General features: G+C 71.6%; 52 protein-coding genes (1 of these 52 running past the window's edge). 20 read left to right on the forward strand and 32 right to left on the reverse strand.

Annotated features, from left to right (window positions below; all coding sequences use genetic code 11):
* Positions 1–204: 204 nt before the first annotated feature.
* Positions 205–786, reverse strand: a complete 582-nt coding sequence (locus ACIBAE_RS25530; protein WP_399289693.1) for a MarR family winged helix-turn-helix transcriptional regulator — start codon at positions 784–786, stop codon at positions 205–207.
* 206 nt (positions 787–992) lie between these two features.
* On the opposite strand from ACIBAE_RS25530, the gene ACIBAE_RS25535 reads away from it, so the two are divergent.
* Together ACIBAE_RS25535 and ACIBAE_RS25540 are read left to right on the forward strand one after the other, a co-directional pair.
* On the forward strand, positions 993–1493 hold the full coding sequence (locus tag ACIBAE_RS25535) for a MarR family winged helix-turn-helix transcriptional regulator (RefSeq protein ID WP_399289695.1): 501 nt from the start codon (positions 993–995) through the stop codon (positions 1491–1493).
* Between the two features lie 184 nt (positions 1494–1677).
* The gene (locus ACIBAE_RS25540; RefSeq protein ID WP_399289697.1) at positions 1678–3231 is read left to right on the forward strand and encodes an ATP-dependent DNA ligase; all 1554 of its coding nucleotides are present in this window, start codon (positions 1678–1680) and stop codon (positions 3229–3231) included.
* Positions 3232–3388: 157 nt separating this feature from the next.
* Here the strand turns inward: ACIBAE_RS25540 and ACIBAE_RS25545 are convergent, their stop codons facing one another.
* From ACIBAE_RS25545 to ACIBAE_RS25570, 6 genes are all read right to left on the reverse strand, one after another.
* A complete protein-coding gene (locus ACIBAE_RS25545; RefSeq protein ID WP_399289699.1) occupies positions 3389–4435 on the reverse strand; it encodes a phosphatidylinositol-specific phospholipase C domain-containing protein in 1047 nt (348 codons plus the stop codon).
* Between the two features lie 284 nt (positions 4436–4719).
* On the reverse strand, positions 4720–4920 hold the full coding sequence (locus ACIBAE_RS25550; RefSeq protein ID WP_399289701.1) for a hypothetical protein: 201 nt from the start codon (positions 4918–4920) through the stop codon (positions 4720–4722).
* Positions 4921–5086: 166 nt separating this feature from the next.
* On the reverse strand, positions 5087–7015 hold the full coding sequence (locus ACIBAE_RS25555) for an NAD-binding protein (protein WP_399289844.1): 1929 nt from the start codon (positions 7013–7015) through the stop codon (positions 5087–5089).
* A gap of 142 nt (positions 7016–7157) precedes the next feature.
* Positions 7158–9119, reverse strand: a complete 1962-nt coding sequence (locus ACIBAE_RS25560) for an ABC transporter permease (RefSeq protein WP_399289703.1) — start codon at positions 9117–9119, stop codon at positions 7158–7160.
* A 92-nt stretch (positions 9120–9211) separates the two neighbouring features.
* Positions 9212–10021 (reverse strand): molybdate ABC transporter substrate-binding protein, encoded by an 810-nt coding sequence (modA, locus tag ACIBAE_RS25565; RefSeq protein ID WP_399289705.1) that lies wholly within the window; start codon positions 10019–10021, stop codon positions 9212–9214.
* Between the two features lie 99 nt (positions 10022–10120).
* Complete coding sequence (locus ACIBAE_RS25570; protein WP_399289707.1) at positions 10121–10516, reverse strand: molybdopterin-binding protein; 396 nt, start codon at positions 10514–10516, stop codon at positions 10121–10123.
* Between the two features lie 164 nt (positions 10517–10680).
* Here ACIBAE_RS25570 and ACIBAE_RS25575 point away from each other — a divergent pair, with 164 nt between their 5' ends.
* A complete protein-coding gene (locus tag ACIBAE_RS25575; RefSeq protein ID WP_399289709.1) occupies positions 10681–11100 on the forward strand; it encodes a molybdopterin-binding protein in 420 nt (139 codons plus the stop codon).
* A gap of 69 nt (positions 11101–11169) precedes the next feature.
* Here ACIBAE_RS25575 and ACIBAE_RS25580 read toward each other — a convergent pair whose 3' ends face one another.
* The 3 genes from ACIBAE_RS25580 to ACIBAE_RS25590 form a co-directional block, all read right to left on the reverse strand.
* Positions 11170–12414 carry a methyltransferase gene (locus ACIBAE_RS25580; RefSeq protein ID WP_399289711.1) on the reverse strand — a complete coding sequence of 415 codons (1245 nt, stop codon included), beginning with the start codon at positions 12412–12414 and terminating at the stop codon, positions 11170–11172.
* A gap of 197 nt (positions 12415–12611) precedes the next feature.
* A complete protein-coding gene (locus ACIBAE_RS25585; RefSeq protein WP_399289713.1) occupies positions 12612–12854 on the reverse strand; it encodes a hypothetical protein in 243 nt (80 codons plus the stop codon).
* Between the two features lie 4 nt (positions 12855–12858).
* Positions 12859–13494 carry a TetR/AcrR family transcriptional regulator gene (locus ACIBAE_RS25590; protein ID WP_399289715.1) on the reverse strand — a complete coding sequence of 212 codons (636 nt, stop codon included), beginning with the start codon at positions 13492–13494 and terminating at the stop codon, positions 12859–12861.
* A gap of 299 nt (positions 13495–13793) precedes the next feature.
* Between ACIBAE_RS25590 and ACIBAE_RS25595 the strand changes: the two genes are divergently transcribed.
* Positions 13794–15176 (forward strand): DUF2252 domain-containing protein, encoded by a 1383-nt coding sequence (locus tag ACIBAE_RS25595; RefSeq protein ID WP_399289717.1) that lies wholly within the window; start codon positions 13794–13796, stop codon positions 15174–15176.
* Between the two features lie 57 nt (positions 15177–15233).
* On the opposite strand, the gene ACIBAE_RS25600 is transcribed toward ACIBAE_RS25595, so the two are convergent.
* From ACIBAE_RS25600 to ACIBAE_RS25610, 3 genes are all read right to left on the reverse strand, one after another.
* Positions 15234–15980 carry a DUF4118 domain-containing protein gene (locus tag ACIBAE_RS25600; protein ID WP_399289719.1) on the reverse strand — a complete coding sequence of 249 codons (747 nt, stop codon included), beginning with the start codon at positions 15978–15980 and terminating at the stop codon, positions 15234–15236.
* 183 nt (positions 15981–16163) lie between these two features.
* Complete coding sequence (locus ACIBAE_RS25605; RefSeq protein ID WP_399289721.1) at positions 16164–17732, reverse strand: beta-1,3-glucanase family protein; 1569 nt, start codon at positions 17730–17732, stop codon at positions 16164–16166.
* Between the two features lie 156 nt (positions 17733–17888).
* Positions 17889–20000: a discoidin domain-containing protein gene (locus tag ACIBAE_RS25610; RefSeq protein ID WP_399289723.1), complete on the reverse strand. Its 2112-nt coding sequence runs from the start codon at positions 19998–20000 to the stop codon at positions 17889–17891.
* A 297-nt stretch (positions 20001–20297) separates the two neighbouring features.
* On the opposite strand from ACIBAE_RS25610, the gene ACIBAE_RS25615 reads away from it, so the two are divergent.
* The gene (locus ACIBAE_RS25615) at positions 20298–20804 is read left to right on the forward strand and encodes a GNAT family N-acetyltransferase (RefSeq protein ID WP_399289725.1); all 507 of its coding nucleotides are present in this window, start codon (positions 20298–20300) and stop codon (positions 20802–20804) included.
* A gap of 126 nt (positions 20805–20930) precedes the next feature.
* Here ACIBAE_RS25615 and ppk2 read toward each other — a convergent pair whose 3' ends face one another.
* The 7 genes from ppk2 to ACIBAE_RS25650 form a co-directional block, all read right to left on the reverse strand.
* Complete coding sequence (ppk2, locus tag ACIBAE_RS25620) at positions 20931–21884, reverse strand: polyphosphate kinase 2 (protein WP_399289727.1); 954 nt, start codon at positions 21882–21884, stop codon at positions 20931–20933.
* A gap of 10 nt (positions 21885–21894) precedes the next feature.
* Positions 21895–22077, reverse strand: coding sequence for a hypothetical protein (locus ACIBAE_RS25625; protein ID WP_399289729.1), 183 nt, complete (start codon positions 22075–22077; stop codon positions 21895–21897).
* Positions 22078–22325: 248 nt separating this feature from the next.
* The gene (locus ACIBAE_RS25630; RefSeq protein ID WP_399289731.1) at positions 22326–23234 is read right to left on the reverse strand and encodes an RNA polymerase sigma factor SigF; all 909 of its coding nucleotides are present in this window, start codon (positions 23232–23234) and stop codon (positions 22326–22328) included.
* A gap of 173 nt (positions 23235–23407) precedes the next feature.
* On the reverse strand, positions 23408–23758 hold the full coding sequence (locus ACIBAE_RS25635) for a PRC-barrel domain-containing protein (protein ID WP_399289733.1): 351 nt from the start codon (positions 23756–23758) through the stop codon (positions 23408–23410).
* Positions 23759–23966: 208 nt separating this feature from the next.
* The gene (locus tag ACIBAE_RS25640; RefSeq protein ID WP_399289735.1) at positions 23967–24128 is read right to left on the reverse strand and encodes a hydrophobic protein; all 162 of its coding nucleotides are present in this window, start codon (positions 24126–24128) and stop codon (positions 23967–23969) included.
* A gap of 109 nt (positions 24129–24237) precedes the next feature.
* Entirely contained in the window at positions 24238–25110 is an 873-nt protein-coding gene (locus ACIBAE_RS25645; protein ID WP_399289847.1) for a cation diffusion facilitator family transporter, read from the reverse strand.
* 112 nt (positions 25111–25222) lie between these two features.
* Positions 25223–25516: a hypothetical protein gene (locus tag ACIBAE_RS25650; protein WP_399289737.1), complete on the reverse strand. Its 294-nt coding sequence runs from the start codon at positions 25514–25516 to the stop codon at positions 25223–25225.
* Between the two features lie 138 nt (positions 25517–25654).
* Here ACIBAE_RS25650 and ACIBAE_RS25655 point away from each other — a divergent pair, with 138 nt between their 5' ends.
* A complete protein-coding gene (locus tag ACIBAE_RS25655) occupies positions 25655–26047 on the forward strand; it encodes a DUF6479 family protein (RefSeq protein ID WP_399289739.1) in 393 nt (130 codons plus the stop codon).
* 135 nt (positions 26048–26182) lie between these two features.
* Positions 26183–27148: an LLM class F420-dependent oxidoreductase gene (locus ACIBAE_RS25660; protein ID WP_399289741.1), complete on the forward strand. Its 966-nt coding sequence runs from the start codon at positions 26183–26185 to the stop codon at positions 27146–27148.
* Between the two features lie 87 nt (positions 27149–27235).
* On the opposite strand, the gene ACIBAE_RS25665 is transcribed toward ACIBAE_RS25660, so the two are convergent.
* A complete protein-coding gene (locus ACIBAE_RS25665; protein WP_399289743.1) occupies positions 27236–27787 on the reverse strand; it encodes a bacterioferritin in 552 nt (183 codons plus the stop codon).
* Between the two features lie 327 nt (positions 27788–28114).
* Here ACIBAE_RS25665 and ACIBAE_RS25670 point away from each other — a divergent pair, with 327 nt between their 5' ends.
* The 3 genes from ACIBAE_RS25670 (at position 28115) to ACIBAE_RS25680 (ending at position 31979) form a co-directional block, all read left to right on the forward strand.
* On the forward strand, positions 28115–29350 hold the full coding sequence (locus ACIBAE_RS25670) for an aromatic acid exporter family protein (RefSeq protein WP_399289745.1): 1236 nt from the start codon (positions 28115–28117) through the stop codon (positions 29348–29350).
* Between the two features lie 405 nt (positions 29351–29755).
* Positions 29756–30409, forward strand: a complete 654-nt coding sequence (locus tag ACIBAE_RS25675; protein ID WP_399289747.1) for an LAETG motif-containing sortase-dependent surface protein — start codon at positions 29756–29758, stop codon at positions 30407–30409.
* A 508-nt stretch (positions 30410–30917) separates the two neighbouring features.
* A complete protein-coding gene (locus tag ACIBAE_RS25680; protein WP_399289749.1) occupies positions 30918–31979 on the forward strand; it encodes a PHP domain-containing protein in 1062 nt (353 codons plus the stop codon).
* A 6-nt stretch (positions 31980–31985) separates the two neighbouring features.
* On the opposite strand, the gene ACIBAE_RS25685 is transcribed toward ACIBAE_RS25680, so the two are convergent.
* The 3 genes from ACIBAE_RS25685 to ACIBAE_RS25695 all read right to left on the reverse strand — a co-directional run bounded on the left by ACIBAE_RS25685 (position 31986) and on the right by ACIBAE_RS25695 (position 34299).
* On the reverse strand, positions 31986–32660 hold the full coding sequence (locus ACIBAE_RS25685) for an HAD family hydrolase (protein ID WP_399289751.1): 675 nt from the start codon (positions 32658–32660) through the stop codon (positions 31986–31988).
* 85 nt (positions 32661–32745) lie between these two features.
* A complete protein-coding gene (locus ACIBAE_RS25690; protein WP_399289753.1) occupies positions 32746–33474 on the reverse strand; it encodes an SRPBCC domain-containing protein in 729 nt (242 codons plus the stop codon).
* Positions 33475–33624: 150 nt separating this feature from the next.
* Positions 33625–34299 (reverse strand): ArsR/SmtB family transcription factor, encoded by a 675-nt coding sequence (locus tag ACIBAE_RS25695; protein WP_399289755.1) that lies wholly within the window; start codon positions 34297–34299, stop codon positions 33625–33627.
* A 314-nt stretch (positions 34300–34613) separates the two neighbouring features.
* Here ACIBAE_RS25695 and ACIBAE_RS25700 point away from each other — a divergent pair, with 314 nt between their 5' ends.
* Positions 34614–37817, forward strand: a complete 3204-nt coding sequence (locus tag ACIBAE_RS25700) for an alpha-L-rhamnosidase (RefSeq protein ID WP_399289757.1) — start codon at positions 34614–34616, stop codon at positions 37815–37817.
* Positions 37818–37977: 160 nt separating this feature from the next.
* Here ACIBAE_RS25700 and ACIBAE_RS25705 read toward each other — a convergent pair whose 3' ends face one another.
* From ACIBAE_RS25705 to ACIBAE_RS25720, 4 genes are all read right to left on the reverse strand, one after another.
* On the reverse strand, positions 37978–38205 hold the full coding sequence (locus ACIBAE_RS25705; RefSeq protein ID WP_399289850.1) for a DUF5133 domain-containing protein: 228 nt from the start codon (positions 38203–38205) through the stop codon (positions 37978–37980).
* Positions 38206–38273: 68 nt separating this feature from the next.
* On the reverse strand, positions 38274–38810 hold the full coding sequence (locus tag ACIBAE_RS25710; RefSeq protein ID WP_399289759.1) for a DUF6328 family protein: 537 nt from the start codon (positions 38808–38810) through the stop codon (positions 38274–38276).
* 229 nt (positions 38811–39039) lie between these two features.
* Positions 39040–39999, reverse strand: a complete 960-nt coding sequence (locus ACIBAE_RS25715) for a YihY/virulence factor BrkB family protein (RefSeq protein ID WP_399289761.1) — start codon at positions 39997–39999, stop codon at positions 39040–39042.
* A 112-nt stretch (positions 40000–40111) separates the two neighbouring features.
* Complete coding sequence (locus ACIBAE_RS25720; protein WP_399289763.1) at positions 40112–41176, reverse strand: NAD(+)/NADH kinase; 1065 nt, start codon at positions 41174–41176, stop codon at positions 40112–40114.
* Positions 41177–41480: 304 nt separating this feature from the next.
* On the opposite strand from ACIBAE_RS25720, the gene ACIBAE_RS25725 reads away from it, so the two are divergent.
* On the forward strand, positions 41481–42485 hold the full coding sequence (locus ACIBAE_RS25725; RefSeq protein WP_399289765.1) for a PRC and DUF2382 domain-containing protein: 1005 nt from the start codon (positions 41481–41483) through the stop codon (positions 42483–42485).
* A gap of 184 nt (positions 42486–42669) precedes the next feature.
* Complete coding sequence (locus ACIBAE_RS25730) at positions 42670–42987, forward strand: hypothetical protein (protein WP_399289767.1); 318 nt, start codon at positions 42670–42672, stop codon at positions 42985–42987.
* A gap of 54 nt (positions 42988–43041) precedes the next feature.
* Here the strand turns inward: ACIBAE_RS25730 and ACIBAE_RS25735 are convergent, their stop codons facing one another.
* From ACIBAE_RS25735 to ACIBAE_RS25745, 3 genes are all read right to left on the reverse strand, one after another.
* Entirely contained in the window at positions 43042–43734 is a 693-nt protein-coding gene (locus tag ACIBAE_RS25735; RefSeq protein WP_399289769.1) for a hypothetical protein, read from the reverse strand.
* A 15-nt stretch (positions 43735–43749) separates the two neighbouring features.
* Positions 43750–44940, reverse strand: coding sequence for a nitric oxide synthase oxygenase (locus ACIBAE_RS25740; protein WP_399289771.1), 1191 nt, complete (start codon positions 44938–44940; stop codon positions 43750–43752).
* 321 nt (positions 44941–45261) lie between these two features.
* Complete coding sequence (locus ACIBAE_RS25745) at positions 45262–45828, reverse strand: hypothetical protein (RefSeq protein WP_399289773.1); 567 nt, start codon at positions 45826–45828, stop codon at positions 45262–45264.
* A 426-nt stretch (positions 45829–46254) separates the two neighbouring features.
* Between ACIBAE_RS25745 and ACIBAE_RS25750 the strand changes: the two genes are divergently transcribed.
* From ACIBAE_RS25750 to ACIBAE_RS25770, 5 genes are all read left to right on the forward strand, one after another.
* A complete protein-coding gene (locus tag ACIBAE_RS25750; protein WP_399289775.1) occupies positions 46255–46839 on the forward strand; it encodes a TMEM165/GDT1 family protein in 585 nt (194 codons plus the stop codon).
* A 369-nt stretch (positions 46840–47208) separates the two neighbouring features.
* Entirely contained in the window at positions 47209–47601 is a 393-nt protein-coding gene (locus ACIBAE_RS25755; protein WP_399289777.1) for a hypothetical protein, read from the forward strand.
* Positions 47602–48037: 436 nt separating this feature from the next.
* Positions 48038–49612, forward strand: a complete 1575-nt coding sequence (locus ACIBAE_RS25760) for a DUF4331 domain-containing protein (protein ID WP_399289779.1) — start codon at positions 48038–48040, stop codon at positions 49610–49612.
* 157 nt (positions 49613–49769) lie between these two features.
* The gene (locus tag ACIBAE_RS25765; protein WP_399289781.1) at positions 49770–51140 is read left to right on the forward strand and encodes a hypothetical protein; all 1371 of its coding nucleotides are present in this window, start codon (positions 49770–49772) and stop codon (positions 51138–51140) included.
* Positions 51137–52810, forward strand: coding sequence for a nickel transporter (locus ACIBAE_RS25770; protein WP_399289783.1), 1674 nt, complete (start codon positions 51137–51139; stop codon positions 52808–52810). Before ACIBAE_RS25765 ends, ACIBAE_RS25770 begins: the two co-directional genes overlap by 4 nt.
* An 84-nt stretch (positions 52811–52894) precedes the next feature.
* On the opposite strand, the gene ACIBAE_RS25775 is transcribed toward ACIBAE_RS25770, so the two are convergent.
* Positions 52895–54493 (reverse strand): ATP-binding protein, encoded by a 1599-nt coding sequence (locus ACIBAE_RS25775; RefSeq protein ID WP_399289785.1) that lies wholly within the window; start codon positions 54491–54493, stop codon positions 52895–52897.
* Positions 54494–54648: 155 nt separating this feature from the next.
* Here ACIBAE_RS25775 and ACIBAE_RS25780 point away from each other — a divergent pair, with 155 nt between their 5' ends.
* A complete protein-coding gene (locus tag ACIBAE_RS25780; RefSeq protein WP_399289852.1) occupies positions 54649–55506 on the forward strand; it encodes a response regulator in 858 nt (285 codons plus the stop codon).
* 735 nt (positions 55507–56241) lie between these two features.
* Positions 56242–56570 carry the 5' end (the start) of a non-ribosomal peptide synthase/polyketide synthase gene (locus tag ACIBAE_RS25785; RefSeq protein WP_399289787.1) on the forward strand. Its footprint extends 24151 nt past the window's final position, so the window shows 329 of its 24480 coding nt (coding positions 1–329); it begins with the start codon at positions 56242–56244; its stop codon lies off the right edge, out of view.

A 56570-nucleotide genomic window follows, 5' to 3' on the forward strand; every position in this document is an offset into this window, starting at 1 on the left:
GGGAGTGCACACCGAAGAGCGTCATCGGCTGGTGGTCGATGAACACGATCACGGCTTCGTTCGGGTCGAGCAGGTTCTTGGGGCTGGTCATCGAATGCTCCCGGCTGAGTGGTGAAGCGTGACGTCGTCGCCGCGCATCTGGTTCAAGGCCGGGAGGGTGCGGATTCTTCGGGTTGCTTGAGCACGCAACCATCGAGCCGGACATTACCTGTCGATGCCCGCGCCCGCGCCGTCCGCGATGCGCTGGAGCCTGCCGAGGAGCGCACGGTGCCCGCCGCAGGTGCCGCGGATCTGTTCGGCGGCCAGCGGGAGGACGGCGTCCCGCACGCCCCTTCCCTTGTCCGTGAGAACCAGCTGCGTGACGCGCTTGTCCCAGGAGTCGCACGCCCTGCTCAACAGCCCCCGGTCGACGAGGCGGTCGACCAGGCGGGTCAGGCCGCTGGGCGAGAGTTCCACTTCCTCGGCGAGCCGGGAGGCGGAGCCACGGCCGACCGGCTGGGGCGTGGTGGGGACCACGGAGAGGACATGCAGCTCGGTGAGGTTGAGCTGATGTTCGCTGCGCAGCCACTCGTCGAACCGGCGCAGGCGCGCGTACATGGCGTTCAGGGCGCCGATGAACTCCCCGGTCTCGGCCGCGTCGTCCGATATGCCCACGGGCGGAACGGGTGACGCGGGCGGGACCGGCGGCGGGCCGGGCCGGCGCGCCGGGGCGGCGGGGCGGGCCTGGGGCGCCGGGGCCCTGGCTCCGAAGATCTGGCGCGCGCGTTCCACTGCGAACTCACTCATAGGTCCTCTTATCGCTGGTGCTGCACCGAGACAGACCCACAAATCCTATTACTTATTCCCCCATTACCCGGATTTCCCCGCGTCCGGCCCGACCTCCGCGGATCGTTGCACGGTCAATGATCAAGAACAGGATCCGGCACGGGCCCGTTGCACGGTACGGAAGCAGCTACGTCCCCCTGGTGACAGCCACGGCCCTGGAGGCACTCATGTCCGACCGACCCAGCACACCGCAGGACACCTGTGCCGCCTGGACCGCCTTCATATCCGGGGTCCGGCTGATGACCCGCGAGCTGGACAAGGGGCTCCGCCGAGATCTGGGAATGGGGTACAACTCGTACGTGGTCCTGGCCGCTCTCGCCGAGGCTCCCGGCCATCGGCTGACCATGACAAGCCTGGCCCACCGGACCCAGAGCCCCGGCGAACGCCTCAGCCACGCCGTCGTGTCGCTGCGCACGAACGGCCTGGTCACGGTCGAGAACGACAGCACCGACCGGCGGCTGCGCTACGCGGTGATCACCCCGGCCGGTCTCGCGACGGTGGAGAGGGCCGCGCCCGCGCATACCCTGCGCGTCCAGCGGCTCCTGCTGGGCGAGCTGGACGCGACAGGGATCGAGTCCTTGCGGCAACTGGGGCAGATCATGAGGGCGTCGTCCTCCCGGGAGGCCTGCGCGCCGGAGGCCGCCGCCGAGGCCGCTCGGCGCCCCTGAGGCGGGATTCCGGCACGGCCCGCCCGGAGTTCCTGTCCGCCCGCCAGAGCACCCGCACACGGACCATCCGGGCACCCGTACACGCGCCGCCCGGCCACCGCGCACGCGCCGTCCGGGACCGTCCGGGACCGGGTTCCCCTCCGCCGGACGGGCGAATCCGCGCCCGGCGATGCACGATGGCAACATGCTGCTGGCACCGCTCGCCCGTGTCTCCCGGGAGGTCGCCGAGACATCGGCGCGTTCCCGGAAGGTCTCCCTGCTGGCCGGACTCTTCCGTACGGCCGCTCCCGAGGACGTACCCGTCGTCATCCCCTACCTGGCCGGGCGGCTGCCCCAGGGCCGGATCGGGATCGGCTGGAACGCCCTCAAGGATCCGCCGCACGCGGCCGGCCGGGCCCGGCTGACCGTCCACGCGGTCGATGACACCTTCACCGCCCTCGCGGCCGTCGGAGGCCCCGGCGCCCAGGGCGAGCGCAGACGGCTGGTCCAGGAGCTGCTGGGCGCCGCCACCGAGGAGGAGCAGCACTTCCTCGTCGGACTGATCTCGGGCGAGGTGCGCCAGGGGGCGCTGGACGCCGTGGCCGTGGAGGCGCTGGCGGAGACCTCGGGCGCGCACGCCGGCGCCGTCCGGCGGGCCGTGATGCTGGCCGGCTCGCTGCAGGATGTCGCCGAGCGGCTGCTGGCCGACGGTCCGGCGGTCCTGGAGGAGTTCCTGCTGACGGTGGGCCGTCCCGTACTGCCGATGCTCGCGCAGAGCTCCGGGAGCGTCGCGGAGGCGGTCGGGCGGCTCGACGGATGCGCCGTGGAGGAGAAGCTGGACGGCATCCGGGTGCAGGTGCACCGGGACGGTGACACGGTACGGGTCTTCACCCGCACCCTCGACGACATCACCGACCGGCTGCCTGAGGTGACGGCGGTCGCGCGGGCGCTGGACGGCGACTGTTTCGTCCTGGACGGGGAGGTCATCGCGCTGGACGAGGCGGGCAGGCCCCGGCCGTTCCAGGAGGTCGCGGGCCGGGTCGGCTCACGTACGGACGTCGGTTCCGCCGCGGCGGCGGTGCCGCTCTCCCCCGTCTTCTTCGACATCCTCACGGCAGACGACGAGGATCTGCTCGACCTGCCGCTCGCGCAGCGGCAGGAGGCACTGGCGCGGCTCGTACCGGAGCCGATGCGGGTGCGGCGGATCATCGTCCCCGGCGGGAGCGGCGAGGACGGGCTGGCCGCCGAGGAGTTCCTGCGGGACACCCTGGAGCGGGGGCACGAAGGGGTGGTGATCAAGGATCTCGACGCCCCGTACAGCGCGGGCCGGCGCGGCGCCGGCTGGCTGAAGGTGAAGCCGGTGCACACCCTGGACCTGGTGGTGCTGGCCGCCGAGTGGGGACATGGACGGCGCACCGGCCGTCTCTCGAATCTGCATCTGGGCGCACGGCGCGACGACGGCTCGTTCGTGATGCTCGGCAAGACGTTCAAGGGACTGACGGACGCGCTGCTGGAGTGGCAGACGGAACGCCTGCGGGAGCTGGCGGTCCATGACGACGGCTTCACCATGACCGTACGGCCCGAATTGGTGGTCGAGATCGCCTACGACGGGCTCCAGCGGTCATCCCGCTACCCGGCGGGTGTGACGCTGCGCTTCGCGCGGGTCGTCCGCTACCGCGAGGACAAGGCGGCGGGGCAGGCGGACACGGTCGATACGGTCCTGGCGGCCCACGGCCAGGACCCGGAACGGCGGAGCTGAGGAGTCCGGGCGGCGGGGCGCGGGCGGTACGGTCGCGTAGCCGGTAGCCGGTAGCCGGTAGCCGGTAGCCGGTAGCCGGTAGCCGACAGTCCGTAGCCGGCAACCCGTAGCCCGTCAGGTGCAGGGCCGGCGCGACGCCGGCCCCGCACCCGGCCGGTCAGTTTCCGGCGGTGCCGCGCGGGACGACGGCCGAGAGCACCGAGGGCAGCGAACGCCAGTCGGCCGAGATCAGGCTGGCGTTGCGCTGGGCCAGCAGGTTGAGCCGGTCGCGGGCCTGCTGCTCGGTCGGGTTGGTGCCGTCGATGGCGGGCGCCACGTTCTGGGCGTCGGTCATCAGCGTGAAGTAGTGACGCTGGTCGTACCAGGCGGTGTCGATGCCGTTCGCGACCCAGGCGGAGGCGTCACCGTCGAAGAAGACGAACCAGGGGCGGATGGACGCGTCCGTGTAGCGGGTGCGCGGGTCGCCCGCCGCGACGTTGTGGACGGCGGGGAAGGCCGAGGCCTCGCCCAGCCGGCCGGCCGCCTTGAGGTCACGCAGGTAGGTGGCGTACTCCTTGTCGGTCCACAGGGAGTCGAGCGGGTTCTGCTCCTCGACCGTGCCCGGGATGAGCTCGACGATGAACTTGCCGGCCATCTGCGCGCGGGAGGGCCAGGCACCGGCCTGCGACGCCTCGTCGAGGTTGGCGCGGCTGCCGACCAGGTCCGCCGGGCGGAAGAGCGCGTTGCCGAGCTTGCTGGTGAGCAGGGCGTCGAACGCGGCCGGGCCGCGGCCGGACGACTGCAGGAAGCCGTCCTTCATCTCGACCTTGAGGACGATCGGCCGGTGGCCCGGGTTGGCGTCGTGCCACGTTCTGATGTCGGTCAGGCAGCCGGCCAGGTCGCGGTTCTGCGCGTTGGTACGGAGCTGGCTGACGCTGGTGGCGTTCGCGCAGTTGTTGTTGTTGCCGAGCGGGTTGTCGTGCGAGACGCGCCAGGAGGAACCGAACACGTTGGTCCACACGTCGAGTTCGAGCATTCCGGCGCCGGAGTCCAGGGCGTCCGCGAAGTACGTGAAGGCGGCCTTGTCGTACGAGTTGTGGACACCGACCCCGGTGGTCGAGGAGTACGGCAGCTGATTCGTGTCGACGGCCTGGGCCGACGTGGTGACGAGGGCGAGAACCGCGGCGGCGCCGGCCACCATCGTGTTGCGAAGGAGCTTTGCCATGTTCCTGATGCCTCCTGCTGCGGGTGTTTTGGTCATGTCAACCAGAACCGAGCAGGAGCGTAGGGGAGTTCGGTGACGTGCGGGAGACCGCGAGCTTACGTGATTGATCAGCGAAGCGACCGGCAGACGGCCATCAGGAGGCCGCCCCCGTGGTGACCGGCCGGCGAGGAGGGGCGACCCGTCACCAGAGCGCCGGGGCGGCAACAAGCGTGCCCCGCCGCTCAGTTGCGGCGGGGCACGCCCGGGTCCCGATCGCCGTCACCGCCCAGGGAGGTGACGGCGCGTTACGGCAGCTGCTCCTCGATGGCCGCGCGGCCCCGCTCGGCCAGCCGTCGCCTGGCCCAGGCGAGGTTCTCCGGGGTGAGATCGCGGCCGGAGGCCAGCGCGAGGTCCTCGGCCGTCACCTCCTCGGCCGCACCGGTGTGCAGCAGCCGGTCCGGGGTCACGCCCTCGGACTCCGGCCGCGCGTCGGACTGTGCGTTCATGCCGCCTCCTCGTTCATCCGGTGCCGCCATTCTCGTGCCGACCCACCCGGGCCGCATCCGCTGCGCCCGGACCACGCCGCCGACCACGCCGCCGACCGCGCCGACAGCCCGCGCCGACAGCCCGCCGGACAGCGTCCAGGGCCCTTCGTCCGCCCCGGAAGAGAACCTAACTCCGGCGGACGCGGGAGGCGGACCGCCGGCCGAGGAGCTCCGCCAGGCCCCGGCGGGTGGCCGCCAGGACCACCCGGTCCCGTGGGTGGAGCACATAGCCGGGGTGCAGGTCCCAGACGAGCCCCGCCGGACGCGGCCCCTCGCGGTCCAGCCGGGTGTCCGCCAGATCGGGCACCCGGTCCCCCGGGGCCGCGGTGTCCAGCGCGATGATCCGCCAGGCGCCGGGACGGAACACCTCCGCGATCGTGCGTCCTTCGAGCCGGGGATGGCCCGCCACGTCGATGGCGGCGACCAGCAGCACCTTGCGCTCCACCGGGATGGCCCCGAGTATCTGACGTCCCATCATGGCGATGGCGAAGGCCGGCGCGGCGAGCGTCGAGACACTGCGGCTGCGGGTGAGGGCCCCCGGGTGGGCGGCGCGCAGGGTGCGGTAGACGGCGGTCGCGAAGCCGTCGTCGTACACCCGTAGCGCCACCCGCAGATCCGGGGCGATGGAGCGGGCGTACAGCGCGGCTTCGAGGTTGGTGGTGTCGACGCTGGTCAGGGCGAGCAGGGCGTGTGCCCGTTCGATCTTGGCCGCCTCCAGGACGCCTTCCTGGGTCACGTCGCCGATGACCGTCGGCACGCGCAGGCTGCGGGCGAGCGCGATACCCCGCGCGTCGGGGTCCTCCTCGACGCACACCACGGGGATGCCCAGTTCCCGCAGGCGCACCAGGACCCGGCTGCCGATCTTGCCGAGTCCGAGCAGCACGACGTGGCCGGAGAGACCGCGCGGTGGCCGGCGCAGCGCCGAGGCCGTACGGAAGGTCCCGAGGGCCTCCAGGACGGCCGCGAGCACCACGGGCAGCAGCAGAAGCCCCGTGGTGCCCGCGAGGAGCTGGAGGATCTGCCGCTCGGTGGTGTCGTCGACCGCCGGGTCGTTGATGCCGAAGAGGTCGAGCAGCGTGAGGTAGGTGGCGTGCAGCGGGCGGGCCCCGGTGATCAGCGCGGAGGCGACGGCCAGGGCGAGGACCGCGAGGACGATCCCCGCGAAGGACCACCGCAGCCGCCGGGAGAACAGCGAGGAGAGCGGGGCGCCACGGCCCGCGAGCCGTCCGGGCGGCAGATCGGGTCCGGCGTGGGACACCGCCTCCAGCACCACCGTGCCGCGTCCGGTGGCGGCGGCCGCGCTCGCGTCGTCGGGCAGCAGGCGCGGGCCGTCCTGCCCGCTGTCGTCCGAACCCTCCTCGCCGGCCGGGTCGTTGGTGGTGGCCGAGAGCAGGGCGAGGGTGCACAGTCCCGGGTCGGCGACCTCGCCGGGGCCCGGTGGGTTACGCTCCACGGCGCGCAGCATGAGTCCGTCCGCTCTGATCACCTTGCGGGTCCCGGCGACGGCGGTGGCGGCCAGCGCGGGGGCCGCCGTGTCGGCGTCGGAGAGGACGGTCGTGGAGGCGTCCAGGGCCGCCGCGTCGAGCCCGGGGACGGCGACGGCCGCGGCCTGGTCGAGGAGTTCCTCCAGATGCTGGCCGAGCTTGCGGTTGTAGAGCCTGATGACGAGGCGGAGTTGGGGGTTGAGCCGGCGGGCGGCGAGAGCGGCCCGGATATTGATGTCGTCGTCGTCATGGACGAGGGCGAGCGCGGCGGCCTCCCGCACCCCGGCGTCCACGAGCACGTCCTCGTCGAGTTCCGGTGTCTCCAGAAGGCGCGGGCCGTCCGCTCCGCCGGCTCCTTCACCGGCGGGACCCGGTGGGATCGCGGCCGTACGGGCCACGACGGCCGACACCCGTCCGATGAACGACGAGGTCCTTCCCCGGCCGTCGACCGGGGCGGGCGGCAGGTGGGAGGCGCGTACGGGCGGGACGACCAGCGTGACCCGTTCGCCGTAGACCTCGCGCAGCTCGCCCGCGAGCCGGTGGGCCAGCGTGTCGTCGCCGCAGACGACCATGTGACCGGCCGGAGGACCGTGTGGTATTCGGTGAGGAAGTGAGGACACGGCATCAGTGTGCCGACGTACGGGCCGACACGGTACAGCGGGGCTGAACCGATGTCAGGACAGCGTGGGAAAAGAGCGATTGTCCTGCCCCGCCTCAGAGGGCGACGAGGGTCACCGCGGTGGCCTTGACACTGGTCCAGACCGACCCGCCGTCGGCCAGGCCGAGTTCGGCGGCGGCCTCGGGCGTGATCTCGGCGACCAGGTCGGGCGCTTCGTCCGAGGTGATCAGTACGCGCAGCCGGCTGCCGAGAGCGGTGATCTCCCGGACCGTTCCCGGCCAGACGTTGCGGGGGCCCCCGCCGGGCCGGACCCGGTGGACGGAGACCGCTTCCGGGGCGATGACCGCCAGGGCCGCCGTGCCCTCGGGCAGCGGGTCCGCCACGATCAGCCGGCCGCCGGCGGTCAGGGCGAGCGCGTCGGGGCCGAAGGTGCCGGGCCAGGCGTTGCGGCCGAGCATCCGGGCCACCCACGGGGAGCGCGGGTTGCGGGTCACCTCGGCGGGCGAGGCGTCCTGGAGGACCCGGCCGTCGTCGAGTACGAGGATCCGGTCGGCGAGCGAGAGCGCCTCGACGGGGTCGTGGGTGACGATCAGACAGACGCCGCCGAAGCCGTCGAGATGGCCGCGCAGCGTGTGCCGTACCTGCGCGCGGGTGGTCTGGTCGAGGGCGGCCAGCGGTTCGTCCAGGAGCAGCAGCCGGGGGCGGGCCGCGAGCGCGCGGGCCAGGGCGACGCGCTGCGCCTGGCCTCCGGAGACCTGATGGGGTTTGCGCCGGGCGAGGTGGCCGACGCCGAGCCGGTCGAGCCACTGCTGGGCGGTGCGGCGGGCCTCGGCGCGGCGGACGCCGTGGGCGCGCAGTCCGTACGCGGTGTTGGCGAGGGCGCTGAGGTGCGGGAAGAGCGCGCCGTTCTGCGGGACCCAGGCGACGCCCCGGCGGTGTGGCGGCAGGGAGGTGACGTCCCGGTCGCCGAGGCGGAGTTCGGCGTGGGCGCGCGGGGTGAGGCCGAGGAGTGCGCGCAGGAGGGTGGTCTTGCCGGCGCCGTTGGGGCCGACGACGGCGATGGTGGTGCCCCCTTCCGCGTCCAGGGTGAGCCGGTTGAAGCCGGTGACGTCGGCGTGCAGCCGCCGGCGCTCCTCCGGTACGGCCGCTTCGGCGGGGGCGGCGGGGGCGTGGGTCACGGCTCGGCCGGCGGCCGGGGGCCCCTCCGTACCCGCGTCGGGCAGCGGGCCGCGCCGGGACGGGCGGTCGGCGCTCCCGGCCGCGGCGCCGGTCCAGCGGCCGCGCAGGGCGATCAGTACGGCCATGGCGATGACCAGCAGGAGCAGGGAGACGGAGGTCGCGGCCTCCGGTGACTCCTGGAGCAACAGGTAGACCTGGAGGGGAAGGGTCTGGGTGGTGCCGGGGAGATTGCCGGCGAAGGTGATCGTGGCACCGAACTCGCCGAGCGCCCGCGCCCAGGTCAGCGCGGCGCCGGCGGCCAGCCCCGGCGCGACCATGGGGAGGGTGACGGTGAGGAACACCCGGAGCGGTGAGGCGCCCAGCGACGCGGCGGTCTCCTCGTAGACGGGCCGCAGGCCGGCGAGGGTGCCTTCGAGGCTGATGATGAGGAACGGCATGGCGACGAAGGTGGCCGCGGCCACGGCGCCCGAGGTGTGGAACGGCAGCGTGATGCCGAAGGTGTTCTCCAGCCAGGGGCCGAGGAGCCCTCTGCGGCCGAAGCCGAGGAGCAGTGCCACCCCGCCGACCGTGGGCGGCAGCACCATCGGGAGCAGGACCAGCGCCCGCACCAGCGTCTTGCCGGGGAAGGGCACCCGGGCCAGCAGCCAGGCCAGCGGCACCCCGAGGAGCAGGGAGAGCCCGAGCGCCCAGAACGAGACGAGGAGCGAGAGCCGCAGGGCCTCGACGGTGTCGGGGCTGGTCAGGTGTGCGCCGAGCTCGCTCCAGGAGGTCCGGGCGAGGATACCGATCAGGGGCAGCAGCAGAAACGCGATGGCGAGCAGGGCGGGCAGCGCCAGGGCGACGGGAACGCCGGGGCTGCGGGTGCGGAAGCGTCTCATCGGAGGTTCCTGGGGTCGGGAATCGCGGTGGCCGGTGTCAGGGGGCTGCCCGGTACCCCGATCCGGGCAGCCCCCTGGCACCGCTCAGCGGGTTACGGCTTCTGGAAGCCGGCGGCCCGCAGGATCCGCTGCGCCTCGGGGCCGCTGAGCCAGGCGACGAAGGCACTGGCGGCGTCCGCGTTCTTGGAGGCCTTGAGGGTGGCGGCCGGGTACTGGGCGATCGCGTTCTGCGCGTCGGGGATCTCGACGGCGTCGACCTTGTCGGGCGCGCTCTCGGCGTCGGTCTTGTAGACGATGCCCGCGTCGGCCTCGCCGAGCTCGACCTTGCTCAGGACGGCGCGGACGTTCGGCTCCTCCGAGACCGGCTTCACCTCGATCTTCTGGGCGTCGAGGATCTGCCTGCTGTACCGGCCGACCGGCACCTCGGGCGCGGCCAGGACGACCTTCAGCTTCGGGTCGGCGAGGTCCTTGAGGTTCTCGATCTTGTCCGGGTTTCCTTCGCCGGTGGCGATCACCAGCCGGTTCCTGGCAATGACGGTGGGGGTGCCGGCGTCGGCCTTCAGACCGTCCATGGTCTTGGTGTCGGCGGTGACCAGGGCGTCGGCCGGGGCGCCCTGCTCGACCTGCGCGGCCAGCTCCTGCGAACCGGCGAAGGAGAACGTGACCTTCGTGCCCGGGTGGGACTTCTCGTAGGCGGCGCCCGCCGTCTTGAACACGTCGGTCAGCGAGGAGGCCGCCAGCACGGTCAGGTTCGCCCGGGGGGCACTGCTCGTCGTCCCGGCGGCCGGGGCGCCGGTGTCCTTCTCGCTGTCGTCCTTGCCGCCGCAGGCGGCCAGCGGCACGAGCAGTGCGGCGGTCACTATCGCGGCCGCGGCGCGGCGCCGGTTGAAGGCGAAAGACATCTGGGTGGACTCCTTGGCAGTGCGGCCCGGGTGGGCGCGCGAACGGAAGGTGACGGGGAGCGCCGGGCTCGGAGAACCGCGGGACGACGAACAGGGCCGTCAGGTGCGGTCGATGTGCACGCTGGTGGACTTCACGCGGGCGGTGGCCCGCATCCCGACCTCCAGCCCCAACTCCTCGACGGCTTCCCGGGTCAGCAGCGAGACCAGCCGGTGCGGTCCCGCCTGGATCTCCACCTGAGCCGCGACGTCGCCGAGCTTGACGGCGGTGACGATGCCCGGGAACGCGTTACGGGCCGAGGTGTACGCGACGTCGTCCTCGCCGGTGGCGCTCTGCGCGACCTCGACGGAGAAGGCGGCGAGGTCGCGGCCGTCGATGAGACGGCGGCCGCCGTCATCGCGGTGGGTCGCGACGCGGCCGGCATCGGCCCAGCGGCGTGCGGTGTCGGGACTCACCCCGAGCAGCCGGGCCGCCTGACCGATCGTGTAGGACTGCATGTGCGCCACAATAGGCCGAATTCGCTGGCATTTACAAGGAACAGACACCTTCTCCGCAGCACATGAGAGCTTGCCCGCAGGAGCACCCTCCCTCGCCATGTGACTAAAGTCCGACTGGCGAATCGGTCGAAATTCCTTCATTTCACCCTGGTGAGGCGTTCTTCATGAGCTTGAGCATCCGGAACCAGCTCCCCGGCACCGTCACCGGTGTCACCCCCGGGGCGGTCCTGGCCACCGTGAAGGTACGGCTGGACGGCGGGCAGGAGATCACCGCCGCCATCACCCTGGAGGCGGTCGAGGAGCTGAGCATCGCTCAGGGCATGGCGGTGCGCGCTCTGGTCAAGTCGACCGACGTCTCACTGACGACCGGTCAGGTGACGGGCCTGAGTATCCGCAATCGCCTTCCCGGCACGGTCACCGGCGTCACGACCGGCGGCGCCATGGCCGCTGTGAAAGTCGCCGTGGACGGCGGCGAGCTGACGGCCGCGATCACCGGCGAAGCCGTGGCGGACCTCGCTCTGGCCACCGGCTCCCCCGTCACCGCGCTCATCAAGTCGACGGAGATCTCCCTGGCCACCGTGTGAAGGCCCGGCGGCACAGGAACGCCCCGGCGGACGTGCGACCGCCCCGGCGACGCGCTCCCGCCCGCCGTGTCAGCGCTTGACGGCCCGCAGGATGACGAATTTCGGGTCGCTCGTGACGACCTCGCAGTTGCCGAAGAGCCGCTTGAGCTTGGTGTGGTAGCCGAGGTGCCGGTTGCCGATCACCCACAGTTCGCCGCCGGGCCGCAGCGCCGCCCGCGACCCGGTGAACATGCGCCAGGACGTCGCGTCGGTCGTCGCCTGGTGGGTATGGAACGGCGGATTGTTCAGCACCAGGTCGACGGTCCCCGCCGCCACGCCCGAGAGGCCGTCGCCGAGGACGAACTCCGCCGCGCTCGCTCCGTCGGTGTTCTCACGGAAGGTGGCCTCGGCCGACGCCACCGCCGAGAACGACTCGTCGATGAAGGTCACCCGGGCCTCCGGGTTGTCCAGCGCCGCGGCCGTACCCACCACGCCGTTGCCGCAGCCGAGGTCGACCACGTGCTCGGGCCCCTTGCGGTGCGGCAGATGACGCAGAAGGAACCGCGTGCCGATGTCGAGCCGCTCCGCGCAGAAGATCCCCGCGTGGTTGACGACGGTGCGGCCCGATACGGCTCCGATCCCGTCCGGCAGCGCGTAGCTGTGCGGCCACGGGCTGGGCGTCCGTACACGGCTGGGGGTGGGCTCGCAGAAGATGAGCCGCGCCTTCTTCTCCGCGAGCGAGGTCCTGGTCGGGCCGAGAAGCTGTTCGAACAGCTTCAGCGTCGAGGTGTGGATCTCGGTGACCCGCCCCGTGGCGACGACGACGGTCCCCGGGTGGACGGCGGGAGCGAGGCGGTGCAGCTGGTCCTCCAGGAGCGCGAGGCTCTTGGGCACGCGGATCAGCAGGACATCGATCCGCTCCGGCGGGGTGTCCCTGGCAGAGAGCAGCCGTACGGGCTCCGCGTCCGCGCCCGGGTTCGGGTCAGCGCCCGCGTCCGGTTCAGCGCCCGCCTCCGGTTCAGCGCCCGCCTCCGCGACGGCCCGGCGCAGATTGGCGCGGGTCGCCTGCTGGGTGAGGTACGAATCGGTGATCTGGACGAGGGGCCCCGAGCCGGGTTGTTCGAGCCGGCGGGCGGCGAGCGCCGTGGTCAGGGCGCCCCACCGGTCCCCCACGACGACCACGGTGCCCGACAGGTCGACCGGCTCCGTGTCGGCTCCCGCGAGGTGCCGCAGCAGATATTCGTCGGCGGTGTCCCAGGCGCGCAGCGTCTCGCGGGGATGCTCGGGGAATCGGGTGAGGCCGATCTCGCCCCATGGTGTCGTCAAACGGTTCATCGTGGAGTCAGGCTAACCGGCCCGGCGGGGTGCGCCCGCCGCGAGGCCCCTGGCCAGGGCGGCGCGGCGGTCTTCCGTACGGCTCGGACACAGCCCCGGACCGGCTCTCGGACCGGCTCTCGGACCGGCTCTCGGACCGGCTCTCGGACCGGCTCTCGGAGCGTGCCACGGACGGGAGGACGGGGCCTGGACAAGGCCTAAGGCGCCGGGCTGTCCCGGGCCGCCCGGCGGGCGCGGTCGAGGGCCGCCCGGGCCTGGCCGACGGTGAGGAACGCGGCGAATTCGGCGCGGGCGATCTCCAGGACGACATCGGCGTCGGGCGGCGGATGGGGGTGGTCGCGCAGGGCGATGTCCGCGGCGGCTCGTGCCAGCAGATCGTCGTCGGGGGACGTTCCGGGCTGGCTCATGGTGCGCAGGACCTGGTGCCAGAGTCCGGCCATCGCGTCACTTCCCTTCGTCCGTGGGGATGCCGAGGGTGGCGAGGATGTGGTGGATCAGTTCCCGGGCCAGCAGTTCCCGGGAGAGCGAGGCGCTGTTGCGGGCCCAGTGCGCCAGAAGTTCGTTGATGGCTCCGATCAGGGCGACCGTGGCGAGGGTGTAGTCGCGCGCGACGGCCTCCCCGCGCCGCACGGCGCGGTCCGCCTCCGCGGTGAAGAAGTCGGTCCACAGGCTGCGCCACAGCAGCCGGTGGTCCTCCACGGTGCGGCCCGCCTCGATGACCTCGACGGAGGCGATCCGGGTGGCCACGGGGTCGGCGGTGACGGCTTCGACGTAGGCGCGGACCAGGGCCGTGATCCTGTCGCGGGTCCCGGCGGATTCCATCGCCGGGTCGCCGAGAACCGCCAGGGTGGCTTCCATTCCGTCACGGGCGACGTCATTGTGCAGCGCGATCAGCAGGGCCTCCCGGCCCTCGAATTCCTCGTAGAAAGCGCGATTCGACACGTGGGCGGCGGCGCAGATCCGTTCGATGGATGTCCCGGCGAAACCGCGGCTGTCGATCAGCGTGGTCGCGGTCGCGAGTATCCGCTCACGGCGCCGCGCCCTGCGGGCCGGTCCTGGGGGGGCCGAGGACGGATCCATCCGGTCTCCTTGAAATGCCTTGTGATCAGGGGGGGTTGGCGCCGGGTAAGGGCGCTTACCGAGCATGCCACGCACAGCGGGGCCGCACAGGCTGTTCCACGAATGCGCCCCTTTCACCACGGGGCACAACCCCTGGGGGCTTTCGACGTTTCGGTGTCGCGATGGTGCGATGCCGTTGTTGTTGCTGCTGCTGCGCCGTCACTCGAATGGCTGTCACACCGGGCATCCCGTCCGCCGGGGCGGAAAGCTGTGCGGAACAGCTGTGACCCGGCACCGACCATCGGAGCGAGAGAGGCAGCATGACCACTCCCGCGGAACGAGCGGAGCACGGCCGGGCCGCGCGCAAGCAGGCGTCCCGGTCGTCACACGGACTGTGGATACCGGCGGCGGACCGTCTCGATCCGCTCACCGTGCTCGCGCGGCAGGCCGCCACCCGCGCCCCTGAGCTGCTGCACCTGCGCTACGAACGGATGGCCGCCTCCCCGTTCGCCTTTCTGCGCGGCGCGGCCGCCGTGATGGCCGCCGATCTGGCCACGCAGCCCCGCACGGGCCTCACGGTCCAGCTGTGCGGGGACGCGCATCTGCTGAACTTCGGGGTCTTCGCCGCGCCCGGGCGCACGCTGACCTTCGATCTCCACGACTTCGACGAGACCCTGCCGGGACCGTTCGAATGGGACGTCAAGCGCCTCGCGGCGAGCATCGTGATCGCCGCCCGCGACAACGGCCAGTCCGAGGACCGTGCCCGGCGGGCCGTGCACGGCGCGGCCAAGGCGTACCGGGAGTCCATGCACCGGCTGGCCGGTCTCGGTGAGCTCGACGTCTGGTACGAGCAGATCGACACGGCGGAGATCCTCCCTGTCGTACGGAGGAGGCGCCCCGAGCCTCCGGAGCCTGCCGGGGCGGACGGACCGGACGGTCCGGACGGTCCGCCGTCCGGCCGGCGGACCAGCCTGCTGCCCCTGGAGCGCCTCACCGACACCGACGCGCCGGGCGGGCAGCGCAGGATCGCCCCCGACCCGCCGCTGCTGGAACCGCTCAACCGGCTGGACACGGCCACGCTGCGCAGGATCTTCATCGGCTACCGGTCCACGCTCCCCGAGGAGCGCCGCATTCTCCTCGACCGTTTCCGCTTCGTCGAGGGGGCCCGCATGGTCGTGGGGGTCGGCGGTATCGGCGTCCGCTGCTATCTCGTGCTGCTGGAGGGCCGCAACGACGATCCGCTGCTCCTCCAGATCAAGGAGGCCGAGCGGTCGGTGCTGGAACCGCAGCTGCGGCAGAGCGCGTACGCCCACCAGGGCCACCGGGTGGTGGCGGGGCAACGGCTGCTGCAGGCGGCGGCCGACATCTTCCTCGGCTGGGTCACCGGTCCCGAGGGCCGCCACTTCTACTGGCGCCGGCTGCGGGACCTGCGGGAGCCCACGGCGGTCGAGGACCTGTCGCCGTCCCTGCTCCACGACTACGCGGAGCTGTGCGGTACGGCCCTGGCCCGCGCGCACGCCCGGTCCGGCGACCGGGTGGCGATCGCCCACTACCTCGGGGGTTCCGACACCTTCGACCGCGCCTTGGCCGATTTCGCCGTCCGCTACGCGGACCGGAACGCGGCCGACCACGCGGCGCTCGCCGCCGCCGTCGCGGCGGGCCGGATCCCGACCGAGGGGCCGGGCCCCGTCAGGAGGCTGTGACGCGCGGAGGGCACGAGCACGAGAGGGACGCGCGGAGGACGCGACGAGCGGAACGGGTCACTTGTGCGGAGCCGGCCCCGCCGTGTCGAGTGCCGTACCGACATCGTCGGCGAGGGTCACGGCGACCAGGCGGGCCTGACGGGAGGGGACGGTGCCCGGCTCGGGGCGGAACATGAAGCGCCCCCGGTAGTGGCCGTTCCCGGCGGCGCGCAGTTCGATCTCGCCGTCCGGCCAGCCGCGCCGTCCGACATCCCACGGCTCGCGGTCCACGACGACCGTGCCGTCCTGCTCCAGCCGTGCCGGGTGGCCGAGGAGAGTGCCGTACTCGAAGCGGCAGTCGCGCAGCCGCAGTATCTCGGTGAGCTGGCCCTTGACGAGGCCGACGACGGCGTCGGCCGATCCGGCGGACTGGGCCAGCCGCGCGGTGTCGTGCACGCGGGCGAGGAGTCCGGCGTCGGTCACGGTGATGACCTTGAGTCTCCGGGCGCGCGCGGCCAGCTGGGATACGGCGAGACCCACCGCGAGGAGCAGCACGGCCGTCGTGAGGTCGTTCGAGTCGGTGATGGAGAACCGCTCGAAGGGTCGCGTGAGGAAGAAGTCGAACCAGACGGCCGACGACAGCGCGGCGACCGCACCGGCGAGACGGCTGCCCAGGGCGGAGACCGCCACGACGACCACGACGAGGATCAGCGCGAGATTGGTGCTCGCCAGTCCGGTACGGAACGGCACCAGGATCAGGGCCACCGCGAGCGGCGCGGCCAGGGCCACCCCCAGTGCGATGCGATCACGAAGCGCGTATCTCATGGTCCACCTCTCCGTCCCGTAAGCCGGTACCTCCCGGTACCTCTGAGCACCCTCATCTCCATGGTCCACCCGGCGCCCCCGTACGGGCGGGAGCGCCGGTGGCCTTGACACCGTCTTGTCGGAGCGGCGCAGGAGCGGCGCCGGGCCGGCGGTGCGCCGGGTCAGCGGCGGCTCAGCGGCGGCTCAGGAGCCGTACACCTCCATCTCCCAGAGTGAGTAGCCGTACGGCGTCGCCCGCTGCGTCCCGTAGAACCGCACATAGCGCGCCCCGACGGCGGCGAAGGTGAGGTCGTCCGTGCCGCCGTCGCCCCCGCCGGTGGAGTAGGCGGTGGACCAGGCGCTGCCGTTGACCGATGTCTGGATCTGGTACGCCCTGCCGTACGCCGCCTCCCAGGTGAGCCTCACCCGGTTGACGGAGCGGACGGCGCCGAGGTCGACCTGGAGCCACTGCGGATCGGTGAAGCCGCTCGACCAGCGGGTCCCCGCGTCGCCGTCCACCGCGGCGGACGCCGGGAAGGCGGCGCTCTCGGCGGTGGAGGCGGTGGCCGGGCGGCCGGTGGAGAGCAGGCCGCCCGCCGGCGGCGGGGTGCCCGTCCCCCCGCCGAACGGTGTCAGGGTCAGCGTCATGGCGCGCGGCGCGTTGTCCTGGATGTAGGACGCCTGGTCGCCGACGTCGTCGAACGGGAATCCGTACGCTTTGCCGTTCACGGAGTTCTCGTGGATGACCCGGGAGTAGTGGTTGCTGATCGTCTGCCGGTAGTACAGCGACGGGTCACTGACCGGCTGACTGGCGTAGTCGCGCAGCGTGGAACGGTTGAACGCGGCGCCGAGCTGCGCGGCGACCGGCCCGGTGAGCCCGTCGTTGGGCGCGCCGAGGGCGCCGTTGCAGTAGAAGACGTCCAGCGTCTTCGGCTTGGGGATCGGCGCGACCCCGCCGGTGAAGCGCAGCACCCCGCCGGAGACCCGTCCGGTGTACGTGGTGGCGTTGATCCGCACGTTCAGGTCGCGGTTGGTGTAGGTGTCCCAGACCTGGCTGATGTACGGGTCGAAGTACGTGGCCGGGAAGAGGCCGCCCTCGATGCCGTGGCCCGGCGCGAGCACCCGCAGGCCGTTCGCGCTGACGAGGGAGGAGAAGTCGGGCTGCGCCCGGAGGGCGGAGAAGATCGCGTCCCGGCCGCCGGGCTTGATGGTGCCGGTGGTCTGGTCGGCGTTCCCGACCAGGTTGATCGCCATCGGGACGCTGAACATGTCCACCATGGTGATGTTGCAGTACATGCCCGAGGAGTTGTACGTGAACTCCATGCAGTCGTGCAGGACCTGATAGCTGGGGTCGGTGGTGACCCAGGCGGCCGGGTACTGGAAGGCGGAGTTGCCGTTGCCGTCGGTGACCACCCGGAACTTCAGCTTCGCGTTGATCGAGAAGTAGATCCGTCCCGACATGTACGGCAGGTTGACCAGGGAGTTCCCCGACGCGCTGAACGGGATGGACAGGTCGGCGTAGCCGTCGGGTCCGTTGAGTCCGGGCGCGGCGGGCACCTGGGCGCCGTCGGCGCGTACGTAGCACTGCTGGCCCGCCGTGTTCGTGCCGACGACGTACATCCAGATCGCGGCGTTGCCGTACGTACCGGTGTTGTTGACGACGGTGATCGGCAGCGACGAGGCGGCGGAGGCGCCGCCGCTCGCGCCGAGGTCCAGGACAGGGGCTGCCGCGAGCGCGGCGGCCCACCCGAGAACGCTTCTTCTGCTGGGCACGGATTTCCTTCCTCTCGACCCGCCGGGCGGCGGGGTCGGCTCGGGCCCGGCGCGGGCCGGGTGCGGCGCCGTCGGGTGATCGCGAGGTCAGCCCCCTGTGGAGCTGCGGTCGCGTTCACTTCTTGACGGCGCCGGCACCCGGCTGTCAGCTGCCGGCTACTGGGAAACGCGCACGTAGTCGACCAGCATCTTCTGCGGGAACGTGGTCGAGGCGTCCGGACTGCCCGGGAAGTCGCCGCCGATCGCGTTGTTCAGGATGATGAAGAACGGGTGGTCGTACACCCAGGGACCGCGCGTCTGCTCCAGCGTGGAACGGTTCACCGTGAAGAAGGCGTTGCCGTCGACCGTGAAGGTCATGTGGCTGGAGTCCCAGTCCACCGCGTACGTGTGGAAGGCACTGGCGAAGTCGGTGCCGGCGACGGTGTAGGGAGCGCCGTAGCCGTTGCCGCCGTTGTAGGCCGGCGCGTGCAGGGTCGAGTAGACGGTGTCCGCCGCCTTGCCGACGTGCTCCATGATGTCGATCTCACCGCTGTTGGGCCATGGGGTGCCGGTCTTGAAGTTCGAGCCGAGCAGCCAGAACGCGGGCCACAGTCCCTGGGTGCCGGACACCTTGATCCGTGCCTCGACGTGCCCGTAGGTGAAGTTGAAGTGGTCCGCGGTGTTGAGCCGGCCCGAGGTGTACTGGCACGTGGTGCTGCCGCTCAGCGGGTCGCGCGGACAGGCGGAGCCGGCCGTGGCCTCCTTGCGGAGTTCGATGTTGAGGTTGCCGGTGCCGTCCATCGTGGCGTTCTTGTTGTTGGTGTAGTACTCCAGCTCGTTGTTGACGCCGGGGCCCGTCTCCGCCGTCCACTTGGCCGGATCCGGGGTGGTGCCGGCCGCGCCGTTGAACTCGTCGCTCCACACGAGGTGTTCGGGGTTGCCCGGGTTCGGCGGCGGGGGCGGCGGCGCGGTCGGGCTGCCGCCGGTGCCGTACACGTCGAAGCCCCACAGCGAGTAGCCGTACGTGCTGACGCGGGCCGTGCCGTACATCCGGACGTAGCGGCCGGAGCCGGTCACGTTCAGCGTCTCCTTGAACCCCTTGCCGGTGGTGGTGGAGTAGACGCTCGTCCAGTTGTTCCCGTCCGGCGAGGTCTGGATCTGGTACGCGGTCGCGTACGCCGGGTCCCACTGGAGGACGACCTTGTCGATCTGCGCGGTCGCGCCCAGGTCCACACGGATCCAGCCCGGGTCCACCCAGCCGTTGGTGTCACTGGTCGCCCAGCGGGTGGCGGGGTCGTTGTCGAACGCCTTGGCCGGGGTGCAGCCCGAGCAGTTCGCACTGTCCTGGTAGGTGGATGCGGTGGCGGGCTTGTTGTACGAGAGCAGGGCCGAACCGCCCGCGGGCGGCGGGGTGGTGCCGCCACCGGTGGTGAAGACCTGGAACTCCCAGAGGGAGTAGCCGAATGCGGTGGCACGCTGGGTGCCGTACATCCGCACGTAGCGGCCCGAGCCGGTGAGCGTGATCACCTCCGTGGCGCCGGGGCCCGTGGTGGTGGAGTAGACGCTCGTCCAGTTGGTGCCGTCGGTGGACGTCTGGATCTGGTACGCCTTGGCGTAGGCCGCTTCCCAGCTGAGCTGGACTCCGCAGACGGACTGCGTGGAGCCGAGGTCGACCTGGAGCCACTGCGGGTCGGCGGCGGCACTGGACCAGCGGGTCCCGGCGTTGCCGTCGACGGCGGCCGAGGCCGGGCTGCCGGCGTTCTCCGTGGAGGACGCGGTGGCGGGCTGGTTGAGCGCCGCGTTGGTCTGGCTGCAACCGCCGCCGGTGGCGCCGGAGTTGCCGTAGACCTGGAATTCCCAGAGCGAGACACCGTACTGGGTGGCGCGCTGGGTGGTGTACACCCGCACATAGCGGCCGGAGCCGGTGACGGTCAGTGTCTGGTTGCCGCCGGGGCCTGTGGTGGTGGAGTAGACGCTCGTCCAGTTGGTGCCGTCGGTGGACGTCTGGATCTGGAACGCCTTGGCGTACGCCGTCTCCCAGTTGAGGGCGACCTGGGTGAGGGACGCGGTCGCGCCGAGGTCGACCTGGAGCCACTGCGGGTCGGCGGCGGCACTGGACCAGCGGGTCCCGGCGTTGCCGTCGACCGCCGCGGAGGCGGGGGTGCCGACGTTCTCCGTGGAGGACGCCGTGGCCGTCCTGCCCTGCGACAGCAGGGTTCCCGCGGCCCGGGCGGGGGTGGTACCGGTGAAGGTCAGCGCCAGAGCAGCGAGGACCGCCGTGACGGTCACGAGAACGAGGGCTTGTCTGTGCCGTAGGGCTAAGAGGAAGTGACTGCTTCTCATGGCGTCTCCTGGGTGGTCGCCAATCCTGAGAGAGCGCTCTCTGGATGAAGCGATGATTACGGCGTTGTTGCCGAGGCGTCAAGAAGTTGAACGCGTTCCGGAACAAGCATTCGTTATTGATTCAGGTGTTGACGTCCGGCCACTTCTCGCCCCGCCTGCCCCGCCCGCGCGCCCCGAGGGGCGGACCTGCGGAGTCGGCGAAACGCCGGTGAGGGCCCCCGGCCACGTGATACGTCTGCCGTCATGGACGACCTTGTGACAGAGCGGCTGGTGCTTCATCCACTGAGTGCCGTGGAGGCCGAGCGGGTGGCGGCGGGTGAACCGGAGGACGGAGACCGGTGGGCGCCCGGGTACCCCGCCGAGGGGGACATGGTGGGGGCCAGGCGGTACGTGACGACCTGCGCGATCACCGGTGACCCCCGGCCCTTCGGCGCGTACGAGATCCGGCTCCGCGAGGACGGCCGGGCCGTGGGCGGCCTCGGCTTCCACGGAGCCCCGGACGAGGATCTGCGCGTGAGCATCGGATACGGCCTGATCCCCTCGGCGCGGGGCCGGGGATACGCCTCCGAGGCCCTGCGCGGGCTGCTGGAGTTCGCGCGGGAGAGCGGCATCGCGCGCGTGGAGGGGGATGCCGATCGGGAGAACACCGCGTCCCAGCGCGTCATGACGGCGGCCGGTATGCGGCTCTTCGCCGAGGACGAGGAGCTGAAGTACTACCGGATCGCCTGGACCGACGAGGGGACCGGGTGACCGACGGGCCGGCACGGACCGGGTGACCGACCTGACGGACCGGACGCCCGACCGGCCGACGCCACGGCCACCGGCCGGCGGACCCGACTGACCCGACAGACCCGACTGACCCGACAGACCGGACGGTCAGCCGGCCGGGTGATCGCCCGGCCCGTCGCGCCGGTCCGCGAGCGGTGTGGGCGAGAGATCCGTGCTCTCCTCGCCCGGTTCGAGCAGGGTGTCCGCCGGTCCCGCGATCAGCCGGTCCGGTTCGCCGATGGCCCCGGCGTCCTGGTCGGGGTAGTCGAAGCGCCACAGCAGGCTGCGCATCGCCTCCAGCCGCCCCCGCCTCTTGTCGTTGGTCTTGACGACGGTCCAGGGCGCGGAGGCCGTGTCGGTGGCCCGGAACATATCGATCTTGGCGGCGGTGTACTCGTCCCACAGGTCCAGCGAGGCCAGGTCGGTCGGCGACAGCTTCCACTGGCGCACCGGATCGATCTGGCGGATCGCGAATCGCGTGCGCTGCTCGGCGCGGGAGACGGAGAACCAGAACTTCACCAGCAGGATGCCGTCCTCGGTGAGCATCCGCTCGAACACCGGGGCCTGGCGCAGGAAGTGCTGGTACTCGGCCGGGGTGCAGAATCCCATCACGCGCTCCACGCCGGCCCGGTTGTACCAGGAGCGGTCGAAGAAGACGATCTCCCCGGCCGACGGCAGGTGAGCGACGTACCGCTGGAAATACCACTGCCCGGCTTCGCGCTCGGTCGGCTTCTCCAGGGCGACCACGCGGGCACCGCGCGGATTGAGCCGCTCGGTGAACCGCTGGATGGTGCCGCCCTTGCCCGCCGCGTCCCGCCCCTCACACACCACGATCAGCCGCTGACCGGTCTCCTTGACCCAGTGCTGGAGCTTGAGCAGTTCGATCTGCAGGACCCGCTTGTGCTGCTCGTACTCCCGCCGCCGCACCTTCCGGTCGTACGGGTAGTTCTCGCGCCACGTCCGGATGGGCCGCCCGTCGTGGTCGAGCAGCACCGGCTGCTCGGGCCGCCGGTCGTCCACCGTCAGCCCCGCCAGCAAGCGGTCCCCATCCTCCGTGGTCATCGGCCGGCCCCTACCCCCGTCGCGCGGTGGGCGTGCGCCGGCGCGCCGGGGCACGGTCGAAGACGACCTCGCCCTCGCCGTCGATGTCGTCCTCCGAGAAGGGCGGCAGCTCGACGGTGTAGAGAGGTTCGAGAAAGATGTCATGGTGCTGCGGGCGCGCGGTCGGCGCGGCCGTGGCGGTGGGTCCCTGCATCGGTTCCTGGCGGGACGGTGAAGAAGGCATGCACAACCGTTCGGAGAGTCGAGCGGCCGCACGGCCTGAATGCCGATCGACCCGCTGGAAAGGTGTCTACCTCATCATTCCCCGTCATGCACAACCGTGGGTAGCCGGAGCGCGGCGCGGCAGGACCGTACCGTCCGTTCAGCGGGCTCCGTCCGGCCGCCCGACCGGGCCACCGGCCACCGCCGGCAGAGCGTCGGGCCGGCTCCGGATCCGTCGTCTCACCGGTCGGTGAGCATGCCCGTACGGAGTCGGGTCAGCGTACGCGAGAGGAGGCGGGAGACATGCATCTGCGAGATGCCGAGCCGCTCGCCGATCTCGGACTGGGTCAGTTCCTGGCCGAAGCGCATCTCGATCATGTGGCGCTCACGGTCGTCGAGTTGGCCGAGGAGCGGGGCGAGGGTGTGGAAGTCCTCGACGAGATCCATCGCGGGGTCGCAGCCGCCGAGCGTGTCGGCGTAGGTGCGGCCGCTCTTGTTGACCTGACCGTCGTCGCCGCTGTCGCTCGGCGCGTCGAGGGAACCGGCGCTGTAACCGTTGGCCGCGACGAGCCCCTCGACGATCTCCTCCTCGCTCAGCCCCAGATGCGCGGCGAGCTCCGCCACGGTGGGCTCCCGGTCGAGGACCACGGCGAGGTGCTCTTTCGCCTTGGCCAGCTCGACGCGGAGTTCCTGGAGCCGGCGCGGGACGTGCACGGCCCAGGTGGTGTCGCGGAAGAAGCGCTTGATCTCCCCGACGATGTACGGGACCGCGAAGGAGGTGAACTCGACCTCGCGGGACAGATCGAACCGGTCGATCGCCTTGATCAGGCCGATCGTACCGACCTGGAGGATGTCCTCCATCTCGTTGGCACCCCGGCTGCGGAACCGCCCTGCGGCGAACCGGACCAGTGACTGGTTCATCTCGATCAGGGTGTTGCGCGCGTACTGGTACTCGTGCGTGCCCTCCTCAAGAACCCGCAGCTGGTCGAAGAACATCTTCGACAGTGCCCGCGCGTCCTTCGGCGCGATCTTGCCCGCGTCCTCGATCCACGGCAGTTCGCCCACGTAGACATCGGCCGGAGCCGGGTCGACCGCCGCCGGCTGTACGGATGTACCTGCGGACTGCGTCGATATGGTCACGTTCGTCATCGCCTTAGGGGTCGCCGGGTGTGCTGTCGGCTCACCTGCCCGGCCGGCGCACACCTACGCCCCCGTCGGCGGACAAGTTGAGATCGACCTGCCGACAGGGGCGGAACCAGCCCTTATGGGCGGCTTTGCGAGGGGGGCCCGGGGGCACGTGACCTCAGGCGGGCGGGACCATGTCAGGCGAGGTGACCGCCGTAGTAGCCGCCGACCTGCTCGTGGTAGCCCGCGTCACCGGGATGCTTGTCCTTGTCGAACTCGGGCGCGTCCTTGATCTGGGCCTTCGTCCGGTCGACGTAGATCTTCTCGTCGGCCGTGTCGATGCGGCTCACGGTGCCGGCCGGCAGCAGTACGTGCTTGCCGAAGATCCAGACACCCGTGTCGACGACGAGATGGGCGGCACCCACGTCGTCGGAGTGCTTGTCGACCTTGCCGATGGACCCGTCGGTCGCCTCGACCGTGAATCCGACCAGGCTGATTCCGGTGGAGTGCCCACTCGTCGGCTGGTAGCCCCAGATGTTCTCGCTCATGAAATGGCTCCTTCATCGACGGATGGTTACCAGGGAATTCGGTTGCCGCGTGAACGGTGACCGTCCCTCGATCTTTCGGGTGCCCCGACTTCCTTTTCCTACACCCGCCATAAAGAATGCGGGTGCCCGGACGATGTCGTCCGGGCACCCGCATGGTCGTGCCGTTCAGGGAATTGTCACGCGGTCCGCCAACCGCACGGACCCCGCCCTACCGGCGACTGCGCCGACTGTCACCGCTGGCCCGCCGTACCAGGAAGCCCACCAGCCATACCACCACGACGACCACCGCGAGCCACCACAGGGCGTGCAGCACGAAACCCACGCCGAGAATGATCAGAATCAGCAGCAGAACGAGAAGCAGAGCACCCATGGTCATCAGCCTCCAAGCCGACATCTGCCCGGAGGCGGCGCGGTCACGCGGACGAAACCAGGCATTACCCCACTCTACTCCGGGGCATTCGGACGCGCCGTCCGGGAAATCAGGCCAGGGATTCGACAGCGGGCGCTTCCGTGATGTCGAGAAATACGTGGTCGGCCTCCGGCCAGGTCCCCGACACGGACTCCTTGATACGCACGGAGATCAGCTCGACGGATTCGCTGTCGAGCCCTGGCACGAGGTCGATACGGGCCGCCACGAGGGTCGAGTCGAGACCGAGCTTCATGGTCAGCAGGGTGTCCACGTTGTCGATCTCGGGCTGCGCGTCGAGCAGCGCGCGGATCCGGCCGCGCAGTTCGGGGTCGACCGCCTCGCCGATCAGCTGGCCCCGGGCCTCGGCGCCGAGGCGGTAGGCGATGTAGACGAGGAGCAGCCCGATCGCGAAGGACGCGCCGGCCTCCCAGACGATGTCCCCGGTGATCAGGTGGAGCACCATGCCGGCCATGGCGAGGAGCACGCCGAGGACGGCGGTCGAGTCCTCCGCGATGACGGTACGCAGGGCGGGGTCGCGGGCTCCCTCCTTCGCGCCGCGCACCTGCAGCAGGGCCCGGATGAGCGAGATTCCTTCGGCGAGCAACGCGACGACGAGGACGGTCAGACCGATCGCGTAGCCGCCGGATGATTCCTTCTCCTCGGAGCCCAGTGACTCGAAGCCCTGGAAGAAGGAGAAGCAGCCGCCCATGACGAAGATGCCGACGGCCGCGAGGAGAGCCCAGAAATAGCGTTCCTTGCCGTATCCGAAGGGGTGGCGTTCGTCGGCGGGGCGGCGGCTGCGGCGCAGGGAGGCGAGCAGGAACACCTCGTTCACACTGTCGGCGACGGAGTGCGCGGCCTCGGAGAGAAGCGCCGGGGAGCCGGTGAGCAGACCGCCGACGGCTTTGGCCGCGGCGATCACGAGATTCGCGCCGAGCGCCATCAGGACGGTCACCCGGGTCTTGGCGTCGGACTGACGACCGGTGGGCTTCTCGCGGTCGGATTCTTCACGGCTCTCGCGGTCGGGTTCCTCATGGTTCTCGCGGTCGGGATCTTCACGGTTCACTGCGGTTCACCTTGGGTAGGAGGGGGCCGGTCCGGTGCGCGCCGGCGGGGCGGCGGCGAGAAGCCCCGGGCCGTACCGCCGGGGTGCGGATCTCGGCCGCCCGGCGCGCTTCGGGGACCTCACCCCCGGTGGGCGGTGGCGGCTCGTCCACGGGCGGCGGCAGGATGAATTCCTCGAAGCGGCCCAGGGCGAGCAGGCCCACCAGCATCAGAGGCGCGAAGAGCACGGAGATCAATACGGCCGTCAGCTCCATGGCCCAGACCTTTCCTCGTCCTGTAGCCACCCGACCCGTTTTCGGGTGCCTCCTCCGCGCGCTCCCAAACGTCCCGCGCCGCCAGGAATTCGTCCCTCAGAGTGAAGAATTCGCGGCCCCCGGCGCAGTGACCGACTGACGGCCCCGGCAGTGGGTACGCGGATGACCATGAACCCACTGAACACGTATCACGGCGGCGGGGCCGTCCACCTCGCAGCGAGCGGTGTCGGGACGGACGTCATCGCGTTCATCGTGGGGCTGATCATCGTGGCAGCGCTGATCGGCGGTTTCATCCTGGGCGGGCGGCTCCGCGCCAAGCGCGCCGCTCCGCCGACCCCGGAGGAGCAGCCGCACCGGCCCGAACGCACCACGCACATCGAGGAGAACGTGGAGCCCTCCGACAAGTTCTTGCCGGGCGGCGAGCGGCTCATGCCGTACCAGCTCGGCGGGCACGGCGACGAGGCGTTCCAGCCGCCGGAGGAGCCGGAGAGCCGGGCCGGACTCGGGGATGGGGACGACGAGCCTCCCGCGCGCCCCGGGGGCGGCTCGCACCCCGCCTGACGGCCACACACCGGCACACGCCGGTCGGTGAGGCGTACAGGGCCCGGCGGCGGCCGGCTCCGTCAGCTCCGCCGGTCGCGGCCGGCGTGCTGGCAGTGAGGTTTCACGACGGAAGAGATCGGCTGAGCGCAGATCATGGTGCACATCGGATACACGATGATGACGGAGCAGGCCGGCCCCCGCGCGCTGGTCGAGCACGTGGTGGGCGCGGAGCGAGCGGGATTCGACTTCTCGGTCACCTCCGACCACTACTTCCCGTGGCTGGAATCGCAGGGCCACGCACCGTACGCGTGGAGCGTGCTGGGCGCGGCGGCCCAGGCCACCTCCCGTATCCCTCTCATGACGTACGTGACGTGTCCGACGACGCGCTACCACCCCGCGGTCGTCGCGCAGAAGGCCGCGACGATGCAGTTGCTGTCGCAGGGGCGTTTCCGGCTCGGACTCGGTTCCGGGGAGAACCTCAACGAGCATGTGGTGGGCGGGGGCCGGCCCGCCGCCCCTGTGCGGCAGGAGATGCTCGAAGAGGCCGTCGAGATCATCCGGGCGCTGTTCGCCGGGGGCTACGTGAATCATCACGGCGCCCACTTCGATGTGGAGAGCGCCAAGCTCTGGGATCTGCCCGACGAGCCGCCGCCGATCGGGATCGCGGTCTCCGGGAAGCGGTCGTGCGAGCTGGCCGGGCGGCTGGCCGATCTCGTCATCGCCATCGAACCCAAGAGGGAGCTGGTGGACGCCTTCGACCGGCACGGTGGGGCGGGAAAGCCCCGGGTCGGCCAGTTGGCGGTCTGTTACGACCCGGACCGGGAGACGGCGATCGCGCGAGCGCACGAGCAGTTCCGGTGGTCCGTCGGTCCCTGGCCGGTCAACGCCGAGCTGCCGGGTCCGGCGGCGTTCGCCGGGGCCACGCGGTTCGTACGGCCCGAGGATGTCGCCCGGAGCGTTCCGTGCGGTGACGACGTGGACGCGTTCGTCGAGGCGGTGAGGTCGTACGCCGAGGCGGGTTTCACGGAGGTCGCACTGGTCCAGATCGGCGGGGACCACCAGCAGCCCTTCCTCGACTGGTCGGAGAAGACCCTGCTGCCGGCCCTGCGGCAGCTCTGAGGACGGAAGTCCGGACGGCCCCGGGCGGGCCCGCCGGAAGCGGCTCGCGCGGGGCATTCCGTATCGGGGCCTGGGCAGGCCTTCGCGTCAGGACCGGCCGGCCACGTCCTTCGGCAGCCGTTCCAGCAGTCCGCGCAGATCGTCGGCGTGTTCCTCCTCCTGCGCGAGCAGGTCCTCGAACACCCGGCGCGTGGTGGGATCGCCCTGCCCCAGCCACTGGGCGATCTCCGTGTACGACGCGATGGCCACTCGCTCGGCCACCAGATCTTCCTTGATCATCTCGATCAGGTCCGCGCTCGCGTCGTACTGCGCGTGGGAGCGCCGGGTCAGCGTGTCCGGGTCGAAGTCGGGCTCCCCGCCGAGCTGGACGATCCGCTTCGCCAGCTTGTCCGCGTGTTCCTCCTCCTCCCCCGCGTGCTCCAGGAACTCGGCGGCGACCGGCTCGGAGTACAGCCCCGTAGCCGTGTAGTAGTGCCGCTTGTAGCGCAGGGTGCAGACGATCTCCGTGGCCAGGGCCTCGTTCAGGACCTGGAGGACGCGCCCGAGGTCGGCGCCGTACGCGTCGGTCACCGGGCCCTTGTCGATCTCCTTGCGCGCCCGGGCGCGGATGGTCTCGATGTCGGTCAGGAACTCGGCCATGGCCGTGCACTTCCTTTCGTACCCCACGGGCATTGTCGGCGTGAACATCCGCCTGCCCCCTCCCTTCCCCGCGCACGCCTGCGACGCTGTCGTTCTCGTACCCGGCTCATCCACACGGCCCTGTCCCGCCCGCCCGGTTCCCGGAGTCCGGCGGGCGGGGCCGGGACCTCGCGGAGCACGGCGGGGGATAGCCGCCGGGACCCGGGGTAGTCGCGGAAGTCGGACGACCGAGCGACACCGGAGGCGACCCTGACGAACGGGACGACGGATAGGACCATCAGGGCACTGTTTCGGTCCGGAGGCCTTCAGCGCGGGAAGAGACAGCTCGTGCTGGAAGTCCGAAACACCGTAAGCGCCCCGGTGGCCGAGCTCGTGAAGCGGCGCCGGGAGCCGGTCGTCGTACAGACGCTGCGCTCGGCCGCGGCCGCGACGATCGCCTATCTGGTCGCGCTGTGGCTGAGCAGCGAGTCCGCGCCGCTCACCGCTCCCCTGACCGCTCTGCTCGTGGTGCAGGTCACCCTCTATTCGACCTTGACGACGAGCGTCCGCAGGCTGAACGCCGTCGTGGCCGGCGTGCTGGTCGCGATCGGCTTCAGCGCGCTGGTCGGGCTGTCCTGGTGGAGCCTCGGACTGATCATCCTGGCTTCGCTCATCGTCGGTCACCTCGTCCGCGTGAGTGAGTTCGTGCCCGAGGTGGCGATCAGCGCCATGCTGGTGCTCGGGGTGACCCAGGTGGCGTCCACCGCCTGGGACCGGGTGCTGGAGACCCTGATCGGCGCGGTGGTGGGGCTCCTGTTCAACTTCCTGTTCGTACCGCCGGTGTGGGTGGGCACGGCGGGCCAGTCCATCGTCGGGCTCTCCCGCCGGATGCGCCAGCTGCTGCTGCGTGTCGGGGAAGGACTGACCGACGCTGTCCCCGTCGAACGCGCCGCCGCCCGCCTGCACGAGGCACGCCGTCTCGACCACGACATCAGCGAGGTGGACGCGGCCCTGCGGCAGGCGGAGGACAGTCTCCGGCTCAACCCCCGGGTCAAGGAGGGGCTGCTGCACCGGGTGGTGCTCCGTACCGGTCTCGACACGCTGGAGATCTGCACGGTGGTGCTGCGGGTTCTGGCCAGGACCCTCACCGACCTCGCCAAGCAGCGCACGAACGAGCCGATGTTCCCGGTGGATGTGGGGCACGCCCTGGAGGAGCTGCTCGGCCATGTCGCCGATGCCGTCGTGAGTTTCGCCGTCCTCGTCACCACACAGGTGAGCGAGAGCGCCGAGATGGCGGAGTCGCGGCTGACCGAGGACCTCGCCGCCGCGGGCAGCAGCCGGGAGAAGCTGGCGGATCTCCTGCTGGCGGGCGTCCAGCGGCACCCGCGCCAGTGGCAGCTGCACGGCGCGCTGCTGGCCGAGATCGACCGGATCCTGGACGAGCTGGACCTGGAGAACCGTTCCCAGCGTTTGCTGGAGGAACTGGACCGGGCGTCGCGCGAACAGCGGGAGCGGCATCCCCGGGTGGCCGCCGCTCGGCAATGGGCGAAGGAGGCGTTGTCGCGATTGCGGAGTACCTCATGAAACGCGGAAGTCCGATCAATCTTTTACCGGCCATCTTCGCGGCGTGAATCGATCGTTCCGAGAGCAACAGGAAACCGGCGGACGATTATTGACGGAACCTTTGCCCGTTGCCCGATGAACCCGCCTGTATTTGTGCGGAGATGATCGCTCTCTCTCCTGCGGAAGCCCCTGGCCATGGGCGTCATCAGCGGTGACGGCATGAGGCCGGGGCATGTCCCGCTGTGATCATGATCTCCTCGCGCATCCTCCGAGCGGGACCTGGAGGCCGACATCCGGCCTCTCACCAGGCACATGAGGCGCGCGGAGAGGGCGAGTTGGGTGGGCCGGTTGAAGAGATCCGCGTCAATGGCGGTACTGTGCGCGCGCGCCGTCATCGTCGGCGGCGCGGTTATCGCGGAGGATTCTGTGACTGTATTCAGCGGATCGTGGCGGCGCAGAGGCGCCCTCATAACGATCGCGACGGCAGGCGCAGTCGGGGTTGGCCTGTCGGCCGCTCCGGCGTTCGCGCACACGCCGGTTTGGAGTGTGACCTGCAGTGAGGTGAAGGTGGACCTCACCGCTTACGGCAACAGCGACAAGAACACGGTGAACATCACCGTGGACGGCAAGGACCTGCTGCCGACCGAGTCGTTCAGGAATGATTTCCACACCAAGCTCTCGCTCCCCGATCACACGAGCGAGCTGTCCGTCCGTCTCGTGGTGAAGGCCGCCGACGGCGACAAGTACTCGCTGGACGCCGTGCAGACCGCTCCGGTCTGCGAGGCGCCCACCACCCCGCCGACGGAGGACACGCCGTCTCCGACGCCGTCGGAGACGGTCTCCGAGACGCCGTCCCAGAGCCCCTCCGAGGAGCCTTCCTCGTCGGCGCCCACGCCCACCGAGGAGCCCTCCAGCTCCGCGGCCGTGGTTCCGACGTCGAAGCCGAGCCCCGCCGGGGACCTCGCCGAGACCGGTGGTTCCAGCGCCACGCCGATGATCGCCGGCGCGGCCGGTGTCGTCCTGGTGGCCGGTGCCGGCATCATGTGGGCGGCTCGCAAGCGTCGCACCGTGCAGGGCTGACCCATAGCGGTACGCACCACCCGGCCGCCACGCTCGGATCCGCCGTGACCCGGCTCGCCCCGCCCCTGTCGCCACGCCGGACGCCGTCCAGAACTTCCACCGCCAACACCCGGCGGCCTGGACGACGCTCCCCCGGCCGAGAGGCATGGACCGGACGACAGCTCGCCCCGTACGGGGCGCCGTCCGGACCCATACGACAGGGGTCGTGCGTGTAGCCGCGCCGGCCGTCGGCATACGACAGGATCCGGTCGGGGCCGGCCCCGGGGAACGTACGGCCCGGCCCGTCCGACCTGCGGTCATGACAGCCTGGTCGAACCTTCTTCGAGCAGTGTGAGGCCCCGCGGCGTTCCATGCCGCGGGGCCTCACTCCGTTCCCGGGCACGGTCCGGCCCCGTACGGCCTGGGCACCGGGTCAGGTCCGCCGGATCAGGTGTCCCGCCCGTGCCCGGGTGCACGGCGGCGCGGCCGCGCCGACAATGAACGGAAGTGACCGACACAGGGGGCGCCCATGGATCCGGTGGAGGCTCTCGACAGGATCGCCTTTCTGCTGGAGCGCTCACGGGCCGAGACCTACCGGGTCCGGGCGTTCCGTACGGCCTCCGCCGCGGTGGCGGGCCTGTCCCCGGACGATGTCGCGCACCGCGCCGCCCGGGGAACCCTGGCCCGCGTGCCGGGGATCGGTCCCCGGACGTCGCAGGTCGTGGAAGCGGCGCTGGAGGGTGCCGTACCGGCCTATCTGGAGCGTCTGGAGCGGGAAGCCGACGCACCGCTCGCCGCGTCGGGGCAGGCGTTGCGCGCGGCACTGCGCGGGGACTGCCATCTGCATTCGGACTGGTCGGACGGCGGGAGCCCCATCGAGGCGATGGGGCGCACGGCCGCGGCGCTCGGGCATGAGTGGGCCGTGCTCACGGACCACTCCCCCCGGCTCACCGTCGCCCGGGGCCTGTCGCCGCAGCGGCTGCGCGAGCAGCTCGACGTGATCGCGGAGCTGAACGAGAGCTGGGCTCCGTTCCGGCTGCTCACCGGTATCGAGTGCGACATCCTGGACGACGGTTCGCTGGACCAGGAGCCGGAGCTGCTCGACCGGCTGGATCTGGTGGTGGCGTCCGTCCACTCGAAGCTGCGGATGGATGCCGCCCCGATGACCAGGCGCATGATCGCCGCCGTACGCGATCCGCTGACGGATGTGCTCGGGCACTGCACCGGGCGCCTCGTGACGGCGCGCCGGGAAACCGGGCGCGGCGGAGGCGGCGCGCGGCCGGAGTCGGCGTTCGACGCGAAGGCGGTGTTCGCCGCCTGCGCCGAGTCCGGTACGGCCGTGGAGATCAACTGCCGGCCTGAACGGCTGGACCCGCCCCGCCGGCTGCTGCGCGAGGCGGTCGCGGCCGGGGTCTTCCTCGCCATCGACACGGACGCGCACGCACCCGGTCAGCTGGACTGGCAACTCCTGGGGTGCGCACGGGCACAGGAGTGCGGCGTACCGGCCGACCGGGTGATCAACACCTGGACGGCCGAAGGGCTGCGGGAGTGGACGCGGACCCGGCGGATCCCGCCCGCGTCGGCGCGGTAGGCGCCTTCACCGCTCTTCGAGGTCCGCGAAGACACTGGTGTCGAGGCGGGCGAGCAGATCGGTCGGATTCTCGTAGATCGCTTCCGCTCCGGCCGACTCCAGGGCCATGCGCGGGATTCCGCCGGACAGTACGGCGACGGCGCGGACGCCGGCCTTCGTCGCCGCTTCCATGTCCCAGGCGGTGTCGCCGACGAATACGGCCCGCTCCGCCGGAACCCCGGCGAGTTCCAGAGCCCGGCGCACCGGATCGGGTGCGGGCTTGCCGGCGGCCACGTCGTCCGCGCTCGCGGTGCTCGTGATGACGTCGTCGGCGTCGATCGCCCGGCGCAGCGCGTCGAGCTCGGCCCCGCCCGCCGAGGTGGCGAGGACGATCCGCCAGCCGCGGTCGGCCAGGGACCGCAGGAGGTCGGCGGCCCCCTCGAACGCGGGCAGCCGGTCGAAGTACGTCCCGTACAGCGTCGTGTGCGCGGCACTGATCTCCGCGTCCTGGTCCCGGTCCCGCTCGTCTCCGAGGAGATGCGCGACGAGGTCCTGGGAGCCGAGGCCGACCGCCCGGTGGATGGCGGACATCTGGACCAGGTGCCCGGCCTGGCGGAACGCCTCCCACCAGGTGATCACATGAAGGTGATTGGTGTCGGCGAGGGTCCCGTCGACGTCGAACAGCGCGGCGCGCGTCGTCATATGTCCCGCTCCCGTTCTCGTGCTCCAGCCCGTTCTCGTACCGTTCCCGTACTCCTCCTGCCCGCTCCGGCGCCCGTTGTCCCGCTCAGGCGAACAGGTCGCCCAGCCGGCGCTGCCAGGCGTCCGTGATCCGCGGGCCGTCGGCGCCGGGGGCGAAGTCGTGCACGCTGACGCCGACCGGCGCGCCGAAGTGGTTCCTGCCGAAGAGCCGGTACATCGCGGTGCCGGTGCGCAGCCCGATGAAGTAGGGGTCGCGGTAGTCGATCACGGCGTCGGCCGGCCCGCTGCCGGGGAGATCGATCCGTACGGTGTCGCCCTCGGCCGCCTCGTCCGGCAGCCCGAGCCCCCGGCTCGCCACCTCGAAGGCGCCCTCCGCCGCGCCGGCGGGCGGGGCGTCGGCGGCGGCGAAGACCGCGGTCCGTCCGGTGAAGTGGAGCAGGTACTGGCGCAGGGTGTGCAGGTAGAAGTCGGTGTGCTTGGTGGCGCCGTCGTACTGGTTGTCCCAGTCGTCGACGAAGATGCCGCTGTGCACGTAGCGCACCCGGGAGCCGCCGCCCTCGCGCTCCTCGATGACGTGGTCGAGCTGGTTGAGCGTCTGGTGGGAGACACCCTCCGGGATCTCCACGCGGCCGGTCAGGCGCTTCGGCGGGTCCCAGGCGGTGACGGTGCCGCCGAACGGGGCGGCGCCGCCCGCGCGGGGCTCGTACTCCATGGGCCACAGCCAGCCCGCCGTGCCGGTGGTGATCGCTTCCCAGACCTGCTCGGGACTGGCGTCCACCCCGAACTCGCGGACGATCTCGAATTCCTTGGACATGATGGCGCTCTCCTTAGTGCCTGCTCGGGGGCGCGGACGGGGCGCCGGCTCCCTTGGGGTGAACATACGGAACGGAACGACCGTGCGCGGGGTCCGGTCGAGGCCCTCCCGGACGGCCCGCCGGACGCCTGCCCGGCGGGCCGCCGGCGGTCAGGATCCCGGTGACGACCCGTTTCCTGACGACGACTCCTCCACGGGGGCGGCGGAGGCGCCCGGGAGGGAAGCCGGTGCGGGTGTGGTGCTCAGCTTGACGGTGGGATGGAGCGCGACGACGATCCGGTGATCGCGGCCCGCTTCGGCGTGTTCGTCGTGGTACTTGGCGATCAGGGTGCTCACGCCACGCGTCAGCTCCTCGACGAACGCCGCCCGGTCGGCCGCGGAGCCGAAGCGCACCTCTCCGTCGAGGGCATAGGTCGCGAGGCGCTTGCGGGCCTTCGTCGCGCCGGTGAGCAGGGCGCCGACGTCCCGTACGAGCCGAGCGGCGACAGCGAGCAGCCAACGCGCGGACAGCTGGTCGCGGAAGCGGGCCGGGTCGGGCTGCACCTCGGCCAGGGCGAGCGGCGAGATGACGTACGAAGCGGCCGTGGCCCGCATGAGCCGCTCGGTGACGTTGCCTTTCCTGCGTTCACCGGCCAGCTCGACCAGGCCGTGCCGCTCCAGCGCCTTGAGGTGGTAGTTCACCTTCTGCCGGGGCAGTCCGACCCGCCCGGCGAGCATCGTCGCCGAGGCGGGTCCGGCGGCCAGCTCGGCGAGCAGCCGGGCCCGCACAGGGTCCAATGAGGCGGCCGCTGCCGCCGCGTCCTCGATCACGGTCACGTCCCACATGACTCAAGACTCGCACCGAACACTTTTTTTGTCCAGGAGGATTCTTCCGTCGGTCTCGGCCGGGACGTACGGTCGTCAGCAGCGCGGATGAGCCCGGAACCGGCCACGGCCACGGCCACGGCCCGGCATGCCTCGCCGCCACCATTGAAAGCGTTCAATTCTCTTCCGCAGCAGTCGAGTTGGGCAGGCCTCATCCGTTGTCGCCGTTTGCCTCGGAGCAGCCGAGAAAAGGCCCGCGGACTCGTTGACGCACACGTCATGCGCCCCTACGGTCACACGATGAATCGATTCACTCCACACTGTCAGGGGCCGCTGTGATCAGTAGAAGGAACATCCTCGCGGGCGCTGCGGCCACGGTGGGCGCCGTGGCCGCCGGAGCCGGGCCGGTCGTGGCCGCCCCCGCGTCGGCCGCGTTACGCGCCGGCGAAAGCGCCTTGCGGATCGCCTCTCCGACCGTCGAGTACGTCCGGCGGCCACTGGGCCTGGACACGGCCCGTCCGCGCCTGAGCTGGCCGATGGCGTCGGCCGAACCGGGGCAGCGGCAGAGCGCCTACCAGGTGCGTGTCGCCTCCAGCGCCGCCGGTCTGTCCCGCCCGGACGTGTGGGACAGCGGCAAGGTCGTCTCGGGCGATTCGGTCCTCGTCCCGTACGCCGGTCCCCCGCTCGAACCCCGGACACGCTACTTCTGGTCGGTGCGGGTGTGGGACGCCGACGGCGGCGTCTCGGAGTGGAGCGCGCCGTCGTGGTGGGAGACCGGTCTGATGGACGCGGAGCAGTGGTCGGCGCGGTGGATCTCCGCTCCCCCGGCCCTCACGGACGCCCCGTCCCTGGAGGGAAGTTCGTGGATCTGGTTCCCCGAGGGCGAACCGGCCAACAGCGCTCCGGCGGCCACCCGTTGGTTCCGCCGTACCGTCGGCCTCGCGGACGACATCACCGCGGCCACGCTGGCCATCAGCGCGGACAACGTGTACGCCGTCTCCCTCAACGGCACCGCGATAGCGCACACCGACCTGGAGACGGACAACGAGGGCTGGCACCGCCCGGCCGTCATCGATGTCCTCGACCACGTCCGCCCCGGCGACAACACCCTGGCGGTCTCCGCGACCAACGCCACCGACGGGCCCGCCGGCTTGATCTGTGTACTGGTCCTCACCACGGCCTCGGGCGAGAAGAAGATCTTCACCGACGCCCAGTGGAAGTCCACGGACCAGGCTCCGGCCGACGGCTGGCGCGCGCCGGACTTCGACGACAGCGGGTGGCCCGCGGCACGGGTCGCCGCCGCCTGGGGAGCCGGGCCGTGGGGCCGCGTCGTGCCGGTCGTGTCCGCCGCGAACCAGCTGCGCCACGAGTTCCGGCTGCCGGGAAAACCGGTGCGCCGCGCCCGCCTGTACGCCACGGCTCTGGGCCTGTACGAGGCGCACCTGAACGGCAGCCGGGTGGGACGCGATCAACTCGCCCCGGGCTGGACCGACTACCGCGAGCGCGTGCAGTACCAGACCTTCGACGTCACCGGCTCCGTCCGCCCCGGCGCCAACGCGCTCGGCGCCTACCTGGCCCCTGGTTGGTACGCGGGCAACGTCGGCATGTTCGGCCCCCACCAGTACGGCGAACGCCCGGCGTTCCTCACCCAGTTGGACATCGACTACGAGGACGGGACGAGTGAACGGATCGCCTCCGGGCCGCGATGGCGTGCCGCCTCAGGACCGATCGTCTCCGCCGACCCGCAGTCGGGCGAGACGTACGACGCGCGGAAGGAGACGGCGGGGTGGACCTCACCCGGCTACGACGACCGGTCGTGGCTCCCGGTGCGCGGCGCCGACAACGATGTCCCGAGGCGGATCGTCGCGCAGGTGGACGGTCCCGTGCGCATCGCGAAGGAACTTCCCGCCGAGAAGGTCACCGAACCCGAACCGGGGGTCTTCGTCGTCGATCTGGGCCAGAACATGGTCGGGTCCGTGCGACTGCGCGTGTCCGGCGACGCGGGCACGACGGTGCGGTTGCGGCACGCGGAGGTCCTCAACCCGGACGGCAGGATCTACACGGCGAATCTGCGGACGGCCGCCGCGACCGACACGTACACCCTCAAGGGCCACGGTGAGGAGACCTACGAGCCGCGTTTCACCTTCCACGGGTTCCGCTACGTCGAGGTGACCGGGTTCCCCGGCACACCCTCGACGGAGTCGGTGACCGGACGGGTCATGCACACCTCCGCACCGTTCACGTTCGCGTTCGAGACGAACGTGCCGATGCTCAACACACTGCACAGCAACATCACGTGGGGGCAGCGCGGCAACTTCCTCTCCGTCCCGACGGACACCCCCGCCCGCGACGAGCGGCTGGGCTGGACGGGCGACATCAACGTCTTCGCGCCCACGGCCGCCTACACGATGGAGTCGGCCCGCTTCCTCACCAAGTGGCTGGTCGACCTCCGTGACGCGCAGACCCCGGAGGGCGCGTTCACGGACGTGGCACCCATGGTCGGCACCGTCGGCAACGGTGTGGCGGGCTGGGGGGACGCGGGTGTCACGGTCCCCTGGGCCCTCTACCGGGCGTACGGCGACCGGCAGGTCCTCGCGGACGCGTGGCCGTCCGTCCAGGCCTGGCTGACCTATCTGGAGAAGCACAGCGACGGGCTGCTACGGCCGGCCGAAGGATACGGCGACTGGCTGAACGTGTCGGACGAGACGCCCAAGGAGGTCATCGCGACCGCCTACTTCGCGCACAGCGCGGACCTGGCGGCGCGCTTCGCCACGGAGCTGGGCAAGGATCCCGCGCCCTACGCCGACCTCTTCGCACGCGTACGCGAGGCGTTCCGGACCGCGTACGTCGCGTCCGACGGCACGGTGCGGGGCGACACGCAGGCGGCCTACGTCCTCGCACTGTCCATGAACCTGGTGCCGGACCCCTTGCGCCAGGCGGCAGCCGACCGCCTCGTCGCCCTCATCGAGGCGAAGGACTGGCACCTGTCGACCGGCTTCCTCGGCACTCCGCGCCTGCTGCCCGTCCTGACCGACACCGGTCACACCGATGTCGCCCACCGGCTGCTGCGTCAGCGCACCTTCCCCAGCTGGGGCTACCAGATCGACCGGGGCGCCACGACCATGTGGGAGCGCTGGGACTCCATCCAGCCGGACGGCGGCTTCCAGACCCCGGAGATGAACTCCTTCAACCACTACGCCTACGGCTCGGTGGGCGAGTGGATGTACGCCAACATCGCCGGCATCGCCGCGGGCCGAGCCGGCTACCGGCGGATCGTCATCCGTCCCCGCCCCGGCGGGGATGTCACCTCCGCCCGGGCCACGTTCGCCTCCCCCTACGGCCCGGTGTCCACCGACTGGCAGCAGCGGTCCGACGGCTTCACCCTGTCGTGCGGTGTTCCGCCCAACACCACCGCCGAGGTGTGGATCCCCACGGCCCGTCCCGACCGCGTGCGGCGCACGCACGGGACGTTCGTGCGCGCGGAGGACGGCTGCGCGGTGTTCGAGGTCGGTTCGGGAACGCACCGCTTCACCGTATGACGTGTCGGTTCACCGTACGACGGGTCGGCGGTCCGCCCCCCGGCCCGGACGGCGGACCGCCGACGGCGGACGGGACTCGACCACCGGAGCGGCGTTCCGGCGCGTGGCGCCGTGTGTCCTCGGTCGGGGGACGGGCTGGATCTGCCGGGTACGGGCCAGGTCAGCCGCTCAGTGACGAGTCGTCCGCCACCCGTGCACCGGGCAGCCGGTACGTGGCGGCGATCAGTGCCGCGTCGACGTCACTCGTGCCGGTGGCCACGCAGAGCAGGGAGGAGACGTCCTGGAACTCCCGCCGGGCGGTGGAGACTCCGGCTTCGTCGTGCCGGGCGGCGAGGCTCCGGTAACGCTTCACCAGGTTGCGCAGGATGACAGGGTGAGCCAGCAGCACGTCGGTCTCCACGGGTGAGAGGGAGCGAGTCGATCACCGGATGCCCCACCGCCGCCTTGTGATGCCCTTCATCCCCGTGGAAGTTGACCGCCGGGTGAGCCCGCGGGTGCATCCGGGGGGCCGCCGCCCGTCCGCGCCCTGTGACGGGCGAAGGCGGGAAGCACGAACCAGCACAGGACGAACCACGTGACCATCGCGCCGACCAGCCAGCCGGCGAGGAAGTCGGCCACCGCCAGCCGCAGGATGAGCAGCAGGGCCGAGGCCATCGTGCCGAGCAGAAGCAGGAGTCCCACGACGGTCAGGCGCGACGCCCACCGCACCGTCTGGGGCTTCATCCGGTGCCCGGTCAGCAGGCGGTGGAACGAGACAGGCCCGATGAGCGCGCCGACCGCGGAGGCGCCCAGCATCACCGTGACCGTGTAGATGGTCCGGTCGGTGTCCGACAGATGGGAGAACCGCGCCTGGAAGACGACGGTGAGCAGGAAGCCGAAGAGGATCTGCACCCCGGTCTGCGCCACCCGCAGCTCCTGGAGCAGCTCGCCCCACAGCCGGTCCGCGCGCTGCTCGACCGTCTCGTCCCTGCCGTGTTCCCGGCTGTTCGCCATCGCCTGACCGCTCCCGGGGAGGTTGCGCTCGCCTTGCCCGCCCGCCCTGCTGACCGGCCCTGCCCGATGCTAGAACTCGATCGCGCCGCTGCTCCGGATGTCCACGTCCATGGTGCGCCGCGGCTCCGCGTCGGCGAGGCGTGGATGCGTGCGTGGGTGCGGGCGACGGCATCTCAGGGGAAAGGCGCCGAGCCTCCCTCTCCAGCTCAGGGGCCGGGGTCGGGCCGGCTCAGGGGCCGGGGTCGGGGCACACCGGTTCGGCGATACCCGCCCTGGCGGCCTCCAGCTGGGCGGCGAAGGCCACACCCAGGAAGAGCACGATCCCGGTCAGATTGGCCCACAGCAGCAGGGCCACGAAGGCCGTCAGCGGCCCGTACACCGCACCGAAGGAACCGCTCCTGCCGACGTAGAACGCCAGCAGCCAGGTGGCCGCCACCCACAGCAGCAGATGAACGGCGGAGCCGAACGCGAGCCAGGTGTAGCCGGGTTGGTCGCGCCGGGGCGACCAGCGGAAGATCACCGCGGAGGCGGCCCCGGCCAGGAGCACTCCGAGGGGGATCTCCAGCGGTCCCCACCACGCGAGCCAGTCCCGGGACCAGCCCAGCGCCTCCACCACGGAGTCGCCCACCGCCCTCCCCGCGACCAGGACCAGGAAACCGAGCGCCATCGGCACCCCGGCGGCGAAGGCCAGGACCAGGCCACGGGCGTACTTGGCGAGGAAGGGCCGGTCCCGCTCGACGCCGTAGACGCGGTTGCAGCCGCGTTCGATCTGGCCCATCGCCGACGCGAGGTTCAGTACGGCGAAGCCGAGACCGAGCCACATCGCCACGGCCCCCGACACATCCGCTCCGGCGCTGCGCCGGGTGTCACGCAGCGCGCCCCGGACCAGCTCCGCGCTGTCGCCCGGTACGATCCGGCCGAGCGTCAGCTCGATGATCCTGCCCAGGCTCTCGGTGTGCACGGTCGTCGTCACCCCGACGAGGGCGATGGTGAAGGGCACCATGCCCAGGACCACTTGGAAGCCGAGGGACCGGGCCTGGCTGAACCCGTCGGCGTAACGGAACCGGGAGAAGGCGTCGAGGAGCAGCTGCCGCCCCCCGTAACGGCGCAGCGCGGTCAGCGCCTCGTCCCCGGACAGTTCCTCACCGATCATGTCCCGTGTCTGCGGCACCCGTGTGACCGTCCCCATGCCCACCCTCCCCTGCGCCCCGGGCCGCTGCCGGATCCGGTGGCGACCGTCTACCCCGGGAGGAGCCGCGGACCCGTGGGTCGCGGACCCGTGGGGCGCGGTACGAGGTCCGTCAGCCGCGGGACGGGGCCGGCGGCAGGCTCAGGTGGGCCAGATCGCTCGGCACCGGGCCGTCGGGGCGGAAGAGCGGGGCCGGTTCGCCGTCGGCCGCCGCCGCCGGCGCGTCGGTGAGCCGGAAGCGCTCGCGCAGCCTGCTGTAGAAGTCGGTCGGGCCCAGCCGGACCAGGCGCAGCCGGTAGCGGGCCCCGTACACGCCGACCCAGTCGCCCGGTTCCAGTACGCCCCGCAGCTGGCCGTCGATGCTGACCGCGACCTCCCCGGAGCGCGGCAGCACGCGCAGACCGACCGGCTCGTGGGCCGCGGCGACGACCGTGCGGTTGAACGTCATGTGCGCGGCCACGGGCGTGAAGACCACGGCGTCCATCTGCGGGGAGAGCACCGGTCCGCCGGCCGCGAAGCTGTAGGCGGTGGAGCCGGTCGGGGTGGCCACGATCACGGCGTCGGCCGAGTAGGCGGCGAGCAGCCGGCCGCCGATGTAGACGCCCAGGCTCGCCTGCCGGTCCCGGGCGAGCTTCTCCAGGACGACGTCGTTGACGGCGGTGACGTCCAGTGCCATGCCCCAGCCCTCCTCCTCGGTGGTGTCGGGGCGGACCGGGGGCGGCGGCAGGGCGGGGCCCCGGCCGTAGCGCAGCAGTGCCTCCATGCCGGGCGGCAGCGTCAGTGCGCGGGAGGACCGCATGGTGAGGGTCATCCGCTCCTCGATCGTGGCGCGTCCCTCGTGGACCTTGTCCAGGGCCTGTGTGACCTCCTCGGCGGGGACCTCGGTGAGGAAGCCCACCCGGCCCAGGTCGACTCCGAGCACCGCGGCGTCGTTCGTGGCGGCGATCCGCGCCCCGCGCAGGAAGGTGCCGTCGCCGCCGAGCGTGACGACGAGGTCGGGGCTGCCCGCGGCGAACGACTCCTCCTGGCCCCCGTGGCGTGGCTCGTGCTCCTTCCAGACGTCGATCTCCTTGCACGGGACGCCATGTGCGTGACACCAGGCATGGACCGCGTGAGCCGCTTCGACGGCCGCCGGGCGGCCCTGGTGGACGACGAGGCCGATACGTTCCACAGACATGCTCGCGCTCTCCGTACGTCGGGTTCCCCGGGTCGGGTCCCGGGCTCCGGCTGTTTCACGGGCCGGGGACGACCGAGTCTCGTGGCTCGCGCCGGGGGTGCCGGGGCGCCGGGGTCGCCCCGCCCTTTCATTCACCCGAATGGCGGATAGCACTGACGTCGCGCTTACACGGTGAATTCCGTACGGACAGCGGAATGCGCTGGTCTGCGGGGTCTCCTCGGGTTGCCGCCGGTCCCGCACGGAGGCGCGATGGATGTGCGCGCCTGACGCAGACGCGCTTCCCCCACGCGAGGAGTGATCGCTGATGTCAGCCGATGGCGTCTTCAACAGCCCCAGTGAGCTGAACGGCTTGACCGCGTACGACAAGGAGGGCGACAAGATCGGCAGCATTGGCCAGGTCTATGTCGACGACCGCACGAACCGCCCGGAGTGGGTGACCGTGAAGACCGGCATGTTCGGCATGAAGGAAAGCCTCGTGCCGCTGTCCGGGGCCCGCCGCAGCGGCGAGGGCCTGCACGTGCCGTACCCGAAGGAAACCGTCAAGGACGCGCCGCGCCTGGACGCCGACGAGCACCTGGATCCGGGCCAGGAGAAGCAGCTCTACCAGCACTACGGTCTGACCGGGTCGGGCTCCGGCATCGGCACGCCCACGGGCCGGACCACCGGCACGGGGACGGGCACGACCTCCGGCAGGACGACCGGCACGGCCGCCGCGACCGGCACGGCCGCCGGTGCGGCCGCCGGTGCGGCCGCGGGATCGCGGGCGGGCGGACGGACGGACATGCCGGCGAGCACCGGAAGGCCCACGACCACGCCGACGACGGCGGGGAGCGCGGGACGCGTCCCTGCGGGGGTGCGCGGCGCCGACCCGGGTGGCAGTCATGAGGCCGAGTACCAGCAGAGCGAAGAGCTCATCCGCTCGGAGGAGCAGCTCCAGATCGGCACCGAGGAGCACGAGGTCGGCCGGGCCCGGCTGCACAAGGTCGTCGTGACCGAGAACGTCACCACCTCCGTGCCGCTCAGCCACGAAGAGGTCCACGTCATCCACGAAGCGATCCTGCCGGAGGACCGCGCGGCGGCGAGTTCCCGTATCGGTGAGGCCGAGGCGGAGGTGACGCTCCACGCCGAGCAGCCGATCATCCGCAAGGAGGCCGTCGCGGTGGAGCGCGTACGCATGGAGACGGAGCGGGTGACGGAGACGAAGGAGGTCTCCTCCGACGTCCGCAAGGAGGAGATCGAGTACGACTCCGGCCGGACCGACAAGGGCATGGGCGACGACCTGGGCGGCAAGCGCGGCCCCCGGCACTGACGCCCGTCCCTGACAACCGCCGCTGATCCGCCACCGGTACCCGCCGCCGCCGGCCACCCACACGTGGCCGGTGGCGGCGGGTACCGGCCCATGAGGTGGCGCGGGCCGTCATCGGTCGCGGGCGCGCCGGAGTGTCAGGCCGCGAAACGGGAGTGCCGCGAGACGTGCGGGATAGATGTGGGGTATGACCAGTTACGTAGTGACGATCCCCGGCACGCTGCACGAGACGCTGACCGACGAGGCGCGGTCCGTTCTGCTCGGAGCGCTCCGGCCGGCCGATCCACAGGGTACGGACTTCGGGGCGGCCGAGGAGCTGGATCTGCTCTCGGTCGACACCGAGCACTCCAGGTTCACGATCCGGCTGGAGGTGGAGGCCGACGATTCGAAGGGGGCGGAGGCGGCCGCGCGGCGCATCGCCGCGGGCGCTCTCGACAAGGCCGGCTTCACCATCGACAGCGCGCCGCTGGGAGAGCCCGTCATCACCGGTATCGACGCCGGGTAGTCACCGGTATCGACGCCGGGTGGCGAGCCGGAACCGGGGCGGCACGACCCGTGTTCAGCCGCGCGGGCCGCGGTCCGCGAGCTCCGGCAGGGCGCGCATCCAGGTGTCGAGCAGCGGGATGTCGTGACGCGGCCCCTCGCCTGCCACGGGTACGCCGTCGCGCGCCCGTTCCGGTGACTTCGGCAACGGCCCCGGGCACGGAGCGGTGTGCAGTACGGCGTCACCGGAGGCCGGCCAGTCCCAGCGCACGCGGCCGGGGGCCAGGACGTCCAGGGCCTCGTACCACTCACGCAACGCGCCGGCCAGACGGATGTCGACCTCGACGTCCCGGCGGCCGCGCGTGCGATCGCCGTCCCGTTGCCGTCGCAGCGCTTCGGGCGTCGGGATCCGGCAGGCGACGAGGTCGGCCATCCCCAGGCGGCCGTCCGCCATCGCCGCGCGGGTGTGGCGCAGCTGCGTGCGGAAGACGTTCGGCGGAAGCAGCCCTGTCCTGGCCAGGGACCAGCTGTGGTGCAGTTTCAGCGGGTCGGTGTCGCAGACGGCCATCCCGGTCGTACCTTCCGCGTGCACCGCCCGGGACCACCGGTCCTCGTTGCGCTCCACCCAGAACCGGCACGTCTCCTCCAGGGACAGACCGGCGGCGGGGCGGATGTCGGCTCCCAGCTCCTCGACGACCCGCGTCCGGGGGAACGCGCGGCAGTAGGTGGTCCTGCCTACGGCGCCAGGTCCTTCCACCACAAGGATCATGGGCCAAGTATCGGCTCAGGCCGGGCCGGCGGCACCCGGACAGCCGGGCGCCCGGTCGCGCCGGGCCGGACCGTCGGCCGGCGCCGCTCCGGCCGGTACGCCGTGGGCGCGTTCCAGCGCCTCGGGATGGTGGACGAAGCGCGGGCTGCGTTCGGTCGCGTCGTACGTACGGTGGAAGACCGGGGTCGTCGCACCGGACATCGGCGGCACGATCCAGGCCCAGTCGGCGTGCACCTCACGGCCCTTGCGCGCTTCGCTCTCCATGTGCCGTACGAAGTGCCGTGACTCGGCGTGGTGGTCGGCCATGGTGACGCCCGCGCGGTCGAAGGAGTGCAGGACGGCCCGGTTGAGTTCGACCAGGGCGCGGTCCTTCCAGAGCGACCGGTCGGTGGAGGTGTCCAGACCCAGGTCTTCGGCTATCCGGGGCAGCAGGTCGTAGCGGTCGGTGTCCGCGAGGTTGCGGGCGCCGATCTCGGTGCCCATGTACCAGCCGTTGAACGGCGCGGCCGGGTAGCAGATGCCGCCGATCTCCAGACACATGTTGGAGATGGCGGGCACCGCGTGCCAGCGCAGCCCCCACCGGGCGTTCCAGGAATCGTCGGACCCGTCGGCGTGGTCGGGGTGGTCGACCGGTACTTCGAGCACGGCGTCCGGGGGCAGTTCGAAGGCGCGTGGTTTGTCGTCGACACCCTCCACGATCAGCGGGAGGAGGTCGAAGGCGGTGTGCGGACCGCCGGGCCAGCCGAGCCGCAGGGCGAGTTCGGTGATCCCGGCGTTGCGCGGGTCGCCGAGCGTCCCGCCGTCGGCGGTGCGGTAACCGGCGTACCGGATGAGCTGCTCGTTCCAGAGCCGTGGCCCCGGGCGCTGCGCGGTGTCCGGTGCGAAGACCGAGATCAGCGGCCGGATGCGGCCGCCGTTGGTGGCCGTGCGCAGATGGTCGGCGCAGGCCTCGGCGATCGGTTCGGCGTCGGTGAGATGACGCAGGTCGCGGACCCGCAAGGTGCGCCAGTAGAGGCGGCCGATGCAGCGGTTGCTGTTGCGCCAGGCGAGGCGGGCGCCGAAGGTCAGCTCCGCGGAGGTGTGCCGGTACGTCCCGGTGTCACGTATCTCTTTGCGTACGGCCCTGAGCCGGCCGCCCGGCGAGCCGAGGCCCGGTTCCTCGTGACGGTGCTTACGGATGAACTCCTCGGCCTCGCGCCACAGCACCGGCTCCGTCGCCGTCCGCCCCGATTGGTGATTCCCTGCCCTGCTCAGGAATCTCCGCATCACACGCACCCCCGGCCCAGCGATGAACGTTGTCGGCCGATGATGCCTGCCGCTTCCCGGCCACGGAACGCCCGTGTGACTCAGTGATCACCGATTGCGAAAGCTGACCATAAATGCGCAAACATTCGACCTATTAGTGTCGCATTATGATCGCTTTTGACTTGTCCGATGCGGGCGGGTCCTTGTCCGATGCAGGCGGGTCTGCGGGCCGACTGCTCCGGCCCGACGTCGGGGGTGCCTTTTGAGACACCCCCGAGCGGGTCAGTAGCCGCCGCCGGAGTTCTGCTGCGGGGTCGTGTTCTTCTTGCCGGAGCTGTCCAGGACGTACCACTTGGCACCGAAGGCGCTCACGCCCTGGCCATTGGTGTTACCGGGGTTCATGTCCCCCTTGAACATGTACACGGGGTGGCCGTTGTAGGTGATCTGTTTGACGCCGCCACTGCGGGTGGTGCTCGACAGCAGACTGTCCTTGACACCCTTGCCGGCGGTGGGCTTTCCCGTGGTGAGCAGGGGCGGCCACGTCAACGCGCAGGCACCTTCGCAGGTGGACTTGGTGGTCTTGTCCTTCTCGAAGAGGTAGAGCGTGCGGCCCTTGCCGTTGACCAGGACCTTGCCCAGCGAGGTGGACTTCAGGTCCACCGTCCCCGAACCGGGGGCGGCCGAGGAGGTGCCGGCGGACGGGGAGCTCGACGCGCGCGCCACGTCCGCGGCCTCGGCGGGCGCCGCAGCCGGGGAGCCGCCGCTGCCGCCGCCGGAACATCCGGCGACCGCCGCCGCGCACAGCATGGCCGCGACAGCGGCAGCCGCTGTCCTGGTATCGCTCTTCATCGAGGCTCCTCAGATCCGGCCGCCCCTCGGGCAGCACGCCGACCGGCCGACCACGGCCGCACCACCCACTACACGGGAGGGCCCGCCCCCGAGCCACCGGACAGAGCCGTCCGACGTACGGCCGCCACCGGACCGGGTCTGACCTGCGGTACTCCGACGCCCACTGCCGGGCCGAGAAGGAGGGTGGGGTATTCTTGGCGCCTGCGAAGGGGAGTAGCCCCGCAAACCGGTCGTCGACACGCTGGAACCTCCGGGTTCCCGGTGGCCGGGCCCGCTCATCCGGCGGGCGGGCGAGACCTTCGGTCAGGCATTGACGCACCCGCACCCCTGCGGGCGCACCGTCGTGCCGGGCCGAGCGGTCCTCTCCTGGCGCGTCGACGTGCCGCGCGAAGGCCCGGGTCCGGCCCTCAGAGAAAGCCACCCGGAATGCATCTCGACCCCCTGGCGATCCTTACCGCCTTCGGGCTGATCTTCCTTGCGGAGCTCCCCGACAAGACCATGTTCGCCTCCCTGGCCATGGGCACGCGCATGAAGCCGCTCTACGTCTGGTTCGGCACGTCGACGGCGTTCCTCGTGCACGTCGCCATCGCGGTCGGGGCCGGCAGTCTCATCGGGCTCCTGCCCGACTGGATCGTCAAACTCGTTTCCGCCGTCCTCTTCGCCTTCGGCGCCTTCATGCTGCTGCGCAACACGGGCGGTGACGACGACGAGGAGGGCGAGACCAAGACCGTGACCGGCTTCTGGCCGGTGTACTCCACCGCCTTCATGGCCGTGTTCATCAGCGAGTGGGGCGACCTCACGCAGATCACCACCGCCAACCTGGCCGCCGGCAACGGCACCTGGTCGACGGCCATCGGTGCGGCCGCGGCGCTGATGTCCGTCTCCGCCCTGGCCCTGCTCGCCGGCCGTTTCATCGCCACCCGCGTGCCGCTCAGGACCGTCCAGCGCATCGGCGGTCTGTGCATGCTCGGCCTCGCCATCTGGTCCACTGTCGAGATCTTCATAGGCTGACCACCGCCGGACTCCCGCAGGCGGACCGGGACCCCGTCCGGCGGGGTCCCGCGATCACGGCGCGGCGCGGGCGGCGTTCGCTCCGGCACCTCGATTCCCCGCGAGGAGCCGGAGCGAACGTGCGTCCCGGCCGGGGAAGAACGGCTTCGCGGCCGGGACACGCCGGTGGGTCCGTCAGGAGCGGGAACCGGACCACTCGCGCTCTCGCTCCCTCCCACCGCACGCCATTCGTTCCCCGCGTCCCATCGGATTGCCGCCTGCGGACAGATGGAGCCGTTTTCACTCCATGGGGTGAATGGCGACCGGCCGGACCAGGGGACTCCGCCGGACCGGCCGGGACCGCCCCCGGCCGCTCGATAGCCTGCCGGAATGAACCGTGCCCGCTCACGCGCCAACCGCCCGGACGCCGTGGACTCCGGCTGGGCCACTCCCGCCGGAGCGGGCGCGTGCGCCGTGGCTCCCGGGACGGGGGCAGAACCGGGGCCGGGGGCAGGACCGGCTCCGGGGCCAGGACCGGGAGAGAGCCTGGACGATCTTCTGGTGCAGATCGCCGACGGCAGCCGCACCGCCTTCGCCCGGCTCTATGACCGCACCGCCGGGCTCCTGTTCGCCGCCGCCGTCGCGGCCACCCCGTCCCCCACCGCCGCCGAGGAGCGACTGGCCGTGGCGTACGTACGGATCTGGAAGTCGGCCGGCAGCTATCGGCCGGGCACGCACGCGCTCGCCTGGATCCTGCATCAGACGCGCTCGTCCGGCGGCTGACGGGCCACCGCCCCGCTGCCCCAACTGAGCACCATCCCGCGCATATAGTGCGACAAAGCGCCTGTGCCTACCGATCGGCCCAATACGGCCGCACCGTGTCGCCGAGAGTTCTCCGCCTGGACAGAACCCACGCCAACCGGCTCTCACCTGCGGCTTTTCCCCGATCCCCAGCAACGCCTCGCTGATCACCCCGCCAGGAGTGGGCATTTCCTCCCTCCTTCTCGTGGTTTTCTGCGTTCTGCGCATCGACCTTCGGTGCGCGGTGCCACGCCGACCGGCGAATGCCTCGTGCCTTCGTGGAAGCCGCCCGGACACGTTCTGATGTCCCGCCCGCTGGGTCGACCGGCCACCTCCCTCACACCTGGACCCGCTCGCGCTCCCTCGCGGTGGGAACCCGCATACGAATGCGGGCGGGTTCGCAGACGAGAGGAATCCTATGAAGTCCCCTTCATCACGGCCTCGTTCACGGCGCGTCCTCGATCACTCCCTGCTCGTCCTCGGTACGGGGGCACTGGCCACCGGACTGGCCGTACTGACCCTCGCCCCGGGGATCAGCGCCGCCTCCAGCCACCGTGAGGCGCCGCAGATCGCCGGCGACCCCCGGGCGGACAACACCGATGTGTACGCGTTCACCAGTCCGGACCGCTCCGGCACGGTGACGATGATCGCCAACTGGATTCCGTTCGAGGAGCCCAACGGCGGCCCGAACTTCTACGCGTTCGCCGACGACGCCCGCTACCACATCAAGATCGACAACACCGGCGACGGCCACGCCGACGTCACCTACACCTGGCGCTTCCGCAACGAGATCCGCGATGCGGCGAACCAGTTCCTCTACAACACCGGACCGGTCCGCGGCTTCAACGACCCGACCCTGAACTTCCGTCAGGTGTACGACCTGACCGTCACCGATCAGGGAGGCACCCGTACCCTGCTGCGCGACGCCCCGGTCGCCCCGTCCCGGGTCGGCCCGGCGTCGATGCCCGACTACCCGGCCCTGCGCGCCGAGGCCGTACGGAACGCGCCGGGCGGCGCGAAGGCGTTCGCCGGACAGGCCGATGACCCGTTCTTCGCCGACCTGCGGGTCTTCGACCTGCTGTACGGCGGGAATCTGAGCGAGCGCGGCCAGGACACCCTCGCCGGTTACAACGTGAACTCGATCGCCCTCCAGGTGCCCAAGAAGGCGCTGGCCCTGCACGGCGACACGGGCCGCAACCCGGTCGTCGGCATCTGGTCCACCACCGAGCGCCACGGCGTGGAGGTCACCGACAGCCGTGCCAGGAGCGGCGGCAAGGGCCGCGAGGAGTGGCGCCAGGTCTCCCGCCTGGGCAACCCGCTGGTCAACGAGGTGGTCGTACCACTCGCGTACAAGGACGCCTTCAACTCGATCTCGCCGTACCAGGATCACACGGTCCAGCCGGTCGTCGACAAGGTCTACGACCCGATCCTGCCGCAGCTGATCCAGAAGGTGTACGGGATTCCCGCCCCGAAGACGCCCCGGAACGACCTCGCCGAGATCTACCTCACCGGAATCTGCAAGGCCTGCGGCCCGATCCAGGCGGATCTCAACGCGCAGAGCCTCAACAAGGACGCCGACCCGCGCCGCATCATCCCGGCCGAGGAACTACGGCTGAACATGTCGGTCCCGCCGGCCAGGACGCCCCAGCGACTCGGCGTGCTCGCCGGTGACCTGGCCGGCTTCCCCAACGGCCGCCGGCTGACCGACGACGTCATCGACATCTCCCTGCAGGCTGTGGAAGGCGCGGCCCAGACGGGCAAGCTGGTCCCGGCACTGGCCGAGGGCGACAAGGTCAACACGAACGACGTGCCCTTCGGCGCGCACTTCCCGTACCTCGCGCTGCCGCACACCAAGGCCGTGAACTCCGCGCGCTCCGGTGCCGGGCCGGCCGCCGCACGGACAGCCGACAACGCCGCCGCGTTCGGCGGGGTGGGCGCGCTGCTGCTGGGCACCGGCGGATTCCGGCTGTGGCGTCGCCGTACCACCGGCTGACACTCCCGTTCCCCGGCCGTGGGCCGGGCGGGCCTCCGTAAAGAACCCGCCCGGCGCACGGCCGGCAGCACCCCGACCCGACCCGATGACCTATCCAGTCCCGACATACCCGCTCCCGACGTACGCGCTCCGGCGTACGCGCTCCGCGAGGAGGACCGTGACCCGGCCGCCGACCACCGACCCGACTCCCCCGCCCGCCGGTCCTCCTCCCGCCGGCCGCAGACGGCTGCGCGGTACGGCCGTCACGCTGGCGCTCGGGACGGCGCTGTTCGCCGCGGGGGCGGTCGGTCTGGCACCACAGAACTCCGGTCCCTCCGAAGCGGCTCCGGGGCCCGCACCGGGCAACGCGGCCGCCGGGCACCCCGGTTCGCTCCCCGCGCTGCGGGCGCGACTGCGCCGGCTCCCGCAGGACGACGCGGCGTGGGCGCAGCTGGGCATGGCGTACGTGCAGCAGGGCCGCACCACCGCCGACCCCGCCACCTACGCCAAGGCGGAGTCCGCCCTGCGGACCTCGCTGAAGGTGCGGCCCGACGACAACTACCCGGCACAGACCGGCATGGGGGCGCTGGCCGCGGCCCGGCACGACTTCGCGGCGGCCCTGGCCTGGGGCCGCCGGGCCGCCGCCGTCAACCCGGCGGGACCAGGGGCTCAGGGCGTCCTCGCCGACGCCTACACCCAACTCGGCCGGTACGAGGAGTCGTACCGGGCGGTGCAGCGCATGGCCGATCTCCGTCCGGACACCGCCTCCCTGGCCCGCGCCTCCTACACCTGGGAATTGCGGGGCGACGTCCCGAGGGCCCGCGCGCTCATGGAACGGGCACTGGACGACGCCTCGACACCCGGCGACCGCGCCTTCGCCCACGCGCATCTCGCCACGCTGGCCCAGGAATCCGGGGACGCGCGCACGGCGCTGCGGGAAGCGGAGGACGGCCTGCGGGCCACCCCGCACGACGCGCCGCTGCTGGAAGCGCGGGCCCGCGCCCGCGGCGCCCTCGGAGACGGCACACGGGCCGTGGCGGACTACACGGCGGCCATCGCGATCACCCCGCTGCCCCCGTACGTGATGGGTCTCGGCGAACTCCAGCAGGCTCTCGGTCACCCGGCGCGGGCCCGGGTCCAGTACGCGCTGATGCGCGCGCAGGAACAGCTGAGCCGGGCCGGCGGAGCCGCGCCCGACGTGGACGCCATCCTCTTCGAAGCCGACCACGGCGACCCGGGACGGGCCGTCGCGATGGGACGCGTCGCGCTGCGCGGCCGGCCCTTCATCGCCGTGCAGGACGCCTGTGCCTGGGCGCTGCACCGCGCCGGACGGGACGCGGAAGCGCTGCGCCACGCGGACCGGGCCCTGGCCCTCGGGACCCGCAGCGCGCTCTTCCACTACCACCGGGCGGTGATCGAGGGCGCCCTCGGGGACCGGGTCGCTGCGCGGCGGGATCTCGTACGCGCCCTCGCCGTCGACCCGCACTTCCATCCGCTGCACGCCCCCGCCGCGCGCTCCGCACTTCAGCGAATCGACTCCCTTTCGTGAATCTCCTGACGAATCCGGCGCTTCGGCGCGCCCTCGCCGTCTGCGCACTGGCCGCCGCGCTGACCACCGGGTCGGCGGCGGGCGCGCCCGCCGCCTCCGCGCACCCGCTGGGCAACTTCACGGTGAATTACCACACGGGACTGACGCTGCGTCAGGACCGTGTCGACGCACGCCTGGTCGTCGACCGGGCGGAGATCTCCACGGCCCAGGAACGCGCGCGTGTCGACCGTGACGGAGACGGCGCCGTGGACGCGGCCGAGGCCCGCGCCTACGCGCGCGCGTCCTGCGTGGCGGCCGCCGGGCTGTTGCGGGTGAAGGTCGACGGCCGACGGCTGGAGTGGGCGTCGCGGGAGAGCACGCTCACCTACGGCCCCGGCGAGGCAGGGCTCAGGACGAGCCGGCTCGGTTGCGCCCTGACCGCCCCGGCGGATCTGCGGCACCCGTCGGACATCAGCGTGCGGACCGGATACGACAGCCGCCGTATCGGCTGGCGGGAGATCACGGCCCGCGGCCGCGGGGTTGTCCTCACCGCGTCCGGCGTACCCGCCGTGTCGGCCACCGACGAGCTGCGCCACTATCCCGCGGACCCCCTGGCGAACCCGCTCGACCAGAGGTCGGCCACCCTGCGGACCGCGCCGGGGAGCGGGGGCGCCGCACCGGCGGCATCGGCGGCCGTGCCCGGCGCGGGCCCCCTGACAGCGGCCCTCACGAAGGTGTCCGGAGTCTTCGACACGCTGGTGGGGAGCCGCGAACTGACTCTGCCCGTGGGTCTGTTGGCGCTGCTGCTCGCTGTGGTGCTCGGCGCCTCGCACGCGGCCATGCCCGGCCACGGGAAGACCCTCATGGCCGCCTATCTCGCCGGGCGCCGTGGTACCCCCAGGGACGCGGTCACCGTGGGTGCCACCGTCACGGTCACCCACACGGCCGGGGTGCTCGTGCTGGGGCTCCTGCTGCCGGTGGCCACCGGTCTCGCCGGTGAGACGGTGCTGACCTGGCTCGGAATGGCCAGTGGCCTGCTGGTGACGGGCATCGGCCTGTGGCTGCTGTGGTCCGCCGCGCTGAACCACCGCCCCACCCACGCCCACCCGCATACCCACCCGCATACCCACCCGCACGCACCCGGGCACGGGCATGGGCACGGGCACGGGCACCATCACGGCGACGACCGCTCGCGCGCGGGCACCGCGTTCAAGGGCCTGCTGCCCCGGCGCCGCCCTGACGGATCCGCGCGTCACGGGGGCGACGGCTCCCCGGTCGCCGTACTGACCAAGGAACACACCCACGAGCCGCACACCCACGCAGCGCACACGCACGCCCCCACCACCGCGACGCGCGGCGGCCTGATCGGCATGGGTATCGCCGGCGGGCTCGTGCCCAGCCCCTCGGCACTGGTCGTCCTGCTGGGCGCCGTCGCCCTGGGACGTACGGCCTTCGGCGTACTCCTGGTCATCGGTTACGGGCTCGGTATGGCGGCCACCCTCACCCTGGCCGGCCTGCTGCTCGTACGGCTCCGGGACCGGCTCGACCGCAGGACGCGCGCCGGTGCCGCCGCCACCGCCCGGTGGTCCTGGCTCAGGCGGCTCGCCCGGTTCGGTCCGGTGGCCACATCCGCGCTCGTCCTGCTCGTGGGGGTGGGCCTGACGCTGCGCGCGGCGACCGGGCCCTGGTGAGCCACCGGCCGCGTACGGGGCGCCCCGGGAAGGACCGTCAGGCCGGGCGGGCCGTGTCGTCCGTCCGGCCTGACCGGGCGGGGGTCATGAGGGCGCGGTCACGAGGGCTGGGAGAGTGAAGGCGATGCGGGTGCCGGGGGTGTGGTGCGGGTCGACCTCGATCGTTCCGCCGTGGAATTCCACGATCTTCTTGCACACGGCCAGGCCGATTCCGTTGCCGCCGTACGACTCGCGGGTGTGCAGCCGCTGGAAGATGACGAAGACCCGCTCGGCGTGCTCGGGTTCGATCCCGATGCCGTTGTCGGTGACGGAGAAGTGCCAGGTGTCGCCCCGGCGTTCGGCGGCCAGGTGGACGCGCGGGGGGCGCTCCGGGTCCCGGAACTTGACCGCGTTGCCCACCAGGTTCTGCAACAGCATGTGCAGCTGGGTGGCGTCGCCCGTGAGGACGGGGAGATCGTCGTGGGTGACCTCGGCGCCGGCGTCGTCGATGGCGATGCTGAGCGAGTCGACCGTCTGGTCGAAGGTCTCCTGGAGGTCGACGGTGGCGGTCCGGTTGTGCATGCGGCCGACGCGGGAGAAGCCCAGCAGGTCGTTGATGAGGGTCTGCATCCGCGTGGCACCGTCGACGGCGAAGTGGATGTACTGGCCGGCCCGCTCGTCGAGTTGCGCGGCGTACCGGCGCTCAAGGAGCTGGCAGAAGCTCGCGACCTTCCGCAGGGGCTCCTGGAGATCGTGCGAGGCGACGTAGGCGAACTGTTCCAGTTCGGCGTTGGAGCGGCGCAGATCGGCCGCCTGCTCGTCGAGCCGGGTACGGGCGTTCTCGGTGAAGGCCAGTTCCTCCACGAGCCGGCGGCGCATCGCGTCCACGTCCCCGGCGAGTTTGCGTACGTCCGCCGGACCCTCACGGGTGACGGGCCGGGCGAAGTCTCCCTGCGCGACCAGCCGCGCGTCATGGGAGAGATGCTCCAGCGGGCTGGTGATGCCGCGCCGCAGGCCGACGAAGATCATCCCTGGCAGGGCGACGATGACCACGGCGATGGAGGAGAACACCCAGTTCCGCAGGGTGCGTACGCCCTGGAGATCGGCACGGGCCGTGTCGCGCTGCGCCTCCAGACGCTGCTGCTGGGCGATCAGCGCGGCGCGCAGCTCGTCGAAGGAAGCCTTGCTCGCCCGGGTCCGCAGGGCGTTCGCGGGGACGGGGCTGCCCTCGGGGGCGGTGACGATGGGGTGGACGTACCGGGTGCGCCAGGCGTCCGCCCGGTCCAGGATCCGGTCGAGATCCGTCATCTCGGGCCGGTCGTCCCCGAGCGCCGTCCGGAGCGCGGCACCCGCCCGGGCCTGGTCGCGGAGTCCGGAGCGGTACGGCTCCAGGAACGCCCCGTCGCCGGTGAGTTCGTAGCCCCGTACGCCGGTCTCCTGGTTGACCAGGGCCGACTCCAGTCGTACGGAGGCTATGAGTGCGGGCGAACTGTGGTCCACCAAGCGGGTGTTGATCTGTGTGGAGTACGTCAGGACCCAGCCGCCGAGGGCGGCGAGGGTGGTGAGCAGCAGGAGCGAGACGCTGACTCCCGCGGTGAGCCACTGCCGTGTCGTCCAGCGGCCAACCCCTCGGGCGGGCACCGGCGTACGGCCGGGTGCGGCGCCCGGGCGGCGCCCGGACACCGCGGCGCTCACTTCACTCACGGTTGCTCCTGTTGTCGAGAGGACGGTCCCCCATCGCGCGGTATCCGCCCGTCCGCTCCCGCCAGGCGCGGGTACCACCGGCTGCACCGCGGCGGCGTCAGCGTACTCTCTTCGACAACTGTTGTTGTCGAGGGGGATGCGTCTACATGGTGGCCATGCGCCGGAACGACCTGTCCTCCCCGTTCACCGAGGAAGCCATCGACCGGATGACGGTCCTGGCCGTCGACGACCTCACACACCGGCTCGCCGGCCATGTCTTCGACGTGCCCGCACCGGACGCCGGGAACAACTCCCCGGCTCCCGACGGGAGCACGGACCGGGACGGTACGGGGACGGCGCCCGGGGCTGAGGCCGCCGCATCGCTCGCCCGGCTGCGCATACTCATGCACCTCAACCGTGCCGTGGAACGCCAGGCCCGCACCGAGGCCGAACAGGCCGCACGGGCGGGAGCGGGCTACCCCCAGATCGGCGACGCCTGGTACATCACCCGCCAAGGAGCCCGCCGGCGCTGGCCGGGGCTCGTCTTCACCGCCGCGCCCCCCGGACGCCCCATACCCCCGCAAGAGAGCAGGAACGACCCCGTGAACAGCCTCAGCCACACCTACGACGTCCTGCTGGTGGAGGACGACGCCGCCGACGCCCTGCTCATCGAAGAGGCCCTCCAGGAACACGGGATGGCCCGCTCCATCAATCAGGCCGAGGACGGCATGGCCGCCCTGGAGTACCTGCGCGACCCCGCGAATCCGCGCCCCGACCTCATCGTGCTGGACCTGAACATGCCGCGCATGAACGGGCGGGAGCTGCTGACCGTACTCAAGGACGATCCGCAGCTGCTGACCATCCCGGTGGTGGTCCTGACCACCTCGGGCGCCCCGGACGACGTACGCGCCGCGTACCATCAGCACGCCAACGCGTATGTGATCAAGCCGCTCAATCTGGACGATTTCATCCAGGCCGTGCGGAGCATCGACGCGTTCTTCCTCGAAACAGCGGTCAAGCTTCCGAGGCGCTGAGTCCCCGCCGCCGCCGGGCGCCCCCGCCGTCCGGGACGGAACGCGGGCGGCCGGGCGGGACGGCCTCCGCGCGCCGCGACCCGGTCCCTCGGGGGTCCGGGTCCTTCCGCTGTTCACGCCGACGCCGATCGCCGCGCCCGTGGCCGCACCGGGCGCCCGACCATCGCTCGGACGTACGGAAACACCCGCACCACCCGCACCACCCGCTCCGCCGTGACGCGTGACGTTCCCCGTCCCGCCCGGAGCGCCGTGGCCGTAACCGGCGCCGTGGCCGCATGTGCCGCCCGCGCGTGATCACTCCGCGCTGAACACCCCGCGCCCGAAGACCCGCACTCGCGTCCCGGCGCCGAGCCCGCCCCGGCACGGCGCCCTGAGACGCGGTCCTGACACGCGGTCCTGACACGCCGTCCGTCACGTCACCCCTGTCACTTCTCACGCCGGATCTTTCTCCGCACCGGCCTCCCAGGTGAACGGGAGGGAAAGTCCCACCGAACGCGCAGAACACATAAATGCCCCTTCAGTGAACGTACATGGGCCGGTAGCAGCATTAGCGCCCGGGTGATGTCTAATGAGGCGAATCATGAACTCGTCTTGACCAACACACCCATTTCCGGGCCTTTGGTGAAGGCTGAGGCGAGGGCCGACCGCACCGCGGTATCGCCGGGCTCCGACCCGCACCGGTTCCTCCAGCACCGACGCACGACGCCATGCGGCGCGTTTTATCTGGGAGCACGAGTGTCCGACGCGCATCACCGAGGTCTTCCGCTGACTCCGGGCCAGTCGGCCGTCTGGTTCGGCCAGCAGCTCGACCCGGAGAGCCCGGCCAACAATCTCGGGCTCTATGTCGACATATCGGGGCCCCTGGACGCCGCTCTGCTGGAGCGGGCCATCGAGGGCTGCTCGCGGGAAGCCGACGCCCTCCGGGTGCGGGTGGCGGAGCTGGACGGCGAACCCCGGCAGTGGTTCGAGACGTCGATGCGGCCGGACGTCACCCGGATCGACCTCACGCACGAGACGGACGCCGAGCGGGCCGCCCTCGCTCTGATGCAGGACGACATGGCGCG

Origin of the sequence: Streptomyces sp. NPDC051569, from assembly GCF_044454085.1 — a bacterium.
Classification (GTDB): domain Bacteria; phylum Actinomycetota; class Actinomycetes; order Streptomycetales; family Streptomycetaceae; genus Streptomyces.

Bases quoted from the DNA above. Each gene is read 5' to 3' on its own strand.
- ACIBAE_RS25665 (WP_399289743.1), bottom strand. From the start codon at position 27,787: ATGGCCGAGTTCCTGACCGACATCGAGACCATCCGCGCCCGGGCGCGC.
- ACIBAE_RS25720 (WP_399289763.1), bottom strand. From the start codon at position 41,176: ATGTCTGTGGAACGTATCGGCCTCGTCGTCCACCAGGGCCGCCCGGCG.
- ACIBAE_RS25755 (WP_399289777.1), top strand. From the start codon at position 47,209: ATGAACCGTGCCCGCTCACGCGCCAACCGCCCGGACGCCGTGGACTCC.
- ACIBAE_RS25725 (WP_399289765.1), top strand. From the start codon at position 41,481: ATGTCAGCCGATGGCGTCTTCAACAGCCCCAGTGAGCTGAACGGCTTG.
- ACIBAE_RS25735 (WP_399289769.1), bottom strand. From the start codon at position 43,734: ATGATCCTTGTGGTGGAAGGACCTGGCGCCGTAGGCAGGACCACCTAC.
- ACIBAE_RS25695 (WP_399289755.1), bottom strand. From the start codon at position 34,299: ATGTGGGACGTGACCGTGATCGAGGACGCGGCGGCAGCGGCCGCCTCA.
- ACIBAE_RS25640 (WP_399289735.1), bottom strand. From the start codon at position 24,128: ATGGGTGCTCTGCTTCTCGTTCTGCTGCTGATTCTGATCATTCTCGGC.
- ACIBAE_RS25710 (WP_399289759.1), bottom strand. From the start codon at position 38,810: ATGGCGAACAGCCGGGAACACGGCAGGGACGAGACGGTCGAGCAGCGC.
- ACIBAE_RS25560 (WP_399289703.1), bottom strand. From the start codon at position 9,119: ATGAGACGCTTCCGCACCCGCAGCCCCGGCGTTCCCGTCGCCCTGGCG.
- ACIBAE_RS25625 (WP_399289729.1), bottom strand. From the start codon at position 22,077: ATGCAGGGACCCACCGCCACGGCCGCGCCGACCGCGCGCCCGCAGCAC.
- ACIBAE_RS25760 (WP_399289779.1), top strand. From the start codon at position 48,038: ATGAAGTCCCCTTCATCACGGCCTCGTTCACGGCGCGTCCTCGATCAC.
- ACIBAE_RS25550 (WP_399289701.1), bottom strand. From the start codon at position 4,920: ATGAACGCACAGTCCGACGCGCGGCCGGAGTCCGAGGGCGTGACCCCG.
- ACIBAE_RS25715 (WP_399289761.1), bottom strand. From the start codon at position 39,999: ATGGGGACGGTCACACGGGTGCCGCAGACACGGGACATGATCGGTGAG.
- ACIBAE_RS25545 (WP_399289699.1), bottom strand. From the start codon at position 4,435: ATGGCAAAGCTCCTTCGCAACACGATGGTGGCCGGCGCCGCCGCGGTT.
- ACIBAE_RS25660 (WP_399289741.1), top strand. From the start codon at position 26,183: ATGGTGCACATCGGATACACGATGATGACGGAGCAGGCCGGCCCCCGC.
- ACIBAE_RS25750 (WP_399289775.1), top strand. From the start codon at position 46,255: ATGCATCTCGACCCCCTGGCGATCCTTACCGCCTTCGGGCTGATCTTC.
- ACIBAE_RS25630 (WP_399289731.1), bottom strand. From the start codon at position 23,234: ATGACGAACGTGACCATATCGACGCAGTCCGCAGGTACATCCGTACAG.
- ACIBAE_RS25580 (WP_399289711.1), bottom strand. From the start codon at position 12,414: ATGAACCGTTTGACGACACCATGGGGCGAGATCGGCCTCACCCGATTC.
- ACIBAE_RS25570 (WP_399289707.1), bottom strand. From the start codon at position 10,516: ATGCAGTCCTACACGATCGGTCAGGCGGCCCGGCTGCTCGGGGTGAGT.
- ACIBAE_RS25590 (WP_399289715.1), bottom strand. From the start codon at position 13,494: ATGGATCCGTCCTCGGCCCCCCCAGGACCGGCCCGCAGGGCGCGGCGC.
- ACIBAE_RS25655 (WP_399289739.1), top strand. From the start codon at position 25,655: ATGAACCCACTGAACACGTATCACGGCGGCGGGGCCGTCCACCTCGCA.
- ACIBAE_RS25595 (WP_399289717.1), top strand. From the start codon at position 13,794: ATGACCACTCCCGCGGAACGAGCGGAGCACGGCCGGGCCGCGCGCAAG.
- ACIBAE_RS25600 (WP_399289719.1), bottom strand. From the start codon at position 15,980: ATGAGATACGCGCTTCGTGATCGCATCGCACTGGGGGTGGCCCTGGCC.
- ACIBAE_RS25635 (WP_399289733.1), bottom strand. From the start codon at position 23,758: ATGAGCGAGAACATCTGGGGCTACCAGCCGACGAGTGGGCACTCCACC.
- ACIBAE_RS25730 (WP_399289767.1), top strand. From the start codon at position 42,670: ATGACCAGTTACGTAGTGACGATCCCCGGCACGCTGCACGAGACGCTG.
- modA (WP_399289705.1), bottom strand. From the start codon at position 10,021: ATGTCTTTCGCCTTCAACCGGCGCCGCGCCGCGGCCGCGATAGTGACC.
- ACIBAE_RS25615 (WP_399289725.1), top strand. From the start codon at position 20,298: ATGGACGACCTTGTGACAGAGCGGCTGGTGCTTCATCCACTGAGTGCC.
- ACIBAE_RS25645 (WP_399289847.1), bottom strand. From the start codon at position 25,110: ATGGCGCTCGGCGCGAATCTCGTGATCGCCGCGGCCAAAGCCGTCGGC.
- ACIBAE_RS25530 (WP_399289693.1), bottom strand. From the start codon at position 786: ATGAGTGAGTTCGCAGTGGAACGCGCGCGCCAGATCTTCGGAGCCAGG.
- ACIBAE_RS25690 (WP_399289753.1), bottom strand. From the start codon at position 33,474: ATGTCCAAGGAATTCGAGATCGTCCGCGAGTTCGGGGTGGACGCCAGT.
- ACIBAE_RS25685 (WP_399289751.1), bottom strand. From the start codon at position 32,660: ATGACGACGCGCGCCGCGCTGTTCGACGTCGACGGGACCCTCGCCGAC.
- ACIBAE_RS25680 (WP_399289749.1), top strand. From the start codon at position 30,918: ATGGATCCGGTGGAGGCTCTCGACAGGATCGCCTTTCTGCTGGAGCGC.
- ACIBAE_RS25540 (WP_399289697.1), top strand. From the start codon at position 1,678: ATGCTGCTGGCACCGCTCGCCCGTGTCTCCCGGGAGGTCGCCGAGACA.
- ACIBAE_RS25555 (WP_399289844.1), bottom strand. From the start codon at position 7,015: ATGGTCGTCTGCGGCGACGACACGCTGGCCCACCGGCTCGCGGGCGAG.
- ACIBAE_RS25585 (WP_399289713.1), bottom strand. From the start codon at position 12,854: ATGGCCGGACTCTGGCACCAGGTCCTGCGCACCATGAGCCAGCCCGGA.
- ACIBAE_RS25745 (WP_399289773.1), bottom strand. From the start codon at position 45,828: ATGAAGAGCGATACCAGGACAGCGGCTGCCGCTGTCGCGGCCATGCTG.
- ppk2 (WP_399289727.1), bottom strand. From the start codon at position 21,884: ATGACCACGGAGGATGGGGACCGCTTGCTGGCGGGGCTGACGGTGGAC.
- ACIBAE_RS25780 (WP_399289852.1), top strand. From the start codon at position 54,649: ATGCGCCGGAACGACCTGTCCTCCCCGTTCACCGAGGAAGCCATCGAC.
- ACIBAE_RS25575 (WP_399289709.1), top strand. From the start codon at position 10,681: ATGAGCTTGAGCATCCGGAACCAGCTCCCCGGCACCGTCACCGGTGTC.
- ACIBAE_RS25535 (WP_399289695.1), top strand. From the start codon at position 993: ATGTCCGACCGACCCAGCACACCGCAGGACACCTGTGCCGCCTGGACC.